The organism is Nonomuraea sp. NPDC050153, assembly GCF_044460125.1.
Classification (GTDB): Bacteria; Actinomycetota; Actinomycetes; order Streptosporangiales; family Streptosporangiaceae; genus Nonomuraea.
The window spans coordinates 55,569-111,734 of the sequence record NZ_JBITJQ010000030.1 but is presented as its reverse complement, the minus strand read 5'-3'; the positions used below and the strand labels follow the sequence as shown (position 1 = coordinate 111,734).

Below are 56,166 nucleotides of genomic sequence, written 5' to 3'. Positions count from 1 at the left end.
TCCTGTTCCTCACCGTGCTGTCGCTGACGGTGCTCGGCGACCGGCTGCGGGCCGCCTTCGACGCCGGGGATGCCTCATGATGGCGCGCTACCTCGCCGGGCGCCTCGCCGGGGTGGTGCTGATCCTCTTCCTGGTGTGCCTGTTCACGTTCATCATCTTCTTCACCCTCCAGCCCGACCCGGCGGTGATGATCTGCGGCAAGACGTGCACGCCCGAGCGCATCGACCAGATCCACACCGTGCTGGGGCTGGACAAGCCGTTGCTGACGCAGTTCTTCGGCTTCCTGTTCGGCATCTTCGCCGGGCGCGACTACGGCGAGGGCGCGAACCTGGTGCACTGCGCCGCCCCGTGCCTGGGCTACAGCTTCCAGACCAACCAGTCCGTGTGGGAGATGGTGGTCGAGCGGCTGCCCGTCAGCGCCACCGTCGCGATCGGGGCCGCGGTGCTGTGGCTGCTCATCGGGATCGCGGCCGGCCTGCTCAGCGCCGTCAAGGAGGGCACCTGGTGGGACCGCGCCGCCATGGGCCTGGCCCTGGGCGGCTCCAGCGTCCCCAACTACGTGCTGGCGCTGGCGCTGCAGTACGTGCTGGTGGTGCAGCTGCAGGTGCTGCCCTTCCCGCGGGCCGTGCCCTTCGCCGAGGATCCGGTCGTGTGGTTCCAGTCGTACCTGATGCCGTGGATCGTGCTGGCCACCGGCTACGCCTGCCTGTACGCCCGGCTCACCCGGGCGAACGTGATCGACACCCTCGCCGAGAACTTCATGCGCACGGCCAGGAGCAAGGGCCTGAGCCCGGCGCTGACCATGCGCAGGCACGCCCTGCGCCCGGCGCTGACGCCCATCGCCACGATCTTCGGCATGGACTTCGCCGCGCTGCTGGGCGGCGCGCTCATCACCGAGACGGTGTTCGGGCTGAACGGCGTGGGCAAGATGGCCGCCGACTCCATCGCCAAGAACGACCAGCCGGTGATCATGGCGGTGACGCTGCTGGCGGCGTTCTTCGTGGTGGTCGGGAACGTGGTGATCGACCTCGTCTACACGAGGCTGGACCCGAGAGTGAGGATCACGGCGAAATGAGCGACCTGCTTGTCGTGGAGGACCTCACCGTCACCTTCCCCACCACGCGCGGCCCGGTGGACGTGGTCAAGGGCGTGTCCTTCACCGTCGGACGGGACGAGACGGTCGGGATCGTCGGCGAGTCCGGGTCCGGCAAGTCCATGACCAGCCTGGCGGTCATGGGACTGCTGCCCAAGGGCGCCAGGGCCGGCGGGAGCATCCGGCTGGACGGCACGGAACTGCTCGGCCGCCCGGACCGGGAGCTGCGGCGGCTGCGCGGCGACCAGATGTCGATGATCTTCCAGGATCCGCTGTCGTCCCTGAACCCGTACTACACGGTCGGCCTGCAGATCGAGGAGATGTACCGCGCCCACCGCGGCGGCCCCCGCGCGGCCGCGCGGAAGGTCGCGGTCGAGGCGCTGCGGGAGGTGGGCCTGCCCGAACCGGAGCGGCGGGTGGACTACTACCCGCACCAGTTCTCCGGCGGGCAGCGGCAGCGCGTCATGATCGCGATGGCCCTGGTGTGCGCGCCCGCGCTGCTGATCGCCGACGAGCCGACCACGGCCCTGGACGTAACCGTCCAGGCGCAGATCCTCCAGCTGCTGGCCCGGCTGCGGCAGGACAGCGGCATGGGCATGGTGTTCATCACGCACGACCTGGCCGTGATCAGCTCGATCGCGACCCGCGTGCTGGTGATGCGGCAGGGCGAGCAGGTCGAGTACGGCACGGCCGAGCAAGTGTTCGCCGAGCCGCGCCACGACTACACCAAGATGCTGCTGGAGAGCATCCCGCGCATCGACGATCCAGTGAACGGTGAGGTGATCGCATGACGCTGCTGCGGGCCAAGGACCTGACCAAGCGGTTCGTCTCGCGCGGCCCGCTGGGCGCCAAGGCCGAGTTCACGGCGGTCGACCAGGTCAGCTTCGAGGTACGGCTGGGCGAGACGCTGGCCGTGGTCGGCGAGTCCGGCAGCGGCAAGTCGACCACCGCCCGCATGATCGCCAAGCTGATGGACCCGAGCGAGGGCACGCTGGAGTTCGACGGCGAGGACGTCACCCACGCCAAGGGGGCGGCGCTGGCCCGCTTCCGCGCCAACGTCCAGGTCGTCTTCCAGGACCCGTTCTCCTCGCTCAACCCCCGCCACACGGTGGAACGGATCCTGATGGCGCCCCTGGCCTACCAGGGCATCCCGCCCGACGGCGGCCGCCGGGCGCACGCCAAGGAGCTGATGGAGCGGGTCGGGCTGAACCCCGACCACTCGCTGCGCTACCCCGCGCAGTTCTCCGGCGGGCAGGCGCAGCGCATCGGCATCGCCCGCGCGCTGGCCGTCAACCCCAAGCTGGTGATCTGCGACGAGGCCGTCTCGGCGCTGGACGTGTCGGTGCAGGCCCAGGTGATCGAACTGCTGCGCCGGCTGCAGCGCGAGAGCGGCTTCAGCTACGTGTTCATCGCCCACGACCTGGCCGTCGTCCGGCAGATCGCGCAGCGGGTCGCGGTCATGAGCAAGGGGAAGATCGTCGAGCTGGGGGACGCCGAGCAGGTGTTCGGCGAGCCCCGGCACGATTACACGCGTACGCTGCTGGCGGCCATCCCGCGCATCAACCCGGAGTGGGACCGCCGCAGGAGGGAGAAGCCGTGATCACCGCGACCTACACGATCCCGGGGATGCGGGTGCGTGACCACGTCGTGGAGGTGCCGCTGGACTGGTCGGACCCCGAGGCCACGATCAGGGTCTTCGCCAGGGAGCTCGTGGACCCCGCGCGCGACCGCGACGACCTGCCGTGCCTGCTGTTCCTGCAGGGCGGGCCAGGTGGCAAGGGGCCGCGTCCCGTCGGCACGGCGGGCTGGCTCGGCAGGGCGCTGGAGACGTACCGGGTGGTGCTGCTCGACCAGCGGGGCACGGGCCGCAGCTCGCGGATCGACGGGCGGGTGATGAGCGCGCTCGACCCGCAGGAGGGCGCCGACTACCTGGCCCGCTTCCGCGCTGACTCGATCGTGGCCGACGCCGAGCACCTGCGCAGGACCGTCTTCGGCGGGCGGCGCTGGTCGACGCTCGGGCAGAGCTACGGCGGCTTCCTGACGCTGACGTACCTGTCGCAGGCGCCCGAGGGCCTCAGCGCCTGCTACGTGGCGGGCGGCCTGCCGTCCCTGGACCCCGACGCGTCGGAGGTCTACCGGCGCACCTATCCGCGGGTCGCGGCCAAGAACGCCGAGTTCTACCGCCGCTACCCGCACCACGTCGAGACCGTGACCCGGCTGGCCGACCGGCTGGCCTACGGCGACGTGCTGCTGCCCGACGGCGACACCCTCACCGTCCGGCGCCTGCAGTCGCTGGGGATCGACTTCGGCATGAAGCCGGGGTACGAGCGCATGCACTGGCTGCTCGACGAAGCCCTGCTGGAAGGAGGGGAACTGCCCGAGACGTTCCTGCACCAGGTGCTGGCTCGCTCCTCCTACGCCGACAACCCGCTGTTCGCCGCGCTGCAGGAGAGCATCTACGGCTCCGGCCCCGGCGCGACCGCCTGGGCGGCGCAGCGCGAGCGCGCCGCCCACCCCGCCTTCGCCGAGGACGCCCGGCCGCTGCTGTTCACCGGCGAGATGATCTATCCCTGGATGTTCGGGGAGATCCGCGCGCTGCGCCCCTTCCACGCCGCCGTCGACCTGCTCGCCGAGCGCGCCGGCTGGCCGGCCCTGTACGACCTGGACCGCCTGGCCGCCAACGAGGTGCCGGTGGCGGCGGCCGTCTACTTCGACGACATGTACGTCGACTCCGGCCTGCAGCTGGACACCGCGTCCAGAGTGGGCAACACGCAGGCCTGGGTCACCAACGAGTACGAGCACGACGGCATCGGCGAGGAACGCGTCTTCGCCCGCCTGACCGGACTGGTACGCGACATAGGAGGAGGAATCACCGGTGAGTGACGGCAAACCCCCCAAGCTGACAGAGGTCCCCGCGTTCGTCGACTACATCGCCCAGGGCTGGGACGCCCCCGCCCGCACCCCCGACCTCGTGCCCGGGGCGGCCGAGGCGGCGGCCACGCACCGCGAACGCCTGGCCGCCGCGCTGCCCGGCAGGACCGTGGTGGTGAAGGCGGGCCGGGCTCCGGTCCGCAGCAACGACACCGCCTACGACTTCCGCGTGGACAGCGACTTCTACTGGCTCACCGGCTGCGCCGTGGAGAACGCCGTGGCCGTGATCTCCGGCGGCGCCGCCACCCTCTACCTGCCGCCGCCCGCCCGCCCAGGCGAACCCGGCTTCTTCTCCGACGCGGCGTACGGGGAGCTGTGGGTGGGCCCGTCCCCATCCCTCGCCGAGTGGTCGGCGGCGCTCGGGGTCGCGGTGCGGCCGCTGGCCGAGTTCACGGACGAGCCCGAACCGGTGAAGGAGCTGCCCCGGGTGCTGGCCGAGCTGCGCATGATCAAGGACGAGTGGGAGATCGGCCAGCTGCGCGAGTCCGTGGACCGGACCGTCGAGGGCTTCGCGGCCGTGCTGGCCGAGGTCCCGGCGGCGATCGAAGGGGCCGGCGAGCGGTGGCTGCAGGGCACGTTCGACCGCTACGCCAGGGCGTACGGCAACGGACCCGGCTACGCCACCATCGTCGGCAGCGGCCCGCACGCCCCCACCCTGCACTGGGTGCGCTGCGACGGGCCGGTCCTGCCGGACGAGCTGCTGCTGCTCGACATGGGCGTGGAGGTCCGCAGCCACTACACCGCCGACGTCACCCGCACCTTCCCCGCCTCCGGCGCCTTCTCCCCCGCCCAGCGGCAGGTGCACGACCTGGTGGAGAAGGCGCACCGGGCGGGCCTGGCGGCGGTCGGCCCCGGCCGGCGCTTCACCGACTTCCACCACGCGGCCATGGAGGTCATCGCGCGCGGGCTGCACGACTGGGGCCTGCTGCCGGTCTCGGTGGACGAGGCCCTGTCCGACCAGGGCCAGCACCACCGCCGCTACCTCATCTGCGGCATCGGCCACCACCTGGGCCTGGACGTGCACGACTGCGCCCAGTCCCGCCCGGAGGCCTACCACGGGGCCGTCATGGCACCGGGGATGGCGCTCACCGTCGAGCCCGGGCTGTACTTCCACGCCCACGATCTGACGGTCCCGCCGGAGCTGCGCGGGGTCGGGGTGCGGATCGAGGACGACCTGCTGGTCACGCCGGACGGGGCGGAGATCCTGTCGGACGCCCTGCCCATCGACGCGGCCGGCCTGGAACGCTGGGCCAAGGAGTCCACCGCCTGACCCACGGGGCCTTCCGGCGCCATCCCACGAGCGGCTGCAGCGGGCGGCGGGGTCAGCCGGAGGCGGTGTAGCGGGCCTGGCGGGCGGCGGCGGTGAGGGCAGCCGCCCTGGCCGCCTCCGTCGGCGTGAACGGCAGCTCGGGGCGCCGGATCAGCAGGGCCCGGTCCGGATTCACGGAGATCACCATCGTGGTGTTGAGCTCGGCGCCCTCGTCCACGGTGTCACCCGGCCGCCGCCACTCCACCTGCGAGACCCGCAGCAGCTCCCCCATCGCCTCGGGCAGCCGATCGGGGTCCGCGCTCACCCGCTGCGCCAGCACGAGGGCCTGCACACCGGGATCGGTGAGGTCCTTCACCTGCGCGGGCACGATCACGACGTCGTGCCCGCCCGCCTCGGTCAGCGCCCCGGCCAGCGCCTCCAGCGCCAGCCCGGGCGGCGCCTCGATGACGAACTCGTCCAGCGCGTCACACCCCGCGGGCGTGATCGCGCTGCTGCCGGTCGGCGCGATGTGCAGTGCCAGGATGTTGCAGCCCAGCCGCCCGAACGCGCCCGCCACCACGGCGAGCCGCCCCGGCCGCTCCACCACCCGCATGCGGATGCGCCACAGCACCATGGCCGACCCCGCGCCCTCCTCCACGGGAAGCGCGGGGACCTTGCGTGCGGGGCGGCGGCCCATCCGCTTGTGCACCGCCGCCCCGACGATCAACGCCACCCCCAGCCCGACCAGCACGACCGGACCCGGTTCGCGGTGGCCGAGCAGGGTCGCGAGCAAGTGCGCCAGGCCGACCGCGAGGAACAGCGCGGCCAGCTCGACGATCTCCCGCCGCCAGGAACGCCGGTTACCGGTAACCACCTTGGGTGCATCACTCATGCACCCAAGTGTGTTCGGAGCGTGTTTCCTGATCACGAACAGCGCGGTTGCGGCGCCATTAAACCGCCCTAACCGCATGACCCGCCCGTGACCTGCCCATCACAGGGTCCTTAAACCCGCTCGACCTCGAAGACCAGCGCCGACTCGGCCCGCAGCACGGGGGCGGGCAGACCCAGCTCGCCCAGGACCGCGCCGGTCAGCCGCACCGGGCCGGAGGTCCACTCCGGCAGCCCGGCCGCGCGGGGCTTGGGGCCCGCCACCCGCACCTCGTACGTCGCCGCGGGGTCGAGCCCGGGCAGCCGCAGCGGCGCGGGCCCGATGGGGACCCTGGAGGTGAGCTGGACGAACGCGAACACCCCGCGCTCCGGCAGCACCACCCCGTGCAGCAGCGCCGACGGGTCCGGGTGGTCGGCGCGCACCACCCGCCCGGCGTGCAGCGCCGGCCGCAGCCGCTTGTGCAGGGCGATCCACTCGGCCAGCTCGTCCAGCTCGGCCTGGCTCGCCGAGGTCAGGTCCCACTCCACGCCCATGTGCCCGAACAGCGCGGTCGCGGCCCGGAAGGCCAGCGGCAGCGACCGGCCCGTGCTGTGGTCCTGCGGGGCGCCGACGTGGCTGCCCATCCGCTCCGGCGGCACGAGCAGCCCGGTCCAGCGCTGGATCGCCTGCCGGTCGAGCGCGTCGTTGCAGTCGGACGTCCACACCCGGTCGGTGCGGGCCAGGACGCCGTAGTCGATGCGGGCGCCGCCCGACGAGCACGACTCGATCTCCAGCCCGGGGTGGCGGGCGCGCAGCTCGTCCAGCAGCCGGTACGCGGCCAGCGTCTGCGCGTGCACCCCGGGGACCCCGTCGTGCACCGGCTCGGCGATGTCGCGGTTGTGGTCCCACTTGATGTAGTCGAGGGCGTACTCGCCGACCAGGTTGTCCAGCCGCTCCAGCAGGTAGTCGTACGCCTCGGGCCGGGCCAGGTCGAGCACCTGCTGGTTGCGCTGCGGCGGCGGCATGCGCCCGGCCTGGCCGAGGACCCAGTCGGGGTGCGCGCGCAGCAGGTCGGAGTCCGGGTTGACCATCTCCGGCTCGAACCACAGCCCGAACTGCATGCCGAGCTTGCGCACGTGCTCGGCCAGGGGGTGCAGGCCCTGCGGCCAGACGCCCTCGTCGACGTACCAGTCGCCGAGCCCGGCCCGGTCGTGGCGGCGGTGGCGGAACCAGCCGTCGTCGAGCACGAACCGTTCGATCCCGGCCGCCGCTGCCTTGCCGGCCAGCTCCAGCAGCCGGTCGAGGCCGTGGTCGAAGTAGGTGGCCTCCCAGTTGTTCAGCGTGACCGGGCGGACCCCCAGGGGGTGGGCGGCGCGCAGGTGGTCGTGCAGCCGGGCGCTCGCCTCGTCCAGCCCGTCGCGCGACCAGGTGAAGTACACCAGCGGCGTGCGGTAGCTCGCCCCCTCGGCCAGCACGATCTCGCCGGGCTCCAGCAGCTCGCCCGCCGCCAGCAGCGCCGGGCCCTCCGCCAGCCGCTCGGCGTGGTGGAGGTGGTTGCCGCTCCAGCCCGCGTGCACCGCCCACACCTCGCCGCCCCTGAACCCGAACCCCGCGGTCCCGGCCACCAGCAGCCCCGTGCCGTCGTGCCCGGTCCGGCCGCGCCGGTTCTCCCGCGACCACACGCCCTGCCCGAACGCGGTGCGCTGCGGCACCTTCTCCAGCGCCCACCGCCCGGTGAAGTCCAGCAGCTCGCCGGCGCGCGCCGGCACCGGCAGCGCGCAGGTCAGCCCGCCCAGCCGGTACGGGTCGGCGGCGGTGTTCGTGAGCGTGTGCCGCATCGTCACCAGGCCGCCGGCGTCCATGGCCAGCTCGGTGACCAGCGCCAGGCCCGCGCGGGCGTCGGAGGCGGCCACGGTGACCGTGCCGCCCTGCCCGGGCGTCGCGTCCGCGTCGAGCCGGTCCAGCGTCCAGCGCACCGGCCAGTGTTCGCCGTCCCGGCCGCCCGACAGGCCCGGCCGGCCGTACCAGCTGTCTCCCTGGGCGGGCAGCAGCGGCGGCGCGGGGGTGAGGGAGGCCAGCGCGGGCGTCAGGTCGGCGCCGGTCGCGGGCCCGAGGTCGGCGCCGAAGTGGCGCACGCGCGGCAGGCCGGGGCCCGAGGCGTCGAGCACCAGGGCGGCCCCCGCGGCGGAAAGGATGAGGGGTGACAAGTCAGGCTCCTCGTTCAGCTCGGCGTTACGCCGCGAACCTACCGGACCAGGACACTTACCTCGATCATGGGGCGGCTCCTCCGGGGCGGGAGCCGGAGGGGCCGCACCGGCGCTGAAGCTTTCGGCACAACCGGGATTTCGCGCTGTGCGCACTCATGCCGACGCGGGCGGCGACTTCGCGCAGCGGGCGATCAGGCGGGCTCGGGCGTGCCGCCGAGCACGACGCGCAGGTCCCCCTGCGTGGGCGGCTTCGTCCAGGTGAGCCCCGGCCCGCCGGCGGCGATCAGGCGCGGCATGACCTCGCGCAGCAGCTCCCCGGCCGTGGCCTCGGGCTGCTTCTCCCGGGCCTCCCGGTACAGCTCCAGCACCCTGGCCAGGTCGAGCATCATCGTGTTGGCCTCACGCACGGTGATCTGCAACGCTCCAACGGCAGGGTCGGCCGACCACGCGCACTCGCCGGACACGGCCTCGCGCACCGCCTCGGCGAAGCGGGCCCGGTCCATGCCGTCCACCTCGCCGTCCAGCCAGTCCTCGCGCAGGTGCACCACGCCGGGCCGCTCCACGGCCGCCAGCTGCGCGATCAGGGCGACGACCGTGCCCTGCGGATCGTGCAGCGCGGCGTTCCCCCTGGCCGCGAAGGCGTCGGCGAGCAGGTACAGCGAGATCAGCCGGGGCGGCTCGTACGTCGTGAGCACCCCCCGCGTGCCGCTCACCCGCAGCGGGTAGGCCCGCAGGCCCTCCATGAACGCGGGCTCGGCCTCGATCCCGAGGTCCGTGTCCGCCTCGACCCTGTTGCCGGCGTCACCGGCGGCCCGGCCGGCCGGGTCACGGCGGAACCACCAGACCACCGCCCCCACGACAACGGCGGCCAGCGCCACGACTGCGATCCACACGATGTTGTTTGCTTTCCCTCGTTGCATGCTTACCGCTCGTCGAATGCTTGCCGCTCGTTGCATGCATGCCGCTCGTACCTGACAGCGGTAGCAGCGTAGTGCGCTCCGACCGGATGAATGCACAAATTTCTGCAAATACGGTCAGCTGACCCGCGGGATCGTGTATATCCGGGCGGCTGACAGAATTGGAAAGGTGACAGACGGCATCCTGACACCGGACCAGATCCTCGCGGCGGCCGAGGACGTCCTGCGCCGCTACGGTCCGGCCAAGGCCACGGTCGTCGACGTCGCGCGGGCGCTCGGCGTCAGCCACGGCAGCGTCTACCGGCACTTCCCCACCAAGACGGCCCTGCGCGAGGCCGTGACCCAGCGCTGGCTCGACGAGTCGCACGCCGAGCTGGCCACCGTGCCGGCCTCCGACACCCCGGCCGGCGTGCGGCTGCGCCAATGGCTGGGCGCGCTGTTCCACTCCAAGCGCAGGCGGGCGCTCGACGACCCCGAGCTGTTCGCCACGTACGTGAAGCTCGTGAGCGAGTCCAGCCAGGTCGTCGACCGGCACATCGCCGACCTGGTCGGCCAGATCAGGCAGATCGTGGACGCCGGGCTCGCGCGGGGCGAGTTCGCCGCCCCCGACCCCGCCGCCGCGGCCCGGGCCGTCTTCCATGCCGCGACCCGCTTCCACAACCCGGCGCACGCAGCCGAATGGAGCCGGCCGGGCATCGAGGACGACTTCACCGCCCTGTGCGATCTCATCCTGCTCGGGCTCGAACCCCGCTGATGGTGTGATGTTCTTACATCTGGTAACGGGAATTGTTTCTCCGGGGATTAGTCCTCTCCACCCGCATCAACGGTCAGTCCTGAACAGACATGTACACTCGGTTCCGAACACTGTCGCTCTCAGTGACGCCATCATGGCAGCAGGTGCCCAACGCAAGGGCTGGCCCGCGCAATCGGCAGGAGGTTCCCGGCCCTGACAGAGCGCGGAGCCGATTCATGGAGCCACTACACCTGACCACCGTCCGCCGCAACGGCACCCTGACCGTCAGCGTGTCGGGCGAACTCGACATCGCCACCACCGAACTTCTCCGCGACCACCTGCTCGACCTGTTGCGGGAGGCGGACAGCGCCCCGCACAAGCAGGTCGCGCTGGTCATCGAGGTGAGCCGGCTGACCTTCATCGACGCCGCCGGGCTCGGCATCCTCGTCTTCGCCCACAACGCCGCCCAGCGCCAGCAGACCCCGCTGCGCCTCACGGGCGTCCCGCCGTCCATGCGGCGGCTGCTGCGCATCACCGGCCTGGAGGGGCGCCTCACCTGAACGCCCGCCACCTGTAAGTTGTCAGACGTGATTCAGGTTCCCGATCAGATACCCCTGAAGCTGGAGGACGGGTTCGAACGCGTCAGGCGGGAGCTCGACCTGCCGGACGACTTCCCCCGCGCCGTGCTCGACGAGGCCGCGTGGGTGGCGCGGGTGCCGCGGCTCGACGCCGCGGACATGTCCGACGTTCCGTTCGTCACCATCGACCCGCCCGGCTCGATGGACCTCGACCAGGCCGTGCACCTCGAACGGCTGCGCGCCGGCTACCGCGTCTGGTACGCGATCGCCGACGTCGGCGCGTTCGTCCGGCCGGGCGGCCCGATCGACGCCGAGGCCCGCACCAGGGGCGAGACCGTCTACCTGCCCGCGGGCAAGGTGCCGCTGCACCCCAAGGTCCTGTCGGAGGACGCGGCCAGCCTGCTGCCCGGCGCGCTGCGGCCGGCCGCGGTCTGGCGCATCGACCTCGACGCCGACGGCCGCACGGTCGGCGCCGACGTGCAGCGCGCGCTCGTCCGCAGCCGCGAACGCCTCGACTACGCCTATGTGCAGGCGGCCGTCGACACCGGCACCGCCGACGGCGTCCTGGGGCTGCTGGCCGAGATCGGCCGCCTGCGACTGGCCCTCGAACGCGAGCGCGGCGGCGTCACCCTGCCCACCCCCGAGCAGGAGGTGGTCCCGGACGGCGACGGCGCCTACCGGCTGGAGTTCCGGCTGCCGCTGCCCGCCGAGGCGTGGAACGCGCAGATCTCCCTGCTGACCGGCATGGCCGCGGCCTCGATGATGCTCGACGCCGAGATCGGCATCCTGCGCGTGCTGCCCCGGCCGCACGCCGACGACCTGGCGAAGGTCCGCCGGGTGGCCCAGGCGCTGGAGGTCCCCTGGCCCGGCGGGGCCGCCTACGGCGCCGTGGTGCACGACCTGGATCCCAAGAACCCGCAGCAGGCGGCGTTCCTGCACGAGTCCAAGGTGCTGCTGCGCGGCGCGGGCTACGTGGCCTTCGACGGCGCACCGCCCAAGCTGGCCGAGCACGCGGCGGTGGCGGCGCCGTACGCGCACGTCACGGCGCCGCTGCGGCGCCTGGTCGACCGCTACGCGACCGAGGTGTGCCTGGCGGTCGCGGCGGGCGAGCCGGTGCCCTCCGACATCCGCGCGGGCCTGGCGGCCCTGCCCGCCGTCATGGCCTCGACCGGGCGGCGCGCCGGGGCCGTGGAGCGGGCGTGCGTGGACCTGGTGGAGGCGTTCCTGCTGCGCGAGCGGATCGGGCAGGCGTTCCAGGCCATGGTGATCGACGTGGACGAGCGCCGCGGGGGCGGGCAGGTGCAGCTCGTCGACCCGGCCGTGATCGCCCGCTGCGACGGCGCTCTCCCCCTCGGGGAGCAGGTCACCGTACGCCTGACGCAGGCGGACCCGGCGACCCGCGAGGTCCGCTTCACCCTCGCCACGTGACGGCCCGGCGCGCGCGGAGGAGCCGCGCGCGGGATGCTCCGCGCGCGGCCCCTCACTGGCGTCACTTCTTGAGCGGGCTCCACCCCGCGCCCACACCCATGAGGTGGAGCGCGACGCAGAGCAGCCCGGCGGTGCCGAGCGTGGCGACCGTGACCACGCTGCCGACCGCGAGGCCGGCGATCTCGAAGACGAGGGCGATCACGAACAGCAGAGCGGCGACGAGGGCGAACATAGGTGGCTACCTCCGAACGGGGCCGGCCGGACGCCGCGCATCCGAGGGGACGGGCCTCGACGAGTGCGTCCGAGGATGTCTCTGACATGGGGATTTCCAGGACCATCGGCCGAAAAACTGCCCCGAAGGTGACGTTCCGTGAACGAACGACGACACCACTTTGACCGGCCGGTCAGTCTCCCCCGCGCGTCGCTGCCTCAGGCCCCTTTCGCCCGCATCCCGTCGCAGATCACGTCCGCCATCCGTACCCTCGCCGCCCTGGCCCGCGCCCTGCGCTCGGCCGCCAGGCACCCCCGCAGCAGATCCAGCACGTCCTCCCCCGCCAGATCCCTGCGCGCCGCCCCGGCCCGCTGGGCCCGGTCCAGTAATCGGGCGACGGCCCTGCCGAGATCGTCCTGCAACGACGCCCTCATCCCGGCCCCGCTGTCGAGCATGTCGCACAGCGCCTGGTTCTCCGACGCCTGCTCGACCACCCTGGCGAACCAGCCGAAGAACGCCTTCCCGGGATCCTCCGCCGTGGCCAGCGCGCGGGCGTCGACCACGAACCGCTCGATCCGCCCCAGCAGCACCGCCTCGAACAGCGCCTCCTTGGTCGGGAAGTGCCGGTAGACGGTGCCCACCCCGAACCCGGCCCGCCGCGCGATCTCGTCGAAGGAGATCGTCAGGCCGTCGCTGGCCAGCGCCTCCTGGGCGATCTGCAGCACCCGCTCCCGGTTCCGCCGGGCGTCGACCCGCAACGGCCTCGCCGAGCTGTGGTCGTCGCCCATGAACGAACCTGCCTTCAACAACCGGAGGGATCTCTCCGATTCTATCGACCGCCCCTCCCCACCCGCACCCCTCCACCCGATCACGACGCCCCGCCACACCCCCTCGCACCGACGCGGGCGCGAGTTCGAAGGCCGGGCGCGCGGAGCCCGAAAACCGGAACACCCGCCCCGGAAGGGCGGGTGTTCCGGGGGGCCGGTCAGGGAGGTGTGATGCGGTGGTCAGTCAGGGACGGCCGGTTCCGGGTGAGCGGGCGCGGGTAGGCGCGGGCGAAGCGCTTCAGGCGGATGCGTTCCTCCCTGCGCACCGGCGACAGCTCCACGATGCGCGCCCCCTCCGGCACGAACCGCAGGTCGTGCGTGATGAGGAGTGTCGTCCGCCCGGCCATGAGCCGTAGCAGCGGCTTCATGACCTGCGCGGCCGTGGCCTCGTCCAGCCCCGTCATGGGCTCGTCGAGGACCAGCACCGGCGCGTCCCGCAGGATGGCCCTGGCGATGGCGATCCGCTGCCGCTGCCCGCCGGACAGGAGCCGCCCCCGCTGCCCCACCGGCGTGTCGTAGCCCTGCGGCAGCAGTTCGGCGAAGTCGTGCACCCCCGCGGCCTCCGCCGCCCTGACGATCTCCTCCAGCGAGGCGTCGGGGCGGCCGTAGCCGATGTTGTCGCGTACGGACCCCGAGAACAGCAGCGTCTCCTGGTGCAGGATCGTGATGTTCTCGCGCAGCGACAGCCGGGTCAGGCGCCGGATGTCGGTCCCGTCCAGCAGGATGCGGCCCGCTTCCGGGTCGTAGAACCGCAGCATCAGCTTGGCCAGCGTGGACTTGCCGACGCCGCTGGGCCCGGTCAGGACGACGACCTTGCCGGGCGAGGCGGTGAACGTCACGTCCTGCAGCACCTGCCGCCCCCGCCTCGGGTACGTGAACCCGACCCGGTCGAACTCGACCAGGCCCCGGCTCCTCCCGGCGGGCACGGCGTCCTGCGCGTCGTTGACGGCCGGCCTGACCCGCAGGAGCTCGATGACCCGGTCGGACCCGGCCGCCGCCTCCGACACCGTCAGCGCCAGCTCTCCCAGCGCCTGGACCGCCGGATACAGCAGTGCCAGGTACGCGGCGAAGGCCAGCAGGCCGCCCAGGGTCAACCGGCCCGCGGCGATCTCCCACGCGCCGACCCCCAGGACGACGATCAGGCAGACGGTCTCGATGACCTGGACGGTGGGCCCGTACAGGCCGGACAGCCAGGCCTGCGCCATGTTGGCGCGCAGCCACATGCCGCCCTCCCGGTGCAGGCGGCCCGACTCGGCCCCCTGCCGGTTGTAGGCCTGCACGAGCGGCTGGTTGGCCAGCCCTTCCTCCAGGACGCTGTTCATGGCGCCGTTGCTGAAGCGCTCCCGGGCGGCGGCCGTCCTGAACCTGCCGGCGAACACTTTGGACACCACCAGGAACAGCGGGATCAGCGCCATCGTGACGAGGGCGAGGTCCCAGCGGATGAAGAAGGCCGCCCCGGCGAAGAACACCACGCTGGCGGCCGTGGTGAGCGCCTTGACCACCCCGGACCCCACGAGTTCCTCGATGGCCTCGATGTCGTCGGTCAGCCGTGCCATCAGGTCGCCGAGGCGCCGGTTCTCCGAGAAGTCCGGCGCGAGCGTCTGCAGGTGCTCGTAGACGCGGTCGCGCAGGGCCAGCAGGAACCGTTCCGCGCCCAGCGCGGTGACGTACGTCGCCGCGAAGGACGTCACCCCGGCGACCGCGGCGAGCCCGAGCCAGGCGAAGGCCGGAACCCAGAACTCGTTCAGGCGCCGGGTGGTCAGCACCTCGTCGGTGATGTGGCCGAACAGGCGGATCGCGGCGACCTCGCACAGCGCGGCCACGACGGCGAACACGACGCCGGCCGCGAATAGGCGGCGCAACCCGCGGGTGTCCGGCCAGAACTCGCGAAAGGTGCGGCGAATGGAAATCGCCGGAGCGAGTTCGCGGCCGGAGACAGTCAATGAGAGCCGGCGGCCAGGCCACCGGCTCTCAGGGGAGCGGTTTACCACCCCCACCACCAGCGGCGTGAGCGGCAGCGCCACCCACAGCGCCAGCGCCTACGGCGGCGGCGGCGGCGGCAGCAACCCTGCTGGAAGTCGATCCTGGTGAGCTGAGTGCTGGCCATGATTCCTCCCCCGTTTGCTGACTTGCACAAATCGCACGTTAGCACCCGAAATGGGACAAAGCACGAGAAATCGCCTATTTAAAAGGAACTTGACCAGCAAAACCGGCCGACAAAGGCCGTTGCCCGCGCCCGTTAAATCGAGCGTAAATAAACAGAGGCACTGATTCGGGTAACGGGAATGCCAAACGATGCCGCCCGGCACCGGTTCCAAGGTGTAGGCGACCCGATACTTTGGTCCGATGGATCGGACGTCTGCGGCCAGGATCATGGACTCATGGCATTCACCGGCGTCATCCTCATGATCCAGGGTTTCGGCAGCCTCATCGCCAACCACTTCTTCGGAGGCAACTTCGGCCTGCTGCACCTGGTGCTCGACGGCACCGCCCTGACCGTCGCCGGGGCCGTGGTGGGCGTCGCGGGCCTGCTCCTGACGATCGGCGCGGTCGCCAAGGACTCCTAGCGCCCCCGAGCCCGCCCTCCGGCGAGGGCGGGCAGGACCTCCGGGAAGGTCAGGTGAGCGAGGAGTAGGCCACCACGCCGCGACGCATCGCGTCGACCGCCTTGCCCGCCGTCTGCTTGATCTTGCTGCCCGGCGGGGCCGCGTTCCCGAGCTGGCCGAGCAGGTCCATCAGCTGCTTGACCCACCGTACGAAGTCACCGGCGGCCAGCTCGTTGCCGTTCACACCGTCCCGGAGCACGGCGTCCAGGCTGTGCCCCTTCGTCCACCGGAACGCCGCCCACGCGAACCCCAGATCGGGCTCCCTGATCGTGGACAGCTCATGGTCGGACTCGATGCCCTCCAGCTCCCCCCACAGCCGGATCATCGACGTCAGCGCCTGCTGCGTCTGCCCGGCGGGCACCTTCGGCCGGCGCGCGTCATCGGGCGCCCGCGACTCGAACACCAGCGCCGACACGCACGCCGCCAGCTCGGCCGGGTCGAGCTCCTCCCACAACCCCTGCCGCAGCGACTCGGCGGTCAGCAGGTCGAGCTCGGTGTAGATGCGGCCCAGCCGGCGGCCCTCGTCGGTGACGGCCTCGCCGTCCAGGTAACCGAGCTGCTCCAGCACCGAGCAGATGCGGTCGAACGTCCGCGAGATGACGTGCGAGCGCCCCTCGACCCGGCGGCGCAGCCCCCCGGTCTCGCGCAGCAGCTTGTGGTAGCGCTCGGCCCAGCGGGCGTGGTCCTCACGCTCGTCGCAGCCGTGGCACGGGTGCCGGCGGATGAGCCGGCGCAGCTCGTTGATCTCGTCGTCCTCCACCGCGTGGTCGCGCGCCCGCACCGGCTTGCCCAGGTCGCGGTCGCCGAGCTTGGCCAGCAGCGTGGAGACCAGGTTGGCGCGCTCCTTGGGCGAGCGGCCGTTGAAGTTCTTCGGGATGCGCAGCTTCTCCAGCGGCTCGACCGGGACGGGGAAGTCCGCCGGGTCGAGCTTCTTGATCTGCTTGCCGATCGTCAGCACCAGCGGGCTCGGCCCCTGACCGCGCGGGTTGCGGCCGGGATCGAGCACGATCGCCAGCCCCGCCCGGCGCCCGCCCGGCACCCGGATGACGTCGCCCGGCTCCAGCGCCTCCAGCGACCGCACGGCGGCCGCACGACGCGCGGCGCCGCGCTGCCTGGCCAGGTCCGCCTCACGATCGGAGAGCCGTCGGCGTAGCTCCGCGTATTCGGGGAAGTCTCCCAGGTGACACGTCATGGCCTCCTGGTAGCCCTCCAGCGCCTCCTCGTGCTTGCGCAGTTGCTTGGCCAGCCCGACGACCGCCCGGTCGGCCTGGAACTGCGCGAACGACTCCTCCAGCAGTGTCCTGGCCCGTTCCCTGCCGAACTGACCGACGAGGTTGACCGCCATGTTGTACGACGGCTGGAAGCTCGAACGCAGCGGGTACGTACGCGTACCGGCCAGACCCGCCACCGACAGCGGATCCATGCCCTGCTGCCACAACACCACCGCGTGGCCCTCGACGTCGATGCCGCGCCGCCCCGCCCGCCCGGTGAGCTGGGTGTACTCGCCCGGCGTGAGGTCGGCGTGGGTCTCGCCGTTCCACTTGTCGAGCTTCTCGATCACCACGCTGCGGGCCGGCATGTTGATGCCCAGGGCGAGCGTCTCCGTCGCGAACACGGCCTTGACCAGCCCGCGCGTGAACAGCTCCTCCACCACCTCCTTGAACGCCGGCAGCATGCCCGCGTGATGGGAGGCCAGCCCGCGCTCCAGGCAGTCACGCCACTCCAGGTAGCCCAGGACGGCCAGGTCCTCGTCCGGCAGATGCGCCGTGCGCTCGTCCACGAGCTGCCGGATCTCGTGCCGCTCGCGGTCGGTGGTCAGCCGGATCCCGGCGTACAGGCACTGCTGGACGGCGGCGGCGCACCCGGCGCGCGAGAAGATGAACGTGATCGCCGGCAGCAGCCCCTCGGCGTCGAGCTTCTCGATCACCTGCACCCGGTCCGGCGGCCGCGAACGCTGCGGCCTGCCGTAGCCGCGCCTGCCCCGCCCCTCCGTCAGCCGCTCGGCGTCGCGCGTCACCCGCATCAGCGTGGGGTTGACGCGCGGGGTCAGGTCGTCGTTCACGAACATGTCGTAAAGGCGGTTGCCGACCATCATGTGCTGCCACAGCGGCACCGGACGGTGCTCGTCCACGATCACCGTGGTGTCGCCGCGCACCTCGCCCATCCACTCGCCGAACTCCTCGGCGTTGCTCACCGTCGCCGACAGCGCCACCAGCCGCACCGACTCCGGCAGGTGGATGATCACCTCTTCCCAGACCGCGCCGCGGAAGCGGTCGGCGAGGTAGTGGACCTCGTCCATGACCACGAACCCGAGCCCCGCCAGGGTCGCCGACCCGGCGTAGAGCATGTTGCGCAGCACCTCGGTGGTCATGACGACGATGGGGGCCTCGCCGTTGACGCTGTTGTCGCCGGTCAGCAGGCCGACCTTGGCGGTGCCGTAGCGCTTGACCAGGTCGTTGTACTTCTGGTTGGACAGAGCCTTGATGGGGGTGGTGTAGAAGCACTTCTGGCCCTGCTCCAAGGCCAGGTGGACGGCGAACTCGCCCACCACCGTCTTGCCGGACCCGGTCGGCGCCGCCACCAGGACACCGTCCCCGGCCTCCAGCGCGCGGCAGGCGTCTAGCTGGAAGTCGTCCAGCTCGAAGTCGTAGAGACCTCGGAACGATCTCAGCGCGCCCCCGTCGTCCCCATGTCTCTGACGGAAGGCAGCGTAGCGTTCCGCTGGCGTTGTCATACCCGTCAGCCTACCGAAATCGCCTTTCCGGTCCGTCCCACCGTACTCCGATCGACCCCTCCGGGGCCGCCGTCCGCTCGGCGCCGAGCTCCGGCCGGGCGCCTTTACAATGTAGATCTCAAATGATGACGCGCAACGCCCCGGGGCGCACCTCGCAGTGGACCGGGGCCGGGCCCACGCGTTCGCCGTCGGCGTAGGCGACAACGTCCGTGTCGCCCGGCATGATCTCCAGCCGCACGCTGCGCACCCGCCGCACCGACACCGCCCGATGCCCCACGTGCGTCCCCCGGTACACCCTCGGGAACACCCGCAGGAACTCGGCCTTGGACACCGCCTCCAGCATCATCACGTCCAGCAGTCCGTCGTCGGGCCGCGCGTCGGGGCACACCCGCATCCCCGCCCCGTACGAGCGCGTGTTGGCCACCGCCACCAGCATGGCCTCGCGTTCGATGACCTCCTCCTCATCGAGGGTCACCCGGAACGGGATCGGCCGGAAGGAGCGCAGCTCCTCCACCGTCGCCACCAGGTACCGCGCCATCCCGGGCGGCCACGTCATCCGGTTGGCCCGCTCGTTGACCCGCGAGTCGAACCCGCAGCACACCACCCCGGCGAACAGCTCGTCCGCCTGCCCGGCCGCCCGGATCCGGGCGACGTCCACGAGGCGCGACTTCATGCGCAGCACGGCGCGGGCCGCCGCCATGGGGTCGCCCAGCGGCACGCCGAGCGCGGAGGCGAAGTCGTTGCCGGTGCCCGCGGGAATGATGCCGAGCGGCACGTCGGTGCCGGCCACGGCCTGCACGGCCAGGTGGACCAGCCCGTCGCCGCCGAAGGCCACGAGCGCGTCGGGGCGCTCGGCCACGGCCGCGCAGGCACGTTCAAGGGCGTCGGTGGCGTCGTCGCCGACGATCACCGACAGCTCGGCCCCTCCGGCGCGCAACCGGCGCGCCACGGGCTCGAGCAGGCGCAGCGTACGTCCGCCGCGGGCGGCGGGGTTGACCAGCAGGGCGAGTTGAGGGGACACGCCCGGAACTTATCGCCTATCGCGTGGAACCGGAATCCTCCCCGGGTCGCTCATCGTCGACCGACGTGACATCGAGCGGGGCGGAGTCCTCCACCAGCGGGGATGCCTCGTCGTCGTCCAGATGGGAGAAGTCCTCGGTGGCGGGCATGCGCTTCTCGCGCATGAACATGAAGAACTCGGCCAGGAAGTACAGCACGACCATGGGCGCGGCCAGCGCCATCATCGTCAGCGGGTCGCCACCGGGCGTGATGATCGCGCCGAAGACGAACATGGCGAAGACCACCCAGCGGCGGTTCTTCTTGACCGTGGCGTGGGAGAGCACGCCGATGATGTTGAGGAACACCAGCAGCAGCGGCAGCTCGAACGAGATGCCGAAGATCACCACCATGATCAGCACGTAGTTGACGTACTCGTCGATCTGGATGATGGCCACGGTGTCGGTCGGCGCGAACCCGAGCAGGATGGCCAGGCTGGTGTCCATGATCACGTACGCCAGCAAGGCGCCGACCACGAACAGCGGGATCGCCAGGCCGAGGAAAGCGATCGAGTAGCGCTTCTCGTTGCGGTAGAGGGCCGGGGTGACGAAGGCCCAGACCTGGTAGAGCCAGACGGGTGAGGACACGACGATGCCCACCATCGCCGAGACCTTCAACGTCAGGAAGAACGACTGGAAGATGCCACCGTAGGTCAGCGTGCACTCGCCGACACGCAACTGCTGGGCCTGCGGGGTCTCGCAGAAGGGCTCCTTGATGAACGCCCAGACCGGATCGAAGAAGATCCACCCGATGATGATGCCCACGACGACGGCGACGGCCGCGATGAGCAACCTGTTACGCAGCTCGCGCAGGTGCTCCATGAGGGGCATGCGGCCCTCGGGGTCGGATGCGGGCTGACTCGACCGTTTGAGCAGCGCCATCTAACAGTCCAGGTGACGAGGAGGGATGGGATCAGACGCGCTTGTCAGACTGGGAGGCGGCGCTGGCACGCAGCCTGGCGGCCTGCTCCTCAAGCTGCCTGGCCTGCTCCTCCGCCGAGAGCGTGGGGGCGGGGGCGGCCTGGATCGGCTGGGGCTGCACCGGCTGGGGCTGCGGCTGAGCCGGGGCCTGCGCCTGGGCCTGGACGGTGTGAGTGTCGTCGTCGTCCTCACGGAGCTTGGCCGTCTCGGACTTGAAGATGCGCAGCGACCTGCCGACGCCGCGGGCCATCTCGGGCAGCTTCTTCGCACCGAACAGCAGGACGAGCACCAGTGCGATGATCAGAAGTTCGGGGACTCCGAGATTCGACATGAAACGCCCTTTTCTAGCGAGTGCCTGTTTCAGCCACGATCGTACGCTGCCCGGGGCGTGGTCTCATCCCCCCGGCTCGTCAATCTGGCCCGCCTCGGCTCCAGCTGGGCCGTCGCCTCGGCGATTTCCCTTTTCAGAGTACGTGCCGCCGCGACGACGCGGGCGCCGGCGACCCCGACCACGACGAGCCCCGCCACGCACAGCCCGCCCGCCACGTAGATCCACGTCATGACTGGTGAGCGTACAGGGCCAGGGCCCGCTCGGCCTCCTGGCGGACGGTCTCGGCCATCTCAGGGGGTGAGACGACCCGGCCGGTGTCGCCCAGGCGCAGCGCCAGCTTGAGTATCCAGTCCTCGTCGCGGGCCCGCAGCGCCACCCGCAGCCGCCCCTCGCCCAGCTCGGTGACCTGCTCGCACGGGTAGTACTCGGCCACCCACCGCCCGGCCGCGCTGAGCTCCAGCTCGACCAGCTCGTCGGTGGGCGAGGGCCGGAAGACGCCCCGGGTGACGTCGATGGGCTCGGCCTCCGCCGGCGGGTCGGCGGGCACGTCGAGCACCTCCACGCCGAGCATCCGGTCGAGCCTGAACAGCCGCATCGCCTCGGCCCGGTAGCACCAGCCCTCCAGGTAGGTGCGGCCGTCGACGACCACGACCCGCGTGGGGTCGACCTCGCGCGGGGTCACCTCGTCGCGCCCGGGCACGTAGTAGCGCAGCGACAGCCGGCGGCCCCTGGTCAGCCCCTCGCGCACGCGCGGCAGCGCGTCGGGGGCGGCGTCCACGTCGACCGCGAGCTGGCTGCTGAGGGTGGCGGCGCCCTCGCCGGCGGCCCGCTCCAGCTTGGCCGTCACGCGGGGCAGCGCGTCGCCGGGCACTTCGGCCAGCTCGGGGGTCGCGGCCAGCATGCGCAGGGCGACCAGCAGCGCGCTGGCCTCGTCGATGCCCAGCCGCAGCGGCCTGGCGATGGTCTCGGCGTTGTCGATGATGATCTCGCCGCCGTCCCAGGAGACGTCGATGAGGTCGCCGGGGGTGTGGCCGGGCAGCCCGCACATCCACACGAGCTGCAGGTCGTCGATGAGCTGCTTCTCGCTCAGCCCGAACACCGCGGCCACCTCGTCGACCTGCGCCCCCGGGTGGGACATCAGGTACGGCACCAGCGCCAGCAGCCGGGGCAGCCGGTCGGCCGACCCGCTCATCGCAGCTCCTCGCCGGGTCCGGCGGTCGATCCTGTGGTCGACCCGGTGGTCACCGCTGTCATGCCATTGCCCCCTTCAGTCGGCGGATGACGGCCTCGCGGGCGTCCGGCGGCTCGACGACCTCCACGTCGGCGCCGAGGCTGGCCATCCAGCCGGCCAGGCGTTCGGGGTCGGTGAAGGGCAGATCGGCCTCGTCCCACCCGCCGTCCCCCGCGCGCACGGCCACGGCGAGCTGCCGCAACCCCTCGCACGCCCCCTGGCGGACGCGGACGACGGCCACCCGCTCGTCGGTCGAGTCGTCCGGGAAGCCGACCATACCCCGCAGGTCGACCCCTTCGGGCACCTCGACCGCGCCGGGCCTGCCCATGACGGTGACCTGCCCGGTGACGCGGCTGAGGCGGAAGACGCGCGGCGCCTGCCGGTCGCGGTCGAACCCGGCCACGTACCAGCGGCCGTTGCGGCTGACCACGCCCCACGGCTCCACGGTGCGGGCGCGCACGCTCTCGCTGCCGGCGCTGCGGTAGTCGAAGCGCACCACGCGCCGGTCGCGCACGGCGTCCCACAGCGCGGGGAAGGCCGGGTCGCGGGTGTCCACCCGCAGCTCCAGCGCGCCCCCGCCCATCACACCGCCCATGGACGCGCCGACGGGCCGGTCGGTGGCCACGCCGCCGGCGCGCAGCTTCAGCAGCGCCCCCGAGGCGGCCTCGGCCAGGCTGGCCCGCTGCCACACCTGGGCGGCCAGGCCGAGCACGGCGGCCTCGTCGGGCTCCAGGGTGATCTCCGGCAGCTCGTACGACTCGCGCTCGATCCGGTAGCCCGGCTCGTCCTCCCAGGGGTCGCGCACCACGTCGATGGGGATGCCGATCTCGCGCAGCTCGTTCTTGTCACGCTCGAACATGCGCTGGAACGCCTCGTCGCCATCGCGGTCGTAGCCGGGGACGGCCTGGCGGATCTGCTCGGCCGACAATGGCCGCCGGGTGGCGAGCAGGCAGATCACCAGATTGAGCAACCGTTCGGTCTTCCGGCGCGACATCTGCCTCACTCCTCCTGCATCGACGCTACCCTGCCCCCGTGATCAGATGGCGCAAGGGCGAGGTTGTACGGATCCGACGCGAGTGGCCGGGAGCGGTGGAGCTGGACGTCGCCGTCCCCGAGGGGGAGTGCCGGGCTCTGGCCTATCCTCCGTTGGTCGGCCGCCCGGAACCCGGTGACGAGGTGCTGCTCAACACGACCGCGCTCGCGATGGGTCTCGGTACGGGAGGTTACGCCATGGTGGTGGCCGTCCCTAACCGTTTGCCGCAAGATCCCGCCGGTCCCGGGCACTTGGTGAAGGCGCGCTACACACCGCTGCAGGCCACGGTGCTGGGCGCCGACGAGCAGGACTCCCCGCATCACGACAGTTTGCGCGAGGCCGATTCCCTGGACGGGATGCCTGTCGTGGTGGCCGACCTGCACTCGGCGCTGGCCCCGATCCTGTGCGGCCTGTACGCCGACCGGCCCGGCACGCGGGTGGCGTACGTGATGCAGGACGGCGGCGCGCTGCCGGTGTGGTTCTCGATGGCGGCGGCCCGCCTGCGGGAGATCGGCTGGCTGGCGGGCGTGGTGACGGTCGGGCAGTCGTTCGGCGGGGACGTGGAGGCGGTGACCGTCCACACCGGGCTGCTGGCGGCCCGGCACGTGCTGGAGGCCGACGCGGCGATCGTCACGCAGGGCCCCGGCAACCTGGGCACGGGCACCAAATGGGGGTTCTCCGGCGTGTCGGCGGGCGAGGCGGTCAACGCGGCGGGCGTGCTGCGCGGCCGCCCGGTGGCGGCCCTGCGGGTCAGCGAGGGCGACCGGCGTGAGCGCCACTACGGGGTCTCGCACCACTCGCTGACCGCCTACGGGCGGGTCGCCCTGACGCCCGCCGACGTGCCGGTGCCGGAGCTGGCCGGGGAGTTCGGCGAGCGGGTCAGGGACCAGTCCGAGCTGCTGGCCGTCCGGCACCGCCTGGTGCCGGTGCCGGTGGACGGCCTGCACGAGGCGCTGCGCGAGTCGCCGGTGCGCCTGTCGACGATGGGCAGGGGCCTGGAGGAGGACCTGGCCTACTTCCTGGCCTCGGCGGCGGCGGGCAGGCTGACGGCCTCGCTGCTGTCGTAGGAGTCCTTGAACGTGAACGCCTCGGGGCCGGGCCCCTCGGCCTTGAGGCGCTCCAGCCGCTCCATGCCCTCCGCCAGCGACGGGATGTGACCCTCGGGGATCCACCACATCACCATGTACGGCTCCGCCATGCGCAGGAACCACTCCCTGCGCCGGCGCAGGACGCCCAGATGGACGCTGCGGTAGACGTAGTCCCACAGCGTGTCCAGCGACTCCCACACCGAGAAGTTGACCAGCAGGTGGTCGCCGTAGCCGTGGATGACGGTGGCGGTGGGGTCCTCCTCGCTCTCCTTCAGCCGCCACACGAACCCGGGGGCCTCGTCGGCGATGGCGTTGACGGGCTCAAGGAGGGCGACGAACTCGGAGAGCTCCTGGCTGTCGATGGGCGCGCGCAGATGGGCGACGTTCAGCTCGGCAAGATGCATGACGCTCAGCACACCACCCCTGCGGCTTCTATGTCAATCCTCATTTATTTTAGAAAGGGAGACGCAGCACTCCCCCGGCCGCGGGTCCAGCCTGGCCCGGCCCGGCTCGTCGCCGAGCCCTTCGAGCAGTCCCTGGCACAGGGCCAGGTTCATGGAGCACACCAGCAGCGGCTGCTCCTCGGAGAGCACGTGGAAGGGGCAGTTGCGCAGGCGCAGCGCGCCGCCCTCCTCGTACGGCTCGTAGCCGCGCTCCTGGAGGACCCGCTCGACGGGCTCGCCCGCGTGCCCCTTGGCCAGCCGGGCGCCGGCCTCGCGCGCCGCCCGCTCGGCCCGCTCCTCGGCGCCCAGCGCGTCCACGACCTCGGCCAGGACCGAGGCGAGCGCGGCGTAGTCGCGCGGCGGCAGGCTCACCGCCCGCTCGCCCCTGGCCCGGCGGTAGACCTTGGCGGGCCGGCCGCTGCCCGGCCCCTTCTTGTCCTGCTGCCGGAAGCCGCTCTCCAGCAGCCCGGCCTCGACGAGTTTGTCGAGGTGATGGCCGGCGAGGGTCCTGGAGACGCCCGCGGCCTCGGCCGCCTCTCCCCTGCCCACGTCGCCGCCGCGGGCCGCGACGGCCGCGTACAGGCTGCGGCGTACGGGGTCGTGCAGGAGGGCCAGCGCGTCGAGGTCGTCGCTACTCACATCGGGAGTCTACGAAAGCTTCCGCTCCACGTGCTTGTACGTGCACGCGCGGCTGGCGTTGGACGGGACGTTGCCGTACCTGCGCCAGCACGCCCCCTTCTTGATCACCCAGATGTCGACCCACTCGGGCGCGTGGTACTTGCGGTAGGCGGCCTTGGCGTTGCGCAGCACGCGGTCGGCCACGGCCTTCGCCTGCGCCTTGCCGGAGGCGGAGGTGTTGACCCACGTCGTGCCGGCGTCGCCGCCGACGACGCAGGGCTTCTTGACGCCCTTGCAGAAGGGCGGGCCGGCGGCGGCGGACACGGCCGTGGCTCCGCCGAGGAGGACCGCTAAGGCCGACACGATGACGAGGAATGTACGGATCATGAGGCTCATCCTGCCTCAATACGCGGCGATGAGGTCCACGACGTAGACGAGCGTGTCGGTGCCCGTGATGCCGTGGGCGGGGTCGCCGGCGGGGCCGTAGCCGTACGAGGGCGGGACGACCATCAGGACCCGGCTGCCGGCCGGCACCCCGACCAGGGCCCGCTCCCACCCCTTGAGCACGCCGCCGTCGCCGATCCTGAACGCCTTGGGGCGGCCTCTCGTCCAGGTGGCCTCGAAGACGCGGCGGCTGCCCCAGACCGCGCCCTCGTACTGGGCGACCACGAGCTGCCCGGCCCGCGTGCCGCGCCCGTCGCCCCTGGCCAGCACCTTGGCCTCGAACGCGGCCGGCGGGGCGGTGGCGGGCACCTCCAGCGCGGGCGGGGAGCCGGCGGTGACGCGCACGCCCGCCAGCGAGCCGCCGCCCGCCTCGACCGAGGCGCCCTTGGGGTGGGCGCCGAGGATGTCGACGACGTAGACGAGCTCGTCGCCGGGGCCGACGCCGGGCGGCGGCTGCGCGCCGCGGCGGTACTCCGGCGGGACGGCGGCCACGACCCGGCTGCCGACCCTGCGGCCCCGCAGCGCGCCGTCCAGCCCCGGCGGCAGCTCGCCCAGCGCGAACGCGGCCGGCGTGCCCCGGTCGAAGGTCGAGTCGACCACGCGGTTGTCCTTGCCGTCCCAGACGTGCGCGGTGTACTGGACGATCGCGAGGTCGTCCGCGCCGAGCGGGACGCCCTCACCGCTCTCCAGCTCCTCCACCCGCAGCCCCGCGGCGGGCCCGCCGCCCGCGAAGGCGATCGTCGGCCTGGCGCCGAACGGCCCGCCCACCGTCATGCCGAGGTCGCGCGCGACGCCGCCCGCGCAGCCGGCCAGCAGGAGCAGGACCGGCAGAATCGCGGCGGTACGACGGCGGCGCATCGGTCCTCCCACGCGGCGGGGCTGGGCCTGGCGATGCTACCGCGTCCGGCCCGCGCGGGCGGGCCGGACGGGATGATGGGTCAGGCCGCGCCCAGGATGTCCACCACGAACACCAGGGTGCTCTTGGCGGGAATGCCCTGCTGCTCCTGGTCGCCGTAGCCCAGGTCCGGCGGGATGCTCATCACGACCCGGCTGCCGACCGGCACCCCGGCCAGGCCCTGCTGCCAGCCCTTGATGACCCCCGACAGCGGGAACTCGGCCGGCTGGCCCCGCTCCCAGCTGGAGTCGAACTGCTTGTCGGTGCCCCACAGCTTGCCCGTGTAGTGGACGGTGAGCGTCTGGCTGGCCTCCACCTTCGGGCCGGTGCCCTCGATGAGGGTCTTGACGACGAGCTTGTCCGACGGCTTGTCGTCCGTCTTCGTGGTCAGCGTGGGCGCCTTGTCGCCGCCCGGGCTGACGACCTTGACGCCCTTGAGGCTCTCGCCCGTCTCCTTGCCCGTGGCGGCCTTCAGCGGCGGCGGCTGGGTGCCGACGATGTCGAATACGAACACCTTGGTCGGCTCGGCCGGCTGCTGCGTGGCCTGCTGCGCGGGGACGGAGTCGTTGGCGAGCACGGCCAGCAGCCGCCCGCCGTGCTTGACCTTGGTGAAGCCCTCCTGCAGCACCTGCGGGATCTGCTGGTCGACCGCGATCGTCTCGGGCTTCTTGGTGTCGTAGGAGGAACCCTGCACCGCGTTGCCCTTGCCGTCCCAGTTGTAGACGGTCAAGTTGACGATCACGCGGTCGCCGGACTTGACCCCGTCGCCGTTGCCCGGCTGGATCACCTCGTACGACGACTTGGTGGCGGGCGTGCCGGAGGGGAAGGTCACCGTGGGCTTGGCGCCCACGTCACCGGTGACCTTGACCCCCGTCCCGGCGCCGGTGGTGGCGCCGGTGCTCGCACCGTCGGAGCCGCACGCGGCGGCGAAAAGGATCAATGGCACGGCGGCCAGTACGGCCAGAGCGCGGCGCATGGGTTTCCCTCGGAAAGACGGCAGATTCGCGTCACCCTACCCGACTTCCGGGTAGGCCCGAGGTAAACGCAGCGCTACATCCCGGCTATGAGCTTGTCCACCCTCTCGTCCACGCTTCGGAACGGGTCCTTGCACAGCACCGTGCGCTGGGCCTGGTCATTCAGCTTGAGATGCACCCAGTCGACGGTGAAGTCGCGCCGCTTCTCCTGCGCCTTGCGGATGAACTCGCCGCGCAGCCGCGCCCTGGTCGTCTGCGGCGGCACCGACTTGGCCTCGAAGATCTTCAGGTCGGACGCCACCCGCTCCACCGAGCCGCGCTTCTGCAGCAGGTAGAACAGGCCGCGCTTGCGGTGCACGTCGTGGTAGGCCAGGTCGAGCTGGGCCACCCTGGGCGAGGACAGCGGCAGGTCGTACTTCTTCCGGTAGCGCTCGATGAGCTGGTATTTCGTCACCCAGTCGATCTCCCGCGAGACCAGGTCGAGGTTGCCGGTGTCGACCGCGTGCAGCGTGCGCTCCCACAGCTCCAGCACCCGGTGGGCGATGGCGTCGCCGCCGCGGCGATCGACGAAGTCCTTCGCCTTGGACAGGTATTCCTGCTGGATCTCCAGGCTGGAGGCCTCCCGCCCGTTGGCCAGGCGCACCCGCCGCCGCCCGGTCATGTCGTGGGAGACCTCGCGGATGGCCCTGATCGGGTTTTCCAGCGACAGGTCCCGCATCACGGTGCCCGCCTCGATCATGCGCAGCACCAGGTCGGTGGCGCCGACCTTGAGCAGCATCGTGGTCTCGCTCATGTTGGAGTCGCCGACGATGACGTGCAGGCGGCGGAACCGCTCGGCGTCGGCGTGCGGTTCGTCGCGGGTGTTGATGATGGGCCGGGACCGGGTGGTGGCGCTGGAGACGCCCTCCCAGATGTGCTCGGCCCGCTGTGAGACGCAATAGACGGCGCCGCGCGGAGTCTGCAGGACCTTGCCGGCCCCGCAGATGATCTGCCGCGTCACCAGGAACGGGATCAGCACGTCCGCCAGCCGCCCGAACTCCCCGTGCCTGCCGACCAGGTAGTTCTCGTGGCAGCCGTAGGAGTTTCCGGCTGAGTCCGTGTTGTTCTTGAACAGATAGATGTCACCCGCGATGCCCTCTTCGCGAAGCCGTTTCTCGGCGTCGACCAGCAGGCCCTCGAGAATGCGCTCGCCCGCCTTGTCGTGGGTGACGAGCTCGATGACGTTGTCACACTCGGGTGTTGCGTATTCAGGATGGCTGCCCACGTCGAGGTAGAGACGCGCGCCGTTGCGGAGAAAGACGTTGCTCGATCGGCCCCAGGACACGACTCGCCGGAACAGGTAGCGCGCGACCTCGTCGGGCGACAGCCTGCGCTGCCCCCTGAACGTGCAGGTCACACCGTACTCGTTCTCCAGCCCGAAGATGCGACGATCCATCACCTCACACTATGCCCACGGATCGGCGAGCGGGAGAGATCTTCCAGGTGTTTTCCCACCTGGCCCTCTGAGACCCCTTGTTCATCCCTTTCGTCCCGCGCCCGCCCCCACGAGGCGCGGTGCCGTCCTCCCGCCGTTCCAGGGCCTGCGGCGTCAGGGCGTGTAGATCTCCTGAACCTGGACGATCTTCCCCTTGTAGACCGTGATGAGCGCGGCCTTCCCGTCCCGCTTCATCAGCACGGACCTGGAACAACGCTTGTTGCCGAGCCCCGTCTTCCGGTTGACCGTCATGTCGCCCTCCGACTTCCCGCAGCCGAACGCCGACAGGTAGACCACGTCCTTGGCGACGGGCGAGGCGTAGGCCATGACGTCGCCCTCGGGCGGGGCCACGAAGTAACCCTCGGTCTCGGTGCCCTTCTTCCACTTGATGGGCTCGTACTCGGCCACGTCGCCGCGGATCTCGGTGATCCAGCCGCGCAGGACGCCGTCGTGACGGGAGTGGATGCCCTTGGTGAAGTCGTGCTTCGGGTCGGCCTGGAAGCTCGTGCCGAAGGGCTTGGGCGCCTTGAACTTGGGGAAGGCCGCGGCGGCGGACACGGACGACGCGCCCGCCGCACCGGCCGCCGCGGGGGCGGCGTGGGCGGCCACGCCGGAGCTCAGCACCACGGCCACGGCGGCACCTGCCACCAGGAAACCACGCTTGGGAGTGTTCACGGATTCTGAGATCCGCCATCACCATCCGAAGTTCGCCCCAACCACAGTGATACAGATCACACTCCCCCGGCCCTCCCGCCACTCCCGCTCCCCCGGCACCACCCTGACCACCCCTTGCCCCGCCTTCCGGGCTCCCTCTCACCGCCACCGCCCGCGCCCGTCGCCGTTTCCCGCTCCCGCCGCGGGCCTCCAGCCCACCCCTCACCGCCCGCCGTCCCGCCCTTGCCACCGCGCACACTCCGGTGGCCATACCACGCGCACGCCACCGCTGCCGCATCCCCCGCACCAGAAACCAACGCAAAACCCGCCAGGCGCCGCCGTAGCGGCCCCTGGCGGGTTCGGAAAGCGGGACGGCTACAGCGGCGCCGAGCCGTCGTCCACGTCGCCCTCAGGCCCCGTGGGAGGCGGGGTGTCCCCCGAGGGCTTGGCCGCGGGCGGCGGGGTGGCCGGCGCGGGCGGGGTGGTGGTCTGGGCCAGCAGGCGCTCCAGGCGGGCGCCCGTGAGCCGCAGGAACTTGCGGTGCTCCCGGTTGCGGTCGAGGACCGCCACCTCCAGCTGCGCCACCGGCGGCCGCTCGCCACCCGGCTCGGTGAGCGCCGTCAGCGCCACCTCCAGCGCGTCGGCCAGCGACATCGACTCGCGGTAGCGCTCCTTGAGCCGCGTGGCCACCGCCTCCGCCTGGCCGCCCATGGCCGCGAAGCCGTGCTCGTCGAAGACCGACCCGTCGAAGGTGAGCCGGTAGATCGCGTCGCCGTCCTTGCTCTCGCCGACCTCGGCGACCACGACCTCCACCTCCAGCGACTTGATCGACTCGGTGAAGATGCGGCCCAGGTTGGAGGCGTACAGGTTGGCCAGGCCGCGCCCGGTCACGTCGGAGCGGTCGTAGGTGTAGCCGTTGATGTCGGCGTAGCGGATGCCGCCGAGCCGCAGCTCCTCGAACTCGTTGTAGCGGCCCACGGCCGCGAACCCGATGCGGTCGTAGATCTCGCTGATCTTGTGCAGCGCCCGCGACGGGTTGGGCGCGACGAACAGGATGCCGTCGACGTACTGCAGCACGACGACGGAACGGCCCCGCGCGATGCCCTTGCGCGCGTAGTCGGCCTTGTCCCGCATGATCTGCTCAGGGGACGCATATCCAAAAGGCATGGACACGTGCGGTGGTCCTTTCTAGCGCAGCGGGGCGATGGGGCCGTCGGGCGAGATCAGGCGGGCTTCGAGCATCTGCTCCACGTAGTCGGAGACCTGCTCCTCGCTCAGCCGGCGGAAGCCGTCCGCGTCGATCACCGACACGATCGGCCAGATCCGCCTGGTCACATCGGGCCCGCCGGTCGCCGAGTCGTCGTCGGCGGCGTCGTAGAGGGCCTGGATGAGGGTCATCGCCATGTCATCGGCCGTCGCGCCGTCGCGGTAGAGCTTCTTCAGCGAGCCGCGCGCGAAGATCGAGCCGGAACCGATCGCGTCGAACCTGTCCCGCTCGTACGGCCCGCCCGCGACGTCGTAGCTGAAGATGCGCCCCTCGTCCTTGTCGGGGTCGTACGCGGCGAACAGCGGCACCACCACCAGCCCCTGCATCGCCATCGCCAGGTTGCCCCTGATCATGGTGGCCAGCCGGTTGGCCTTGCCGGCCACCGACATCGTGCGGCCCTCGAGCTTCTCGTAGTGCTCCAGCTCCACCCGGAACAGCCGGGCGAACTCGATGCCGGTGCTGGCCGTGCCCGCGATGCCCATGCACGAGTAGTCGTCGGTGCGGAACACCTTCTCCACGTCGCGCTGGGAGATGATGTTGCCCGACGTCGCCCGCCGGTCGCCCGCCATGAGCACGCCACCGGCGAAGGTGGCGGCCACGATCGTCGTCGCGTGCGGGACCTGGTCGCCGATCGGGGTGGCCAGCACCTCATCCCGCTGCGGCAGCAAATCAGGCGCATACGAGCTGACAAACTCCGAGAACGAGGAACTTCCGGTGTTGCGGAAAAGCTGGTTGACCAAGCCGGCGGGCAGATCCCTGTGCGATGCCACGCGACTCCCTCCAAACGTCAGTGTTCCTAGGGCGACCCTACTCATGTTGCGTTGTTGTCTGCACTTCCCACGATCAGCTCACGGCGAACCCGCGTGATCACACGTCACCCCGTTCCGTGCTCGGATCGTTTCTTACGGCTCCCCGCGGCCGTGCGGCCCTCGGCACCTCCGCACGTCCAGAACAAGGAGGCCGACCTGCGATTCCCCGGCCGACCTGCGACGACCGGCTCCACACCACCCCACGACATACTTGGGACCATGAGGGACTGGATCCTCCACGTCGACCTCGACCAGTTCATCGCCGCCGTCGAGCTCCTCCGCCACCCCGAGCTCCGCGGCAAACCCGTCGTCGTCGGCGGCTCGGGAGACCCCACCCAACCCCGCACCGTCGCCGCCACCGCCACCTACGAAGCCCGCGAACACGGCATCCACTCCGGCACGCCACTGCGCACCGCGCTCAAACGCTGCCCCGAAGCGATCTTCCTGCCCAGCGACCCACCCGCCTACGAAGCCGCCTCCGCCCACGTCATGGCCGTACTCCGCGAATTCCCCGTACGCGTCGAAATCTGGGGCTGGGACGAAGCCTTCCTCGGCGCCACCACCGACGACCCCGAAACCCTCGCCGGCACCATCCGCCGAACCGTACAAGAGCGCACCCAGCTGTCCTGCTCCATCGGCATCGGCGACAACAAACACCAGGCCAAACTCGCCTCAGGCCTCGCCAAACCCGCCGGAATCTACCGCCTCACCAGCGACAACTGGGCCGAGATCATGAACGACCGCCCCACCGACGCCCTCTGGGGCATCGGCGCCAAGATCTCCAAAAAGCTCGCCGCCCTCGGCCTCCACACCGTCGCCCAACTCGCCTCCGCCGACCCCGCCCACCTCGCCCGCCACTTCGGCCCCACCAACGGCCCCTGGTACCGCTACCTCGCACTCGGCAAAGGCGAAGCCGAAGTCGTCACCACACCCTGGATCGCCCGCGGCCACAGCCGCGAAACTACCTTCCAGCACGACCTCACCGACGAAACCGACATCGCCCGCCACATCGCCGACCTCGCCACCCAGGTCGCCCACGACGCCCGCGAAGCCGCCCGCGAAATCACCCGGGTCTCGGTCAAGGTCCGCTTCACCCCGTTCCTCACCCGAACCCGCCAGTCAAAACTCCCCGCCCCCACCACGGACCCGGCCACCGTCCAGCAGGCGGCCCTCACCATCCTCACCCGCTTCGACCTCACCCGCCCGGTCCGCCTCCTGGGCGTCGCCGTCGACTACACCCTCCCCGAAGCCGATCAGCCCACCCTCGACACCGTCGAATAGAACTCCCCCCGAAGCCTCTCCTCAGCCTCGACCAACCCCCGAAACTCCTCCTCGGAAACCTCGACGTCGTCGAACTCCTCAACGGTCGCCTCCACATAAGAAAGCGCCCGCCACACCACACCGGGATCATCCCGGAACTGCCCGATCCCCGTATTGCACGGCAGACACAGCGCATACCGCACATCCCCGGTGCGATGGCAATGGTCCACATGCTCGGGCGGCCGATCCCAGCACACCACGCACAAACCATGCTGAGCCGAGATCATCCGCTCGACGTCCTCATGCCGCACCTGATATCGCCGCGCCAGGTGATAACTCCGCGTCGGCGCCACCTCATCGGAGGCACGCGGCCGCGGGAGGACCACGAACTCGGGCCAGAGAATCTCCCCGTCCAGATAAAGGGCCGCCAACTCCAGCAACACCAGATTGTCGCCGAAGTGGCCGAGCCCGTTGTTGCAGTTGAAACAGAGAATGCCCCGGACCTGGCCGGTCGCGTGACTGTGGTCGACGAACGTGCCGGGCACGACCCGGCAGACGGCGCAGAGCCCGCCCTGGTGGGCGAGCATGCGCTCGAAGTCGTCCTCGGTGATGCCGTAACGGCGCTTCAGGTGGTAGTTGCGAGTGCTGCCATGGTGCTTGATGCGGTTCTCGCGCATCACTCGGTTATGACACGGCTTGCAGTAATGAGTGAGCCCGTCTTTCTCCGACTTGTTCTTTCCGAAGTCGCTGATCGGCCTGATCTCCGCACAGCGGGGACAGTATTTCTGCCCATCGGGCACTTCAACACGCTCACGCACGGTCTTCCCTTGTTCCTCCATGCGCTTGCGGTAACTCTGCGTGTGACGCCGTTGGAAGCAGGCCTTGCAATATCGCGCCAGCCCATCGGCCATCCGCTTATTGCGCCCGAACGCGGAGACCTCCTTTTCCTCCCCGCAGTCCGGGCACCGCTTGAACCCATCCGGCGTCTCCACCGATCCCCTCCTTTCCGATGTCCGATTTATCCCCTATTGCCCGCCCTTCTGTACGTATGACCTGACAAATTCCTCTGCGTTCTCTTCGAGAACTTCGTCGATTTCGTCCAGAATTGCGTCGACATCGTCAGTGAGCTTCTCCTGCCGCTCCTGAACGTCCGGCGCCGCCGAGGCCTCGGTCTCCTCGACTTCGGTCTCGCGCCGACCGGTCTGCTTCTGGCCGCCGGTGTCCTTGGTTGCCATGTCCTACCTCCGGTTGGGGGACTGCCTCTAGGCATATCTTCCCCGAACCGGGCGACATTTCGCGCCGATCGCCCAGCGATCTTGCCGCCTTGACTAGATAGTCAAGCTATCCAATAATGGATCCACCGACACACGAGGAGGTTCCGATGTCCCCCGCATCCTTGAGCACGGCTGGTGTGCTCCTCATCACAGTCCCCGGCGTGGCCTTCGGCGGCGTCACCCTGCTGAAGTTCCTGATGCGCGACGTCCCCGGCTATCTGGACAACCCCGTCCGGCGCGGCCTGTGGCGGGCCGGGCACGCGCATGCGGGCGTGCTGGTGCTGTTCTCCCTGGTGGCGATGCTCTACGTGGACCAGGCGGGTCTGCCGGAGGGCGTGAAGGCCCTGACGCGGACGTTGATCGTGGCCGCGCCGATCCTGATGCCGCTGGGTTTCTTCCTGTCGGTGGTGCGTCCGAGTGACACGAAGCCGAGCAGGTTGATCTGGTTGACGGTGGCGGGCGGGGCGTGCCTGGCGGTGGGCACGCTGACGCTGGGTGTGGGCCTGCTGTAGGAGACCGGCCGCCGAAGGGCCGGTCTCCCCTCAGAGGGGCTAGTCGCCGCCGGTGAGGGCGGCGACGAGGTCGGCGGCGGTGCGGCAGCGGTCGAAGAGTTCGCCGACGTGGGCCTTGGTGCCGCGCAGTGGTTCGAGGGTGGGTACGCGCTGGAGCGATTCGCGGCCGGGGATGTCGAAGATGACGGAGTCCCAGGAGGCGGCGGCGACGGATTCGCTGTATTGGCGCAGGCATCGGCCGCGGAAGTAGGCGCGGGTGTCGGTGGGCGGGTGTTCGACGGCGCGCTGGACTTCGTCTTCGGTGACGAGGCGTTGCATGCGTCCGCGGGCGACGAGGCGGTTGTAGAGGCCGCGGTCGGGGCGGATGTCGGAGTATTGCAGGTCGACGAGCTGGAGCCTGGGGTGGGACCAGGGGAGGCTGTCGCGGGTGCGGTAGCCCTCGAGGAGTTCGAGTTTGGCGACCCAGTCGAGTTCGCGGGACAGCTGCATGGGGTCTTCGGCGAGTCGGGTGAGGACGGATTCCCAGCGGTCGAGGATGTCCTTGTTCATCTCCTCTTGGGCGGTGCCTCGCTCTTCGACGTATTTGCGCGCTTGTTCGAGGTATTCCATCTGGAGCTGGACGGCGGTGAGCTTGCGGCCGTCGCGCATGGCGATCTCGTAGCGGCAGGTGGGGTCGTGGGAGACGGCCCGGAGGGCTTGTACGGGGTTCTCGACGGCGAGGTCGCGGGTGAGGAAGCCTTCTTCGATCATGGCGAGGACGAGGGCGGTGGAGCCCAGCTTCAGATATGTCGAAATTTCCGACATGTTGGCGTCGCCGATGATCACGTGCAGCCGCCGGTACTTCTCGGGGTCGGCGTGCGGCTCGTCGCGGGTGTTGATGATGGGCCGCTTGAGCGTGGTCTCGAGGCCGACCTCGACCTCGAAGAAGTCGGCGCGCTGGCTGATCTGGAAGCCTTCGCCGCGGGAGTCCTGGCCGATGCCGACCTTGCCGGCGCCGACGACGACCTGGCGGGAGACGAAGAAGGGGGTCAGGTGCCGGACGATGTCGGCGAAGGGGGTGGCGCGCCGCATGAGGTAGTTCTCGTGGCAGCCGTAGGAGGCGCCTTTGGCGTCGGTGTTGTTCTTGTAGAGCTGGATGGGGGCGTTGGCCGGGATCGCGGAGGCCCGGGTGGCGGCGTCGTACATCACGCGTTCGCCGGCTTTGTCCCAGATGACGGCGGCCCGGGGGTTGGTGCATTCGGGCGAGCTGTATTCGGGGTGGGCGTGGTCGACGTAGAGCCGGGCGCCGTTGGTGAGGATGACGTTGGCCAGGCCGAGGTCCTCGTCGGTCAGCTGGCTGGGGTCGGCGACCTCTCTGGCCAGGTCGAAGCCGCGCGCGTCGCGTAGCGGGTTTTCTTCCTCGAAGTCCCACCGGGCCCTGCGCGCCCGGGCCGCCGAGGCGGCCAGGTAGGCGTTGACGACCTGTGAGGAGGTCACCATCGCGTTGGCGCCTGGCTGGCCGGGTACGGAGATGCCGTACTCGGTCTCGATGCCCATCACCCGACGCACCGTCATCCAACACCCTCTGTTCGTCCGGGTCTGTCTATCCGCCGTTTATATGCCCGAGCCTATGCCCTTCACAGTGCCCCAAGGCCACAGAGTTATGGCACCGACGCCTTTTCAACCTGTACGGCCGGAGCTGATGGGGTTTGCGGGGGTCTGCGAGGCTTGAGTAGCCGCTGGATGGGGCGTTCGGCAAAGGAGTACACGAGATACGACAGCACCACGGCCGTCAGGACGGTCGTGGTGGCGACGGCCCAGGGGGGCATGAGGCCGGTGAGCACTGGGATGAGGGCCACCGCGACGACGCCATGGAACAGGTAAAGCGGGTATGTGATGCCGCCGAGCGCGGTGAGCGTCTTGGACGGTTTGAGCCGGATCAGCCCGAGGGCGGCGACGGCCATCACGGCGAAGATCAGCGTGATGGTGATGATCACGCTGACGTCGGTGACGGGCATGTTCTTGAACCCGACGTTGTCGACGCGCCGGTGCACCCGGTCGAGCGCGGAGCCGATCGACAGGGCGTACCCGCCGGCCACGTAGAGCCACGGGAGCCAGGCGCTGCCGCGTTTGTGAATGAGGTAGAGGGACATGCCGGCGATGAAGTAGGGCGCGTAGTCGGGCATGACGATCTCGTTGACGATCTCGTTGCCGAGCCGGTCGGCGCCGAAGGCGGCCACCAGCCAGACACCGGAGAAGATCAGGACGCGCCCGTACGTGACCCCGATGATCACGAGGATGGCCATCAGCAGGTAGAAGCGCAGCTCCGCCCAGAGCGACCAGTAGACCTGGCTGGCGTCGGTGACCTTGAACAACCGCTGGAACATGGTGGCGTTCACCAGGTATTCGCCTGGTGAAAGTTTTGGGTCGAGCGCCTTGGCGCCGGTGAGCCCGTAGAGCGCCGCGGTGGCGCCGAGGCTGAGCCAGTACGCGGGATAGAGACGGACGAGCCTGGAGTGGGCGAACCCGCCGAGGCCGCGCCCCCACACGGTCATGAGGATGACGAACCCGCTGATGATGAAGAACAGCTCGACTCCGAGAATGCCTAACCCCGCGAAGGGCGCCAGCGGCGGGAACAGCGCGGCGGGCCTGGCCCCCCAGACGGACGCGTACGCCACCAGGTAGTGGAAGGCGACGACCGCCAGGGCGGCGATGAAACGCAGGAGGTCGAGCTCGGCCAACCGGCCGTCCCCCCGAGCATGCTTGGGCCGGTTAGGTGCGTGCACGCCATTTTTGACGTCACCTGGATCACTTTGGTTCCACCGGACCCTCGGTTCCCACGACCAGAGGGCGGGAGGCGTCGTCGAGCCCGAGCGCGTCGCGGGCCGCCGGGGTGAGGGCGAGCAGCCCGGCGGCTCCGGCGGCGCCGCACTCCGACAGGTGCACGCCGTGCCCGGCGAGGAGGCGGGCGGCGTCGGCCGCCTGCTCGTCGGTGATCGTCATGTAGAGGTCGGCGAGGTGGTGCAGGAACTGGTGGGCGATGAGGGAGGGCTCCAGGCAGTCGAGCCGGCCGAGGGTGGTGTGGCCGCCCTGGACGCGTACGGGCTCGCCGGCGCGGGCGCTTTCGAGCAGGCAGGCCGCGCCTTCCGGCTCGACCACGACGATCTTGGGCTGTTCGCCCCAGCGGTCGCGCACGTATCCGGCCGCGGCGGTGGCGAGCCCGCCGACGCCGGCCTGGACGAACACGTGGGTGGGCGCGCCCGCGGCGCTCCGGGGCGCGCTGTGGCCGCCGGTCGCGGCCGAGGAGCCGTTGAGGCTGCCCGAGTACGCCTCAAGACCGGCGGGCGCCCCTGAGGACGCGGCAGGGCTGCCGGTCTCCGGGGGGACGGCGGGCAGGGCGCCGGGGTCGGCGAGCTCGTCGAACAGGACGGTGTAGCCGCGCATGATGTCGAGCGGGATGCCGGTGTAGCCGTTCCAGGAGCTGTCGGCGACCAGCCGCCAGCCGTGCCGCTCGGCGGCCTGGACGGCGGCGGCCATGCTGGCCTCGTAGTCCTCGCCGCTGCGCCGCACCTCGGCGCCGAGCCCGCGCAGCCGCTGCGCGAACGCCTCGGGGACGCCTTCGCTGAGGTACACGACGCAGTCCACGCCGACCTCGGCGGCTCCGGAGGCGACGGAGATCCCGTGGTTGCCCGCGCTGGCGCACACGAACGGCGTGCCGCCGCCCTCGTGCTCGGCGAGCAGGTGCACGGCGTACGCGCCGCCGAGCGCCTTGAAGCTGCCCAGCCCCATGCGCCCGCTCTCGTCCTTGACGTGGACGGCTTCGGTCCCGGCCAGGCCCGGCAGGGTGTGCACCGGCGTGGGCCGGTAGGAGGGGTGCCGGGCGAAGTGCGCGCGGGCCTGGCGGGCGTGCTCGGTCCCGATGAGCGCGCGGTCGTGCGCGGTGTACGGGGTCCGGGCAGGGTTGAGGTACTCCATGATCGCCATGCTAGGCGGGCCCGCCGCTCTCCCCCGGCCCGCCACTCCGCGCCGGTGCGGGGCGGATGAAGGGCCGATGAAGGGGCCGGTGCGGTGCCGGTGCGGTGCCGGTACAGGACCGATGAGGGGCCGCTGAGGGACAGGTGGGCGGTCAGGCGCGGTCGCGGGCGGCGGCGACGGCGGCCTGGCCGAGGCTGACGCCGCCGTCGCCGGGCGGCACGCGCACGTGCTTGAGCACCCGGAACCCGGCCGCGCGCAGCCGGGCCACGGTGCCCTCCAGGAGCAGCGCGTTCTGGAACATCCCGCCCGACAGCGCCACCGCCGACAGCCCGGTGGAGTGGCGCAGGCTGTCGCAGGCGCGGGTGACGGCGTCGGCGAGGCCGTTGTGGAAGCGGCCGGCGATCGCGCGGGTGCATGCCCCGGCCGCCAGGTCCGCGGCGGCGGCCCGGACGAGGTCGGAGCCCTGCACGACGAGCAGGTCGCCGCAGGCGATCCCGGCCTCGTACGTGCCGCGCTCGGCCGGGTCGGCGTGCTGTTCGAGTTCGATGGCCGCCTGCCCGTCGTAGCTGATCTTGTCGCGGATGCCGAGCACCGCCGCGACGGCGTCGAAGAGGCGGGCCGCGCTGGAGGTCAGCGGGGCGGCGGGGGCGAGCGCGAGGGCGTCGGCCCAGGGGTTGCGGCGGGCCACGTCCAGGCCGGGGTGGTCGTCGCCGAGGTAGGCGGCGGCCATGCGCCAGGGCTGCCGGACGGCGGCGGTCCCGCCCGGCATGGGGACCTGGGCGAGGTGGCCGAGGCGTTCGAAGGAGGTCAGGTCGGCGCGGAGGAACTCGCCGCCCCACAGGGCCCCGTCGGGGCCGTGGCCGAGCCCGTCGAGGGCGACGCCGAGCACGGGCCCGGGGTCGCCGTTGTCGGCCAGGCAGGAGGCGATGTGGGCGTGGTGGTGCTGGACGCCGAGGAGTTCGGCGCCGTGGATCTCCATGGCGTGCCGGGTGGACAGGTAGCCGGGGTGCAGGTCGTGCGCCACGACCTCGGGCCGGATGCCGAACAGGCCGCAGTAGTGGTCGATGCCCTCGACGAACGACCGCAGCGTCTCGTGGTTCTCCAGGTCGCCGATGTGCTGGGAGACGAACGCGCGCCGCCCCTGGACCAGGCAGAAGGTGCTCTTGCGCTCGGCGCCGCAGGCGAGCACCGGCCGGGGCGCGGGCCAGCGCAGGGCGAGCGGCTCGGGCGCGTACCCGCGGGCGCGGCGCAGCACGGTCACCTCGCCGGCCATGGGCCGCACGACCGAGTCGTCGGTGCGTACGTGGATGGGGCGGTCGTGGACGAGGAAGGCGTCGGCGATGCCGCTGAGCCGGGTCAGCGCGTCGTCGTCCTCGTAGGCGATGGGCTCGCCGGAGACGTTCGCGCCGGTGAGGACCATGGGTTCGGCGAGCTCGGCGAGCAGGAGGTGGTGCAGGGCGGTGTAGGGCAGCATGAGGCCGAGGCTGCGGGTGGCGGGCGCGACGGAGGCGGCGACGGGCGCGCCGGGCAGGCGGGGCAGCAGCACGATGGGCCGGGCACGGCCGGTGAGCAGCTCGGCGGCGTGGTCGTCGATCTCGCACAGCCGCCGCGCCTGCGCCAGGTCGGCCACCATGACGGCGAACGGCTGCTCCTCCCGGTGCTTGCGGCCGCGCAGCAGGGCGGCGGCCCGCTCGTCGGCGGCGGGCACGGCGAGGTGGAAGCCGCCCAGGCCCTTGACGGCGAGCACGCGCCCGGCGCGCAGCAGCGTGACGGCGCCGGCGACGGGGTCGCCGCACAGCTCGGTGCCTCGGGCGTCGCGCAGCCGCAGCTGGGGCCCGCAGTCGGGGCAGCAGGTGGGCTGGGCGTGGAAGCGGCGGTTGCCCGGGGCGTGGTACTCGGCGGCGCACGCCTGGCACATGCCGAAGCCGGCCATGGTGGTCAGGGGCCGGTCGTAGGGGACGCCGCGCACGATCGTGAAGCGGGGCCCGCAGCCGGCGCAGTTGATGAACGGGTAGCCGTGGCGGCGGTCGGCGGGGTCGGCCAGCTCGCGCAGGCAGTCGTCGCAGGTGGCGCGGTCGGCGCAGACGAGGGGGCGCAGCGGGCCCGACGGGACGCCGGCGGCGATGGTGAAGCCGCGGTGGCCGGCGGGCCGGGCGCTGACGACGGTGACGCGTTCGATCTCGGACAGGGCGGGCGCGTCGCGTTCGAGCGCGGTCAGGAACTCCTCGACGCCCGCCAGAGCGCCCTCGATCTCGATGTGCACCCCGTCGACGTCGTTGCGCACGCGCCCGGCCAAACCCAGACGGCTGGCGAGCGAGCGGACGAAGGGGCGGAAGCCGACGCCCTGGACGACGCCTTCGACGTGCACGTCAACTCGTTTGAGCGTGGTCATCAGCCCAGTGTGCGCCTGATCGGGGCGGCGTGCATGCGTATCGGCCGTGTCACCTTCGGCGTCGTCGCGCTGCCCGCGGGCCGGGGGTCCGGACATGCGAACGGGAGGGCCGTGGCGGCCCTCCCGTTCGAGGGGTTCTACAGGTACTGGCCGGTGTTGGCGACGGTGTCGATGGATCGGCCGGCTTCGGTGCCCTGCTTGCCGGAGACGAGCGTGCGGATGTAGACGATCCGCTCGCCCTTCTTGCCGGAGATGCGGGCCCAGTCGTCGGGGTTGGTGGTGTTGGGCAGGTCCTCGTTCTCGGAGAACTCGTCCACGCAGGCCGTGAGCAGGTGCTGCACCCGCAGGCCCTTCTGGCCGGTTTCGAGGAACTGCTTGATGGCCATCTTCTTGCCTCGGTCGACGATGTTCTGGATCATCGCGCCGGAGTTGAAGTCCTTGAAGTAGAGGACTTCCTTGTCGCCGTTGGCGTAGGTCACCTCGAGGAAGCGGTTTTCCTCGCTCTCGGTGTACATGCGCTCGACGACGCTCTGGATCATGCCCTGGATGGTGCCCTCGCGGGATTCGGAGTGCTCGGCCAGGTCGTCCGGGTGCAGCGGCAGGTCGGCGATGAGGTACTTGGAGAAGATGTCCTTGGCCGCCTCGGCGTCCGGCCGCTCGATCTTGATCTTGACGTCCAGGCGGCCGGGCCGCAGGATCGCCGGGTCGATCATGTCCTCGCGGTTGGAGGCGCCGATGACGATGACGTTCTCCAGGCCCTCGACGCCGTCGATCTCCGACAGCAGCTGAGGGACGATGGTGTTCTCCACGTCGGAGGACACGCCGGAGCCTCGGGTGCGGAAGATCGAGTCCATCTCGTCGAAGAACACGATCACCGGGGTGCCCTCGGAGGCCTTCTCCCTGGCCCGCTGGAAGACCAGGCGGATGTGCCGCTCGGTCTCGCCGACGTACTTGTTGAGCAGTTCGGGGCCCTTGATGTTGAGGAAGAAGCTCTTGCCGGACTGGCCGGTCTTCTCCGCGACCTGCTTGGCCAGGGAGTTGGCGACCGCCTTGGCGATGAGCGTCTTGCCGCATCCGGGCGGCCCGTACAGCAGCACGCCCTTGGGGGGCCGGAGCTTGTGCTCGCGGAACAGGTCGGCGTGCAGGTAGGGCAGCTCGATGGCGTCCCTGATCTGCTCGATCTGCCGCATGAGGCCGCCGATCTCCTCGTAGGAGATGTCGGGGACCTCCTCCAGGACGAGCTCTTCGACTTCGGACTTGGGTATGCGCTCGTAGACGTAGCCGGAGCGAGGCTCGAGCAGGAGCGAGTCGCCTGCCCTGATGGGCTGGCCGACCAGCGACTCGGCCAGTCGCACGACGCGCTCTTCGTCGGCGTGCGAGATGACCAGGGCCCGCTTTCCCTCGTCGAGCAGTTCTTTGAGCATGACGATCTCGCCGACCTCTTCGTAGCCGAGGGCTTCGACCACGTTGAGCGCTTCGTTGAGCATGACCTCCTGGCCACGCCGCAGCGAGTCGATGTCGACGGCAGGGCTGACGTTCACGCGGAGCTTGCGGCCGCCGGTGAACACCTCGATGGTGCCGTCTTCTCTGGCCTCGAGGAAGGTGCCGAAGCCGGATGGCGGCTGCGCCAGCCGGTCGACCTCCTCCTTGAGAGCGACGATTTGGTCCCGGGCCTCCTTGAGTGTGGCGACCAGGCGCTCGTTCTGGCCGGTCACGGCCGCGAGATTCGCCTGCGCCTCGTGGAGACGCTCTTCGAGGACCCTGGCCTGACGGGGTGACTCGGCCAGCTTCCGCCTCAGCGCGGTGATCTCCTCCTGCAGGAAGGAGACCTGTGTTGAAAGATCAGCGACCTCCCGTTCGCGCTGCGCGGCTCGAGCCTCAGCATCATCGCGAGCTGCCACGCCCCGTCACCTCCTTCCCAGTCGAGGGCGACTACTAAGGACCTTACCTATCTCGGGCCCCTCCGTAACCTGGCCGGGCAGTGTTCGTAGAGTGACATTCAGTGTTCGGTGATTAATCCCCAATAGTGCGTTTAATACTCCCAGCACAGGAACACGACAATCTGTTCCCGTGTCACGCACCAACGCACCCTCGTGGCCAAATTGTCATAGTTCTTCGGTGGTCCCCTTCGGTCGACGGCGTCTCGGCGGGGGCGTCACTCCGTCCGCCATGCGGCGGGCGGTGACGAGGAATCCCGTGTGACCGATCATCCGATGATCGGGTCTTACCGCGAGCCCTTCGACGTGCCAGTCGCGAACCAGGGTCTCCCACGCATGCGGCTCCGTGAAACACCCGTGATCGCGAATCGTCTCCACGGTCTTGGACAGCTGGGTGGTCGTGGCGACGTAACAGCAGATCACGCCGCCCGGGGTGAGCGCCTTGGCGGCGGCGTCGACGCACTCCCAGGGGGCGAGCATGTCGAGGATCACCCGGTCGACGTCGGCCTCGTCGATGGAGGCGACCAGGTCGCCGACCACCAGGCGCCAGTTGTCGTCCATGGGGCCGCCGAAGAACTTCTCCACGTTCTTGCTCGCCACGTCCGCGAACTCCTGGCGCCGCTCGTACGAGGTGACGTGCCCGTCGGGGCCGACGGCGCGCAGCAGGAAGCACGTCAGCGCGCCGGAGCCGACGCCGGCCTCGATCACCCGCGCGCCCGGGAAGACGTCGGCCATGCCGACGATCATCGAGGCGTCCTTGGGGTAGATGACGGCCGCGCCGCGCGGCATGGCCAGCGTGTAGTCCTGCAGCAGGTGGCGGAAGGCGAGGTACTGGGTGCCTCCCGAGGAGCGCACGACAGAGCCTTCAGGCTGCCCGATCAGATCGCTGTGCGGGATGGCGCCCTTGTGGGTGTGGAAGACGCCGTCCTCTTTGAGCGTGATCGTGTGGCGTTTGTTCTTGGGGTCGGTGAGCTGCACCTGATCCCCCGCCTGGAAAGGCCCATGCCTGCGGAAACCCATGGCCGCAAGGTTATAGGGCTTTCGAGGGCGTCCGGACGCACGGTATCTATGGGGGATGCTCCCGCGCGATGTGATCTCCACCGGCCCCCTGATCCTGCGCCCTCCCGCGGAGGAGGACGTCGAGGCGATCGTGAAGGTGTGCAACGACCCGGTGACCGCCCGGTTCCTGCCGCTGCTCCCGTCGCCGTACGGGCCGCAGGACGCGTGCGGCTACCTGGAGAAGGCGGCGGCGAGGTGGTCGGACGGCGGCGCCGAGTTCGTGATCACGCAGGACGGCCGGTACGCCGGCTCCGTCGGCCTCCGCGTGCCGGACCATTGGGGCGTGGCCTCGATCGGCTACATGGTGGCGCCGTGGGCGCGGGGCAGGAACGTGGCGGCGACGGCGGCCAGGGCCGTCACCGACTGGGCCTTCGACCACGGGGTGCGCCGGGTCGAGTTGCAGGCCGCGGTGGAGAACGTGGCGAGCCTGCGGGTGGCCGTCAAGGCGGGCTTCCTGGAGGAGGGGCGGCGGCGGGACGCCAAGCGGCTGCGGGACGGCCGCTACGTCGACATGGTCTCCTTCGCCCGGATCGCGGGGGACGGGGTGGCGCCGGAGCCGTACCTGCCGTTCTTCGCGGACGGGGAGCTGTGCGACGGCGTGGTGCGGCTGCTGCCGCTGGCCGTGGAGGACGCCGCCGACTTCCACCGGATGCTGGCCGACCCGACCGTGGCGGCCTACCACTTCGGGCCGACGGGCACGCTGGAGGAGCACGAGCGGCGCTGCCGGTACACGGGTTACTGGTGGGTGTCGGGGCAGCGGATCGAGCTGGCCGTCAGGGACGCGGCGTCGGGGGCGTTCGCCGGGCACATCCAGCTGGCGCACGTGGTCCCCTCGCTGGGGCAGGCCATGGTGGGATATTCGCTGGTGCCCGGGTTCCGGGGCAGGGGGTTCATGACGCGCGCGGTCAGGCTGCTGGTGGACTGGGCGTTCGCGAACACGGCGCTGCACCGGATCGTGGCCGGCACCGAGGCGGGCAACACGGCCTCGCACGCGGTGCTGGAGCGGGCCGGGTTCGGCAGGGAGGGCGTGCACCGCGGGCTGTTCGTCAAGGAGGACGGGACGCGGGTGGACGACGTGGCATGGTCGGTCCTGCGGCCCGCCTGACGCGCCGCGACGGGCGCGGGCGGGCTCCGGGCGGGCTCCGGGCGGGCTCCGGGCGGGAGAAATCCTGATTTCCTGTTGAGGGCTAGTCAGGAGCCGCGTCGAGGGTGATAGTCAGGGCACCGCACTTCAGACGTCAGTTTCGCGCGACCGGGCCGCGCGAACTCTCCTCCCCCCGAGGGACCACCGCGATGCCATACAACCATGTCAATGCCGCCATGCGTGAACTCATCGCCTCGTTCTCCTGCCTGGAGGCCGCCGACCTGCTCGACCGGCTGGCGCGTACCGCCGCCGCCGTCACGGGCACGGCCTACGCGGGATTCGTACACGTGGACGCCCTGCGGCTGGAGGCCGACGCGATCCATACCTACGCCCCTCCCGGCGATCCCCTGCGCGTCCGCAGGTGGCTGGCCGAGTCAGGGGTGTTGAAGGAGCTGGCGACCGTGCCGGCGACGGTCCGGCTGGCGCGCGACGCGACGGTGGGCGAGCCGGGCTTCCTGGCCGCTCCCCTGCCGCTGGCGACGCGGGACCACACATTCGTGTGGGTCGCCGGGCGGGCGTTCGGCGACGGGGACGAGCATCTGCTGAGCCGGTTCGCGACCGCCGCCGGGCGGGCGCTGGAGGCGGCGAGCGGGCTGGAGGCCGCGGTACGGCTGTTGCGGGGGGTGCGGGCGTTCCGTCCGGCCCAGCCGCCGGGCCGGCCCGTTGGAGGCGACCGGATCCTGGGGTAAGGGACGACCGGTTGCCCGTCCGGATCGGGGGCGGAATGGCCGCTTCCCGCGCACCCCACCCGCCGGAGTTTTTACCAATATTTGCTCATTTATCAGTAAATCGTGGGCTTACTGCGAGCGGGTAACGTGGCCGTCCGTGAAGATTCTCATCGTGGGCGGGAGCGGGTTCCTCGGCGCCGAGCTCGTACGGCTCTGCGTGGCCGCGGGCCACGACGTGGGCGCCACCTACCTGACCGCCCGGCCCCAGGAGCGGCCCGGGACGCGGTGGCTGCGGCTGGACGTCCGCTCGCGCGAGGACGTGGCGGCCGCTCTGGACGCGTTCGGGCCGGAGGTGACGGTCAACGCGGCGTACGGGAAGACCGACTGGGCGGCCACCGCGGACGGCGCCGCGCACGTCGCCGTGGCCGTCGCGCGGCTGGGCGGGCGGCTGGTGCACGTCTCCAGCGACGCCGTGTTCTCCGGGGTCGCCGCGCGCTACGACGAGGCGTGCGCGCCCGACCCGCTCAGCCCGTACGGGGCGGCCAAGGCCGCTGCCGAGACGGCGGTGCGCGCGATCCTGCCGGACGCGGCGGTCGCCAGGACGTCCCTGATCGTCGGGGACGGCGGCTCCGGGCACGAGGCGCGGGTGCGTTCGCTGGCGACGGGGCGGGGCGCGGGCGTGCTGTTCACCGACGACGTGAAGTGCCCCGTGCACGTCGGCGACCTCGCGGCGGCGCTCGTGGAGACGGCGGCGCGCGGTCTCTCGGGGATGCTGCACGTCGCGGGGTGCGACGCGGTGAACCGGCACGAGCTGGGGGTGCTCATCGCCCGCGGGGAGGGCCTGGACCCGGCCCGCCTGCCGGCCGGTCGCCGGGCCGACGCCGGCCTCGGCGGCCCGTTCGAGGTCCGGCTGGACTGCACGGCCACGCAGCGGCGGCTGCGCACGAGGCTGCGCGGCGCCCGCGAGTTCCTGGCCCCCTGACGGCGGCGTACGAGAAGGCTCACGATCCCCTGCGCGCTGACGGCGTACGGAAGCGACCGCGATCTCCTGACAGCGCCGTACGGGAACGCCCGCGATCCCCCTGCGCCGTGACGGGAGCATACGGAAACGCCCGCGGCCCCGGGGCGGGGACGCGGGCGTTCGGGCAGCCGGGTTATCCCCGGTGCGCCTCGAAGCGGAGCGTGCGGGAGACCCCGACCCGGACCGTCGTCCCGGGGGCGATGGTGACCGGCTCGTTCGGCGGGATGTCGTAGAAGTTGGGGTCGCCGGGCGGCTGGATCTGGGTGCCGTTGACCGAGCCCAGGTCGACCAGGTTGACGTCCCAGCCGTCGAGCGCCACCCGCAGGTGGCGGCGCGACACCGAGCCGTCCGGGCTGGTCACCTTGGCGGGCCTGGCGGTGCCGCCGGCCACCTCGGGCGCCCGCTCGGGGTCGCGGCCCAGCAGGTAGTCGCTCTCCAGCGGCAGCGCGGTGCCGTCGTCGAGGATGAGCACCCCGAGCGAGGGGCGCGGCCCCTTGTAGGGGACGAGGGTGCGCTGGACCAGGGCGATGCCGCAGACCGCGCAGTAGGGCGAGCGGGGGTCGTTGAAGTGGTCGTTCTTGCAGTCGACGCCGTAGACCAGGGGCCGGTCACCGTGGTCCTGCTGCTGCTCCTGCGGCGGCGGGCCCGGGTGGTCGAAGTGGTCGGGCGGGCCGAGCACGGGTGGCGGGGGCTGGTCGAAGTGGTCGGCCGGGCCCAGGTGCTGCGGCAGCGGCTGGTCGGCCACGCCGTTGCCGGGGGGCGGCTCGTCGTAGGAGGGGAACTGCTGCTGCTCCGGCAGCGGCGGCGGCTGCTCCTGCGGCGGCGCGAAGAAGGGGGCCGGCTGCTCCTGCGGCGTCAGGTAGGGCGGCTGGTCCTGCGGCGGGCCGTACGGAGACTGCTCCACCGGCGCGGGCTGCGGGCCCGACGGCGGGCCCGGCACGACCGGCGGCTGGTCGGCCAGCGGGTAGGGAGGCCGCTCCACCGGTGCGGGCGGCTGCGGGACCAGGTCGGCCTCGAGGTGGAAGGCCGTGGCGGGCATCTCGCTGGTGAGCGGCCTGGACGGAGCGGGCGCCGAGGACTGCTCGGCGAGGTCGCCCACGAGGCCGCCGCCGTGCACCACGCCGCCGTCGAAGCGGACCGCGGGATGCGGGGTGCCGGCGCCGGGCAGGCTCAGCTCGACCCGCTCGACGGGCCCGGACACGAGCCGGTCGGCCCAGGTCAGCGAGTCGCTGCCGGCCAGCCGCGTCTCGCCGCCGGGGGTGCCGATGACGGCCGCGGCCGAGCCGCTGACCAGGACGGCCACGCCCTCCCCCACCCGGCCGGCGACGGCGCAGGTGGCCGGGTCGCCCGCCATGTTGGCCGCGAGCACCTGCGCGGCGCGGCGGGCCAGCGCCCTGCCGTCGCCGCCGGCGGCGGCGGTCTCGCGCAGCGCGTCGAGCAGGTCGTCGGCCGCGGCCTCGCCGGCGTCGCACACCAGCAGCAGCCCGCCCGCGTAGGCGACCAGCCCGTTACCGGGAAGCGGACGCACCACTCCGAAGCCCTGGCCGGTCATGCGTCCTCCCTCATGACGACGGCGCTGCGCTGCTCATCGGTGCCCTCGCTGCGCTCGGTCACTCGTTTCTCCTCCCCGGAAGCCGGCGAAATTACGGCACCCGCACTGCCGTGCCGGCCACCAGCCATACGCATACCCAGACGAAGAGGCCGTGTCGCGGCCGCGTCGTCTCGATTCGATGAACCGGTGGACCGCAACAAGCCCCTTAACTGTGCAAGTTTGGCCAAACAGAACACTATCGGCCAGTCGTCACATCGCAGTAACCGGCCGGAGTCGGCTCCGGCCGCCCGAAACTGCTGGACACGACCCTATCCATGGCCCGCCGCTTAAACGAGTGGGACAAATCAGACGCCGGTGAAAACCCGGTTCACGTCGGCCGTGGCGAGCACGCCGTAGATCTCCCCGCCCCGCTCCACCAGGAGGTACTCGCTGCCCGGGGCCTCGCGCATGGCGTCGATGAGCGGCTCTCCCTCCAGGTCGGCGGCGAGCACCATGGTGGGCTCCAGGGACTTGGCGACCGAGCCGGCGCTCACCCAGGGGCGGCGGTGCTCGGGGGTGGCCTGGACGGCGGCCTCGTTCACGATCGCCAGCGGCTGGCCGTCGTGGCCGACCACGACGATGGCGCCCGCGCTGCGCTCGGCGGCCTGCCGCAGCGCCTCCGACAGCGGCGTCTCGGCGCTCACCGGGATCGCCCTGCGCGCCAGGGCGCGGGCGTTGACCTGCGGGATCCTGGCGCGGATCTTGGCCACCCGCAGCGACTGGGAGGCGCCGAGCCAGATGAACGAGGCCAGCACGAACGGCCACAGCAGGTCCGTCGGGTCGATGTCCTGGCCGCTCTGCAGCGCCGTGGCGATCGGGAACACGACGAGCAGCACGGCCAGCACGCGGCCGCCCCAGGCGGCGACGATGGTGCCGGAGCTGGGGTTCCTGGTCAGCTTCCAGACCCCGGCGCGCAGCATCCGGCCGCCGTCCAGGGGCAGGCCGGGCAGCAGGTTGAACACGCCGACGATGAGGTTGGCCATCCACAGCTGCCAGACGAGCACCTCGGGGATGCCGCCGCCGTTGACGACATAGACGTCGGCGGCCAGGCCGAGCCCGGCCAGGCCCAGCGACAGGGCCGGCCCCGCCGCGGCGACCATGAACTCCTTGGCCGGCGTGGGCGGCTCCTTCTCGATCTCCGACACGCCGCCGAGCAGGTAGAGGGTGATCCTGCGCACCGGCAGGCCGTAGTACTTGGCCAGCACGCTGTGGGCCAGTTCGTGCAGCAGCACGGACACGTACAGAAGCACCGCGAACACGAACGCCACGGCGTACGCGGCCGTGCTGTCGAGTTCGGGCAGCATCTGACGCACCCGCGGGCCGAACATCATCGTGATGAAGGCCGCCACGATGAACCAGGTCCATGAGACGTACACCGGAATGCCGAACGGCTTCCCCATCCGAAGACCGGAGAACTCCTGCCGCGGGCTCTGCTCGCTCACCGCACTCCTTGAACGTCCATTACGTGCTGTTGCTGCCTTGATGCTACGCGCCGAATCGGGTGATCATCGTTGCGCGAGGGCTATTCTGTCGGGGTCTTGACCTAGAGTGCGGTGCATGACGTTGACCGAACCGGTGATCATCGGAGCTCTCTCCCCCTCCCGGGCGGGCGATTTCATGACATGTCCCCTGCTCTACCGCTTCCGGGTGATCGACCAGCTCCCCGAGAAGCCTTCGCAGGCGGCAGTGCGGGGCACGGTGGTGCACGCGGTCCTGGAGCGCCTCTACGACCTTCCGGCGCCGCGGCGCTCGGTCCAGGCGGCGCTGGAGCTCCTGGAGCCGCAGTGGCAGCGCCTGCTGGAGGAGGACTCGCAATACGCGCAGATGTTCGCCGACGAGGCCGAGCAGGCCGAGTGGCTGGCGCAGGCGCGCGGCATGCTGGAGCGCTACTTCACGCTGGAGGACCCGACGCGGCTGGAGCCCGCCGAGCGCGAGCTCTACGTGGAGGCGGTCCTCGACGGCGGGCTGATGCTGCGCGGCTACGTCGACCGCCTCGACGTGGCGCCGACCGGTGAGGTCCGGGTGGTCGACTACAAGACGGGCAGCGCGCCGGGTCCCGACTTCGAGACCAAGGCGCTGTTCCAGATGAAGTTCTACGCGCTGGTGCTGTGGCGCCTGCGCGGCCAGGTGCCCCGGCTGCTGCAGCTGGTCTACCTGGGCGGGCAGGGCGAGGTGCTGCGCTACGCCCCGGACGAGGCCGACCTGCTGGCCACCGAGCGCAAGGTGATGGCGCTGTGGGCGGCGATCGAGCGGGCCCTGGAGTCCGGAGAGTGGCGCGCCCGCCCCAGCCGGCTGTGCGACTGGTGCGACCACCAGGCCCTGTGCCCGGAGTTCGGCGGCACACCCCCGCCCGTCCCCGACCGCCAGCCGGGCGACACCGTCCGCACCCACCGCCGCGCCGCCACCGACGAGCTCTGACCACACCCACACCCACCCCCACCCGGCCGGAACCGCGCAACCGGCCGTCCGGACGCGCTCTCCAAGGGCGACACCGAACCGCCCAGCCCCCCGCGTACAAGGCCGCGCCCCACGGGGCTGCCCGGCGCATCGGGCGCGCCGCTCAGCCGGTGCAGTGACGCTCAGCCGGGGCGGCGTATGGCGGCAGGCGGGCGCGCCGCCAACGCAGGCTGCGGCGTTTGAGGATGTATGGGCGGTAATCCTCCCGAGGGAGGAGGTTACGGGTTTTCACCTGGGCCTACAGTGAAGCGGTGCGCATAGACCGGACCACGCTCCACGACACGGTGCTCGCCGGAGTGGTGGCCGCGGCGTCGGTGGCGATGCTCGTGCTCTACGGCCCCGACCGGCTGGAGGCGCAGGGGCTCGCGGTGGACGGCATGCGCGCACCCGACCCCCTCGGCGGGGTCCTGGTGGTGCTGGCGTGCGTGCCAGTGGCGGCGCGCAGGCGGTGGCCGCTGGCGGCCATGTGCGCCGAGCTCGTGCCCGAGACGCTGCTGACCGTGCTCGGTTACGGGACCGGGATGTCGGGGCTGGCCGGGCTGGTGCTGCTGTACTCGGTGGCCTCCTACCGCGGGCTGGCGATGGCGCTGGCGGGGCTGATGATCTCGCTGGTGACGTACGTGCTGGGCGCCCTGGCGGGCCCGGTCAGGGCGACGAGCTGGAGCGAGCACGTCGTGGTGGCCGTGGTGCTGGTGGCGGTGTGGGGCGCGGGACGGAGCCTGCGGCTGCGCCGGGCGTACCTGGACGAGCTCAAGGACCGGGCGGAGCGGCTGGAGCGGGCGCACGCGGCCGACACGAGGGCCGCCCGCGCCGAGGAGCGCTCCAGGATCGCCCGCGAGCTGCACGACGTGGTGGCCCACCACGTCAGCGTGATGACCGTGCAGGCGGCGGCGGCGCGCCGGGTGCTGGCCTCCGATCCCGATCTGGCGCGCGAGGCGCTGTCGGCGATCGAGCACACCGGCCGGATGGCGATGACGGAGATGCGCAGCATCGTCGGGGTGCTGCGTACCGACGCCCGCGCCGAGCTGGGCCCGCAGCCCGGCGTGCGGGACCTGCCCGCGCTGGTGGAGCAGATGCGCGAGGCGGGGCTGCCGACGCGGCTGATCATGGAGGGGGAGCCGCGGCCGCTGCCGGCCGGGGTCGACCTGGCCGCGTTCCGGCTGGCCCAGGAGGGGCTGACGAACAGCCTGCGGCACGCCGGGGCGGGGGCCAAGGCCGTGGTGACCGTCCGCCAGGACCCCCGTGAGCTGGACGTACGGGTGGAGGACGACGGGCTGGGCGCGGCCGGGGTGTCCGCGCGGTCAGGGCACGGTTTGGTGGGCATTCGCGAACGCGTCGCACTCTATGGTGGAATCCTCAACATCGGTCCGCTACCGGGGGGCGGTTTCGAAGTGCGGGCGAGGTTCCCGTTGAAGGACGGCCAATGACGATCAGAGTGCTGCTGGTGGACGACCAGCCGCTGCTGCGTACGGGATTTCGCCTGATTCTGGAGGCCGAGCCCGACATCACGGTGGTGGGGCAGGCCGGCGACGGCAAGGACGCCATGGAGCAGACGCGCGCGCTGCTGCCCGACGTGGTGCTGATGGACATCCGCATGCCGGGGGTCGACGGCATCGAGGCGACCCGCAGGATCGTGCGGGAGGCGGCGCCGACGGCGCACGTGCCGAAGGTGCTGGTGCTGACGACGTTCGACCTGGACGAGTACATCGTGGAGGCGCTGCGCTCGGGCGCGTCGGGGTTCCTGCTGAAGGACGTGCCGCCCGACGAGCTGGTGCAGGCGATCCGGGTGGTGGCGGCCGGGGACGCGATCGTGGCGCCGAGCGTGACGCGGCGGCTGCTCGACCGGTTCGCCAAACGGCTGCCGTCGGCGTACGAGCAGCCCGCTCCGGCCCGGCTGGACCGGTTGACGGAGCGGGAGCTGGAGGTGCTGCGGCTGATCGCCAAGGGCATGTCCAACGCGGAGATCGCGGCCAAGCTCGTGGTGAGCGAGACGACGGTCAAGACGCACGTCGGCAACGTGCTGACCAAGCTGGGGCTGCGCGACCGTGTGCAGGCCGTGGTGCTGGCCTACGAGACCGGCCTGATCACCCCCGGCACCTACTCCTGAGGGGCTGAGGGCGCGCCCCGGCGGGCGCGCCCGGGGTCGTCAGGACGCGGCGGCGGGGGCGGCTTCGGCGGCGGCCGGGGCGTTCTCCGGGAAGTGGCAGGCGACGCGGTGACCGCCGGCCAGCTCCTCCAGCGGCGGCTCGACCTTCTTGCAGATCTCCTGCGCCTTCCAGCAGCGCGTGTGGAAGCGGCAGGCGGGCGGCGGGTTGAGCGGGCTGGGCACGTCGCCGGTCAGCCGGATGCGCTCGCGTTCCTTGCGCGCCTTGGGGTCGGGCACGGGCACGGCCGACAGCAGGGCGTTGGTGTACGGGTGCATCGGCGCGGTGTAGAGCTGCTTGCGGTCGCCGATCTCCACGATCTTGCCCAGGTACATGACGGCCACCCGGTCGCTGATGTGCCGCACCACCGACAGGTCGTGGGCGATCACGACGTAGGTGAGGTCCAGCTCGTTCTGCAGGTCTTCGAGCAGGTTGACGACCTGGGCCTGGATGGAGACGTCGAGTGCCGAGACCGGCTCGTCGGCGATGATCAGCTTGGGCTTGAGCGCGAGCGTGCGGGCGATGCCGATGCGCTGCCGCTGGCCGCCGGAGAACTCGTGCGGGTAGCGGTTGTAGTGCTCGGGGTTGAGCCCGACCAGGGCGAGGATGTCCTGGACCGCCCGCTTGACGCCGTGCTCGGTCTTGACGCCCTGGATGCGGAACGGCGCGCCGACGATGGTGCCGACCGTGTGGCGGGGGTTGAGCGACGAGTACGGGTCCTGGAAGATCATCTGCATGTCGCGGCGGAGCGGCCTGAGCTTGCCCTGCCCCATGTGCGTGATGTCCTCGCCCTCGAAGACCACCTTGCCGGCGGTGGGCTCAAGAAGCCGGGTGACCAGCCGGCCGGTGGTGGACTTGCCGCAGCCGGACTCCCCCACCAGGCCGAGCGTCTCACCCTTGAACACGTCGAAGCTGATCCCGTCGACCGCCTTGACGGCGCCGACCTGCCGCTTGAGCAGGCCCTTCGTCACGGGGAAGTGCTTTTCCAGGTTCTGGACGGAAAGCAGCGGCTCGTTCTTGGGCTCGGTCACTGGGTCTCCAGCAGTGGCTTGATCTCGTTCTCCCACAGCTCCCGCCGCTCCGTCCGGTCCATGTGGCAGCGCACGAGGTGGCCGCCCTGGGTCTGGAGCAGATCCGGCACCTCGGACCTGGCCTTGCCCGCGGTCCGCTCCACGTAGGGGCAGCGGGGGTGGAAGGCGCAGCCCGGCGGCACATTGATCAGCGACGGCGGGGAGCCCTTGATCGGCAGCAGCCGTTCGGTGGGCTCCCGGTCGAGCCGGGGCATCGATCCCAGTAGACCCCATGTGTAGGGGTGCTCGGGACGGTAGAAGATGTCGTCGGTGCTGCCGTACTCGATGCACTTGCCCGCGTACATGACGAGGATGTCGTCGGACAGCTCGGCCACCACGCCCAGGTCATGGGTGATGATGATCAGCGCGGAGTTGAACTCGCGCTGCAGGTCGACCATGAGGTCGAGGATCTGGGCCTGCACGGTCACGTCGAGCGCGGTGGTGGGCTCGTCGGCGATGAGCAGCTCGGGGTCGCACGACAGCGCCATGGCGATCATGGCGCGCTGGCGCATGCCGCCGGAGAACTCGTGCGGGTAGGAGTCGACGCGACGCTTCGGCTCCGGGATGCCGACCCGGCCGAGCATGTCGATGGCGTGCTTCTTCGCCACGGCCTTGGTGACCTTGTGGTGGATGCGGTACGCCTCGATGATCTGGTCGCCGACCGTGTAGAAGGGGTGCATCGACGACAGCGGATCCTGGAAGATCATCGACATCTTCTTGCCGCGCAGCCCGCGCACGTGCTCCTGGCTGGCGCCGACGAGCTCCTCGCCGTCGAGCCAGATCTCCCCGGAGACGTTGGCGCCCTTGCCCTTGTGCAGGCCGAGGATGCCGAGGCTGGTGACCGACTTGCCGGAGCCGGACTCGCCGACGATGCCGAGCGTCTTGCCGCGCTCGAGGTCGAACGTCAGCCCGTCGACGGACCTGACCAGGCCGTCGTCGGTCGGAAAGTGAATCTTGAGGTCCTTGACCTGCAGAAACGCGCTGCTGTGTTCGATGGTTCGCTCGCTCACGCCAGCCTCACCCTCGGGTCCACGACCGCGTAGAGCAGGTCGACGATCAGGTTGGCCAGGATGATGAAGGTGGCCGCCACCAGGGTGACGCCCATCACCTGGGGTAGGTCGTTGCGCTCGATGGCGTCTCTGGCGTACTTGCCGATGCCGGGCAGCGAGAACGTGCTCTCGGTCAGCACCGCGCCGCCGAGCAGCAGGCCCAGGTCCAGGCCGAACATGGTCAGCACCGGGGTGAGCGTGGCCCGCAGCCCGTGTTTCAGCACCACGGCCCGTTCGGGCAGGCCCTTGGCTCTGGCCGTGCGGATGTAGTCCTCCGACATGGTCTCCAGCATGCCCGCCCTGGTGAGCCGGGCATAACCGGCCGCGTACAGGAAGGCGAGCGTGATCCAGGGCAGCATCAGGTTGTTGGCCCAGGTGAGCGGATCCTCGCTGAACGGCACCCAGTCGGCGACGTCGCCGACGAGGCCGAGCTGGTCGCGGAAGATGGCCAGCGACACGATGCCGGTGAAGAAGATCGGCAGGGACACGCCGGCCAGGGCGATGCCCATGGAGACGCGGTCGAAGAAGCTGCCGCGCCGCAGCGCGGACACCACGCCGGTGGCCACGCCGAAGACGACCCACACCACGGCCGCGCCGATCGCCAGCGACAGTGTGATCGGTATGCGGTCGAGCAGGTCGGGCAGGACCGGGTTCTGCGTGACGTACGAGTAGCCGAGGCAGGGCGCCGGGCACAGCTCGACGCCGGGACCGTAGTTGCGCTCCACGCCGACGAAGATGCCCTTCACGAACCGCCCGTACTGGACCACGAGCGGGTCGTAGAACCCGAGCCGGATCGCCGTGTCGTGGATGACCTGTTCATTGGCGGCCTTGCCGACGTACCGGGAGGCGAGGTCGTCAGCGGACATCCCAGCGAGCCGAGGCACGAGGAAGAAGATGGCGAACGTCGTGATGCTCACCACGAAGAGCAGCATGACGGCCGCTATCAACCGTCTGAGAATGTATGTGAACACTGATCTCGGCCATGGCGGCCGGGCCTCGTGAGCCCGGCCGCCGG

At 71.1% G+C, this 56,166-nt stretch carries 54 protein-coding genes (1 of these 54 cut by a window edge); 19 read left to right on the top strand and 35 right to left on the bottom strand.

Features of this window, described 5'->3' with window-relative positions; all coding sequences use genetic code 11:
• The 6 genes in view from ACIBQ1_RS46640 to ACIBQ1_RS46615 are tightly spaced (each overlapping or abutting the next) and all read left to right on the top strand, a layout consistent with a single transcriptional unit that may run on beyond the window.
• Positions 1-80, top strand: the end of a protein-coding gene (locus ACIBQ1_RS46640; RefSeq protein ID WP_397287739.1) for an ABC transporter permease. 835 nt of this gene lie to the left of the window's left edge; the window shows 80 of its 915 coding nt (coding positions 836-915); its start codon lies beyond the left edge, outside the window; its stop codon occupies positions 78-80.
• Positions 77-1,075 (top strand): ABC transporter permease, encoded by a 999-nt coding sequence (locus ACIBQ1_RS46635; protein WP_397287737.1) that lies wholly within the window; start codon positions 77-79, stop codon positions 1,073-1,075. The genes ACIBQ1_RS46640 and ACIBQ1_RS46635 overlap by 4 nt, the downstream gene beginning before the upstream one ends.
• Positions 1,072-1,884: an ABC transporter ATP-binding protein gene (locus ACIBQ1_RS46630; RefSeq protein WP_397287735.1), complete on the top strand. Its 813-nt coding sequence runs from the start codon at positions 1,072-1,074 to the stop codon at positions 1,882-1,884. The genes ACIBQ1_RS46635 and ACIBQ1_RS46630 overlap by 4 nt, the downstream gene beginning before the upstream one ends.
• Positions 1,881-2,693, top strand: a complete 813-nt coding sequence (locus tag ACIBQ1_RS46625) for an ATP-binding cassette domain-containing protein (RefSeq protein WP_397287733.1) — start codon at positions 1,881-1,883, stop codon at positions 2,691-2,693. Before ACIBQ1_RS46630 ends, ACIBQ1_RS46625 begins: the two co-directional genes overlap by 4 nt.
• On the top strand, positions 2,690-3,976 hold the full coding sequence (locus ACIBQ1_RS46620) for an alpha/beta fold hydrolase (RefSeq protein WP_397287731.1): 1,287 nt from the start codon (positions 2,690-2,692) through the stop codon (positions 3,974-3,976). Before ACIBQ1_RS46625 ends, ACIBQ1_RS46620 begins: the two co-directional genes overlap by 4 nt.
• The gene (locus ACIBQ1_RS46615) at positions 3,969-5,294 is read left to right on the top strand and encodes an aminopeptidase P family protein (protein ID WP_397287729.1); all 1,326 of its coding nucleotides are present in this window, start codon (positions 3,969-3,971) and stop codon (positions 5,292-5,294) included. Before ACIBQ1_RS46620 ends, ACIBQ1_RS46615 begins: the two co-directional genes overlap by 8 nt.
• A gap of 52 nt (positions 5,295-5,346) precedes the next feature.
• Here the strand turns inward: ACIBQ1_RS46615 and ACIBQ1_RS46610 are convergent, their stop codons facing one another.
• The 3 genes from ACIBQ1_RS46610 to ACIBQ1_RS46600 all read right to left on the bottom strand — a co-directional run bounded on the left by ACIBQ1_RS46610 (position 5,347) and on the right by ACIBQ1_RS46600 (position 9,241).
• Entirely contained in the window at positions 5,347-6,165 is an 819-nt protein-coding gene (locus ACIBQ1_RS46610) for a hypothetical protein (protein ID WP_397287727.1), read from the bottom strand.
• A 110-nt stretch (positions 6,166-6,275) separates the two neighbouring features.
• Positions 6,276-8,348 (bottom strand): alpha-galactosidase, encoded by a 2,073-nt coding sequence (locus ACIBQ1_RS46605; RefSeq protein ID WP_397287725.1) that lies wholly within the window; start codon positions 8,346-8,348, stop codon positions 6,276-6,278.
• A 191-nt stretch (positions 8,349-8,539) separates the two neighbouring features.
• Entirely contained in the window at positions 8,540-9,241 is a 702-nt protein-coding gene (locus ACIBQ1_RS46600) for a hypothetical protein (RefSeq protein ID WP_397287723.1), read from the bottom strand.
• Between the two features lie 193 nt (positions 9,242-9,434).
• On the opposite strand from ACIBQ1_RS46600, the gene ACIBQ1_RS46595 reads away from it, so the two are divergent.
• The 3 genes from ACIBQ1_RS46595 (at position 9,435) to ACIBQ1_RS46585 (ending at position 12,004) form a co-directional block, all read left to right on the top strand.
• The gene (locus ACIBQ1_RS46595; protein WP_397287721.1) at positions 9,435-10,019 is read left to right on the top strand and encodes a TetR/AcrR family transcriptional regulator; all 585 of its coding nucleotides are present in this window, start codon (positions 9,435-9,437) and stop codon (positions 10,017-10,019) included.
• A gap of 215 nt (positions 10,020-10,234) precedes the next feature.
• The gene (locus ACIBQ1_RS46590) at positions 10,235-10,558 is read left to right on the top strand and encodes an STAS domain-containing protein (RefSeq protein WP_397287719.1); all 324 of its coding nucleotides are present in this window, start codon (positions 10,235-10,237) and stop codon (positions 10,556-10,558) included.
• 27 nt (positions 10,559-10,585) lie between these two features.
• Positions 10,586-12,004, top strand: a complete 1,419-nt coding sequence (locus ACIBQ1_RS46585) for an RNB domain-containing ribonuclease (RefSeq protein ID WP_397287717.1) — start codon at positions 10,586-10,588, stop codon at positions 12,002-12,004.
• Between the two features lie 61 nt (positions 12,005-12,065).
• On the opposite strand, the gene ACIBQ1_RS46580 is transcribed toward ACIBQ1_RS46585, so the two are convergent.
• The 3 genes from ACIBQ1_RS46580 to ACIBQ1_RS46570 all read right to left on the bottom strand — a co-directional run bounded on the left by ACIBQ1_RS46580 (position 12,066) and on the right by ACIBQ1_RS46570 (position 14,904).
• On the bottom strand, positions 12,066-12,236 hold the full coding sequence (locus tag ACIBQ1_RS46580) for a hypothetical protein (protein WP_397287715.1): 171 nt from the start codon (positions 12,234-12,236) through the stop codon (positions 12,066-12,068).
• Positions 12,237-12,433: 197 nt separating this feature from the next.
• The gene (locus ACIBQ1_RS46575; RefSeq protein ID WP_397287713.1) at positions 12,434-13,003 is read right to left on the bottom strand and encodes a TetR/AcrR family transcriptional regulator; all 570 of its coding nucleotides are present in this window, start codon (positions 13,001-13,003) and stop codon (positions 12,434-12,436) included.
• 197 nt (positions 13,004-13,200) lie between these two features.
• Complete coding sequence (locus tag ACIBQ1_RS46570; protein WP_397287711.1) at positions 13,201-14,904, bottom strand: ABC transporter ATP-binding protein; 1,704 nt, start codon at positions 14,902-14,904, stop codon at positions 13,201-13,203.
• A 519-nt stretch (positions 14,905-15,423) separates the two neighbouring features.
• Between ACIBQ1_RS46570 and ACIBQ1_RS46565 the strand changes: the two genes are divergently transcribed.
• Positions 15,424-15,609, top strand: coding sequence for a hypothetical protein (locus ACIBQ1_RS46565; RefSeq protein WP_397287709.1), 186 nt, complete (start codon positions 15,424-15,426; stop codon positions 15,607-15,609).
• Positions 15,610-15,658: 49 nt separating this feature from the next.
• Here ACIBQ1_RS46565 and ACIBQ1_RS46560 read toward each other — a convergent pair whose 3' ends face one another.
• From ACIBQ1_RS46560 to ACIBQ1_RS46530, 7 genes are all read right to left on the bottom strand, one after another.
• Positions 15,659-18,382 carry a DEAD/DEAH box helicase gene (locus ACIBQ1_RS46560; RefSeq protein WP_397287707.1) on the bottom strand — a complete coding sequence of 908 codons (2,724 nt, stop codon included), beginning with the start codon at positions 18,380-18,382 and terminating at the stop codon, positions 15,659-15,661.
• A 118-nt stretch (positions 18,383-18,500) separates the two neighbouring features.
• Positions 18,501-19,403: a diacylglycerol/lipid kinase family protein gene (locus ACIBQ1_RS46555; protein WP_397287705.1), complete on the bottom strand. Its 903-nt coding sequence runs from the start codon at positions 19,401-19,403 to the stop codon at positions 18,501-18,503.
• A gap of 16 nt (positions 19,404-19,419) precedes the next feature.
• Complete coding sequence (gene tatC, locus ACIBQ1_RS46550) at positions 19,420-20,319, bottom strand: twin-arginine translocase subunit TatC (protein WP_397287703.1); 900 nt, start codon at positions 20,317-20,319, stop codon at positions 19,420-19,422.
• A gap of 31 nt (positions 20,320-20,350) precedes the next feature.
• On the bottom strand, positions 20,351-20,689 hold the full coding sequence (gene tatA / locus ACIBQ1_RS46545; protein WP_397287701.1) for a Sec-independent protein translocase subunit TatA: 339 nt from the start codon (positions 20,687-20,689) through the stop codon (positions 20,351-20,353).
• A gap of 29 nt (positions 20,690-20,718) precedes the next feature.
• Complete coding sequence (locus ACIBQ1_RS46540; protein ID WP_397287699.1) at positions 20,719-20,919, bottom strand: hypothetical protein; 201 nt, start codon at positions 20,917-20,919, stop codon at positions 20,719-20,721.
• Positions 20,916-21,881, bottom strand: a complete 966-nt coding sequence (locus ACIBQ1_RS46535; protein WP_192785549.1) for a YafY family protein — start codon at positions 21,879-21,881, stop codon at positions 20,916-20,918. The genes ACIBQ1_RS46540 and ACIBQ1_RS46535 overlap by 4 nt, the downstream gene beginning before the upstream one ends.
• 58 nt (positions 21,882-21,939) lie before the next feature.
• Complete coding sequence (locus tag ACIBQ1_RS46530) at positions 21,940-22,914, bottom strand: helix-turn-helix transcriptional regulator (protein ID WP_397287697.1); 975 nt, start codon at positions 22,912-22,914, stop codon at positions 21,940-21,942.
• 38 nt (positions 22,915-22,952) lie between these two features.
• Here ACIBQ1_RS46530 and ACIBQ1_RS46525 point away from each other — a divergent pair, with 38 nt between their 5' ends.
• The gene (locus ACIBQ1_RS46525) at positions 22,953-24,020 is read left to right on the top strand and encodes a DUF3866 family protein (RefSeq protein WP_397287695.1); all 1,068 of its coding nucleotides are present in this window, start codon (positions 22,953-22,955) and stop codon (positions 24,018-24,020) included.
• Here ACIBQ1_RS46525 and ACIBQ1_RS46520 read toward each other — a convergent pair.
• The 9 genes from ACIBQ1_RS46520 to prcB all read right to left on the bottom strand — a co-directional run bounded on the left by ACIBQ1_RS46520 (position 23,966) and on the right by prcB (position 31,580).
• Entirely contained in the window at positions 23,966-24,445 is a 480-nt protein-coding gene (locus ACIBQ1_RS46520; protein ID WP_397287693.1) for a DUF3291 domain-containing protein, read from the bottom strand. The genes ACIBQ1_RS46525 and ACIBQ1_RS46520 overlap by 55 nt on opposite strands.
• Positions 24,446-24,478: 33 nt before the next feature.
• A complete protein-coding gene (locus tag ACIBQ1_RS46515) occupies positions 24,479-25,123 on the bottom strand; it encodes a helix-turn-helix transcriptional regulator (protein ID WP_397287691.1) in 645 nt (214 codons plus the stop codon).
• Between the two features lie 9 nt (positions 25,124-25,132).
• Positions 25,133-25,489 carry a hypothetical protein gene (locus ACIBQ1_RS46510; RefSeq protein ID WP_397287689.1) on the bottom strand — a complete coding sequence of 119 codons (357 nt, stop codon included), beginning with the start codon at positions 25,487-25,489 and terminating at the stop codon, positions 25,133-25,135.
• Between the two features lie 15 nt (positions 25,490-25,504).
• Complete coding sequence (locus ACIBQ1_RS46505) at positions 25,505-26,404, bottom strand: FKBP-type peptidyl-prolyl cis-trans isomerase (RefSeq protein ID WP_397287687.1); 900 nt, start codon at positions 26,402-26,404, stop codon at positions 25,505-25,507.
• A gap of 80 nt (positions 26,405-26,484) precedes the next feature.
• On the bottom strand, positions 26,485-27,417 hold the full coding sequence (locus ACIBQ1_RS46500; RefSeq protein WP_397287685.1) for an FKBP-type peptidyl-prolyl cis-trans isomerase: 933 nt from the start codon (positions 27,415-27,417) through the stop codon (positions 26,485-26,487).
• Positions 27,418-27,491: 74 nt separating this feature from the next.
• Complete coding sequence (pafA, locus tag ACIBQ1_RS46495) at positions 27,492-28,850, bottom strand: Pup--protein ligase (RefSeq protein ID WP_397287683.1); 1,359 nt, start codon at positions 28,848-28,850, stop codon at positions 27,492-27,494.
• 153 nt (positions 28,851-29,003) lie between these two features.
• Entirely contained in the window at positions 29,004-29,564 is a 561-nt protein-coding gene (locus ACIBQ1_RS46490; RefSeq protein ID WP_397287681.1) for a hypothetical protein, read from the bottom strand.
• A 354-nt stretch (positions 29,565-29,918) separates the two neighbouring features.
• The gene (gene prcA, locus ACIBQ1_RS46485) at positions 29,919-30,710 is read right to left on the bottom strand and encodes a proteasome subunit alpha (protein WP_397287827.1); all 792 of its coding nucleotides are present in this window, start codon (positions 30,708-30,710) and stop codon (positions 29,919-29,921) included.
• Between the two features lie 21 nt (positions 30,711-30,731).
• Entirely contained in the window at positions 30,732-31,580 is an 849-nt protein-coding gene (gene prcB / locus ACIBQ1_RS46480; protein ID WP_397287679.1) for a proteasome subunit beta, read from the bottom strand.
• Between the two features lie 258 nt (positions 31,581-31,838).
• Here prcB and ACIBQ1_RS46475 point away from each other — a divergent pair, with 258 nt between their 5' ends.
• Positions 31,839-32,900, top strand: a complete 1,062-nt coding sequence (locus ACIBQ1_RS46475; RefSeq protein WP_397287677.1) for a DNA polymerase IV — start codon at positions 31,839-31,841, stop codon at positions 32,898-32,900.
• Here the strand turns inward: ACIBQ1_RS46475 and ACIBQ1_RS46470 are convergent.
• On the bottom strand, positions 32,873-33,871 hold the full coding sequence (locus ACIBQ1_RS46470) for an endonuclease VII domain-containing protein (protein ID WP_397287675.1): 999 nt from the start codon (positions 33,869-33,871) through the stop codon (positions 32,873-32,875). The genes ACIBQ1_RS46475 and ACIBQ1_RS46470 overlap by 28 nt on opposite strands.
• A gap of 33 nt (positions 33,872-33,904) precedes the next feature.
• Positions 33,905-34,114, bottom strand: a complete 210-nt coding sequence (locus ACIBQ1_RS46465) for a ubiquitin-like protein Pup (RefSeq protein ID WP_188194040.1) — start codon at positions 34,112-34,114, stop codon at positions 33,905-33,907.
• Between the two features lie 146 nt (positions 34,115-34,260).
• Here ACIBQ1_RS46465 and ACIBQ1_RS46460 point away from each other — a divergent pair, with 146 nt between their 5' ends.
• Positions 34,261-34,665, top strand: coding sequence for a hypothetical protein (locus ACIBQ1_RS46460; protein ID WP_397287673.1), 405 nt, complete (start codon positions 34,261-34,263; stop codon positions 34,663-34,665).
• 39 nt (positions 34,666-34,704) lie between these two features.
• Here ACIBQ1_RS46460 and dop read toward each other — a convergent pair whose 3' ends face one another.
• The 6 genes from dop to ACIBQ1_RS46430 form a co-directional block, all read right to left on the bottom strand.
• Entirely contained in the window at positions 34,705-36,219 is a 1,515-nt protein-coding gene (dop, locus tag ACIBQ1_RS46455) for a depupylase/deamidase Dop (RefSeq protein ID WP_397287671.1), read from the bottom strand.
• 86 nt (positions 36,220-36,305) lie between these two features.
• On the bottom strand, positions 36,306-37,385 hold the full coding sequence (locus tag ACIBQ1_RS46450; RefSeq protein ID WP_397287669.1) for an acyltransferase family protein: 1,080 nt from the start codon (positions 37,383-37,385) through the stop codon (positions 36,306-36,308).
• A gap of 67 nt (positions 37,386-37,452) precedes the next feature.
• Positions 37,453-38,619, bottom strand: coding sequence for a pyridoxal-phosphate dependent enzyme (locus ACIBQ1_RS46445; protein WP_397287667.1), 1,167 nt, complete (start codon positions 38,617-38,619; stop codon positions 37,453-37,455).
• 151 nt (positions 38,620-38,770) lie between these two features.
• Positions 38,771-41,011: a carbamoyltransferase HypF gene (gene hypF, locus ACIBQ1_RS46440; RefSeq protein ID WP_397287665.1), complete on the bottom strand. Its 2,241-nt coding sequence runs from the start codon at positions 41,009-41,011 to the stop codon at positions 38,771-38,773.
• A 137-nt stretch (positions 41,012-41,148) separates the two neighbouring features.
• A complete protein-coding gene (gene arc, locus ACIBQ1_RS46435) occupies positions 41,149-42,912 on the bottom strand; it encodes a proteasome ATPase (RefSeq protein ID WP_397287663.1) in 1,764 nt (587 codons plus the stop codon).
• A gap of 204 nt (positions 42,913-43,116) precedes the next feature.
• The gene (locus ACIBQ1_RS46430; protein ID WP_355377500.1) at positions 43,117-43,968 is read right to left on the bottom strand and encodes a tRNA (adenine-N1)-methyltransferase; all 852 of its coding nucleotides are present in this window, start codon (positions 43,966-43,968) and stop codon (positions 43,117-43,119) included.
• Positions 43,969-44,023: 55 nt separating this feature from the next.
• Here ACIBQ1_RS46430 and ACIBQ1_RS46425 point away from each other — a divergent pair, with 55 nt between their 5' ends.
• The 3 genes from ACIBQ1_RS46425 (at position 44,024) to ACIBQ1_RS46415 (ending at position 46,801) form a co-directional block, all read left to right on the top strand.
• Entirely contained in the window at positions 44,024-45,112 is a 1,089-nt protein-coding gene (locus tag ACIBQ1_RS46425; protein WP_397287661.1) for a GNAT family N-acetyltransferase, read from the top strand.
• 215 nt (positions 45,113-45,327) lie between these two features.
• Positions 45,328-45,840 carry a hypothetical protein gene (locus ACIBQ1_RS46420; protein ID WP_397287659.1) on the top strand — a complete coding sequence of 171 codons (513 nt, stop codon included), beginning with the start codon at positions 45,328-45,330 and terminating at the stop codon, positions 45,838-45,840.
• 136 nt (positions 45,841-45,976) lie between these two features.
• Entirely contained in the window at positions 45,977-46,801 is an 825-nt protein-coding gene (locus tag ACIBQ1_RS46415) for an SDR family oxidoreductase (protein ID WP_397287657.1), read from the top strand.
• Between the two features lie 172 nt (positions 46,802-46,973).
• Here the strand turns inward: ACIBQ1_RS46415 and ACIBQ1_RS46410 are convergent, their stop codons facing one another.
• Positions 46,974-48,392 carry an FHA domain-containing protein gene (locus ACIBQ1_RS46410; RefSeq protein WP_397287655.1) on the bottom strand — a complete coding sequence of 473 codons (1,419 nt, stop codon included), beginning with the start codon at positions 48,390-48,392 and terminating at the stop codon, positions 46,974-46,976.
• Between the two features lie 344 nt (positions 48,393-48,736).
• Positions 48,737-49,873: a site-2 protease family protein gene (locus ACIBQ1_RS46405; protein WP_397287653.1), complete on the bottom strand. Its 1,137-nt coding sequence runs from the start codon at positions 49,871-49,873 to the stop codon at positions 48,737-48,739.
• Positions 49,874-49,988: 115 nt separating this feature from the next.
• On the opposite strand from ACIBQ1_RS46405, the gene ACIBQ1_RS46400 reads away from it, so the two are divergent.
• The 3 genes from ACIBQ1_RS46400 to ACIBQ1_RS46390 all read left to right on the top strand — a co-directional run bounded on the left by ACIBQ1_RS46400 (position 49,989) and on the right by ACIBQ1_RS46390 (position 52,995).
• Positions 49,989-50,849: a RecB family exonuclease gene (locus ACIBQ1_RS46400; protein WP_397287651.1), complete on the top strand. Its 861-nt coding sequence runs from the start codon at positions 49,989-49,991 to the stop codon at positions 50,847-50,849.
• 290 nt (positions 50,850-51,139) lie between these two features.
• Complete coding sequence (locus tag ACIBQ1_RS46395; RefSeq protein WP_397287649.1) at positions 51,140-52,315, top strand: sensor histidine kinase; 1,176 nt, start codon at positions 51,140-51,142, stop codon at positions 52,313-52,315.
• Complete coding sequence (locus tag ACIBQ1_RS46390; RefSeq protein WP_355377486.1) at positions 52,312-52,995, top strand: response regulator transcription factor; 684 nt, start codon at positions 52,312-52,314, stop codon at positions 52,993-52,995. Before ACIBQ1_RS46395 ends, ACIBQ1_RS46390 begins: the two co-directional genes overlap by 4 nt.
• A 39-nt stretch (positions 52,996-53,034) precedes the next feature.
• Here ACIBQ1_RS46390 and ACIBQ1_RS46385 read toward each other — a convergent pair whose 3' ends face one another.
• The 3 genes from ACIBQ1_RS46385 to ACIBQ1_RS46375 are packed head-to-tail and all read right to left on the bottom strand — an operon-like array spanning position 53,035 to position 56,122.
• Positions 53,035-54,063 (bottom strand): ABC transporter ATP-binding protein, encoded by a 1,029-nt coding sequence (locus ACIBQ1_RS46385; protein ID WP_397287645.1) that lies wholly within the window; start codon positions 54,061-54,063, stop codon positions 53,035-53,037.
• Complete coding sequence (locus ACIBQ1_RS46380; protein WP_397287643.1) at positions 54,060-55,112, bottom strand: ABC transporter ATP-binding protein; 1,053 nt, start codon at positions 55,110-55,112, stop codon at positions 54,060-54,062. The genes ACIBQ1_RS46385 and ACIBQ1_RS46380 overlap by 4 nt, the downstream gene beginning before the upstream one ends.
• Positions 55,109-56,122: an ABC transporter permease gene (locus tag ACIBQ1_RS46375; RefSeq protein ID WP_397287641.1), complete on the bottom strand. Its 1,014-nt coding sequence runs from the start codon at positions 56,120-56,122 to the stop codon at positions 55,109-55,111. The genes ACIBQ1_RS46380 and ACIBQ1_RS46375 overlap by 4 nt, the downstream gene beginning before the upstream one ends.
• Positions 56,123-56,166 lie beyond the last annotated feature (44 nt).

Coding starts and splice junctions, on each gene's coding strand:
- prcA (WP_397287827.1), bottom strand. CDS start 30,710: ATGCCTTTTGGATATGCGTCCCCTGAGCAGATCATGCGGGACAAGGCC.
- ACIBQ1_RS46500 (WP_397287685.1), bottom strand. CDS start 27,417: ATGCGCCGCGCTCTGGCCGTACTGGCCGCCGTGCCATTGATCCTTTTC.
- ACIBQ1_RS46575 (WP_397287713.1), bottom strand. CDS start 13,003: ATGGGCGACGACCACAGCTCGGCGAGGCCGTTGCGGGTCGACGCCCGG.
- ACIBQ1_RS46635 (WP_397287737.1), top strand. CDS start 77: ATGATGGCGCGCTACCTCGCCGGGCGCCTCGCCGGGGTGGTGCTGATC.
- ACIBQ1_RS46400 (WP_397287651.1), top strand. CDS start 49,989: ATGACGTTGACCGAACCGGTGATCATCGGAGCTCTCTCCCCCTCCCGG.
- ACIBQ1_RS46560 (WP_397287707.1), bottom strand. CDS start 18,382: ATGACAACGCCAGCGGAACGCTACGCTGCCTTCCGTCAGAGACATGGG.
- ACIBQ1_RS46610 (WP_397287727.1), bottom strand. CDS start 6,165: ATGAGTGATGCACCCAAGGTGGTTACCGGTAACCGGCGTTCCTGGCGG.
- ACIBQ1_RS46625 (WP_397287733.1), top strand. CDS start 1,881: ATGACGCTGCTGCGGGCCAAGGACCTGACCAAGCGGTTCGTCTCGCGC.
- dop (WP_397287671.1), bottom strand. CDS start 36,219: ATGACGGTGCGTCGGGTGATGGGCATCGAGACCGAGTACGGCATCTCC.
- ACIBQ1_RS46460 (WP_397287673.1), top strand. CDS start 34,261: ATGTCCCCCGCATCCTTGAGCACGGCTGGTGTGCTCCTCATCACAGTC.
- ACIBQ1_RS46445 (WP_397287667.1), bottom strand. CDS start 38,619: ATGGAGTACCTCAACCCTGCCCGGACCCCGTACACCGCGCACGACCGC.
- ACIBQ1_RS46540 (WP_397287699.1), bottom strand. CDS start 20,919: ATGACGTGGATCTACGTGGCGGGCGGGCTGTGCGTGGCGGGGCTCGTC.
- ACIBQ1_RS46590 (WP_397287719.1), top strand. CDS start 10,235: ATGGAGCCACTACACCTGACCACCGTCCGCCGCAACGGCACCCTGACC.
- tatC (WP_397287703.1), bottom strand. CDS start 20,319: ATGGCGCTGCTCAAACGGTCGAGTCAGCCCGCATCCGACCCCGAGGGC.
- ACIBQ1_RS46420 (WP_397287659.1), top strand. CDS start 45,328: ATGCGTGAACTCATCGCCTCGTTCTCCTGCCTGGAGGCCGCCGACCTG.
- ACIBQ1_RS46535 (WP_192785549.1), bottom strand. CDS start 21,881: ATGAGCGGGTCGGCCGACCGGCTGCCCCGGCTGCTGGCGCTGGTGCCG.
- ACIBQ1_RS46580 (WP_397287715.1), bottom strand. CDS start 12,236: ATGTTCGCCCTCGTCGCCGCTCTGCTGTTCGTGATCGCCCTCGTCTTC.
- ACIBQ1_RS46390 (WP_355377486.1), top strand. CDS start 52,312: ATGACGATCAGAGTGCTGCTGGTGGACGACCAGCCGCTGCTGCGTACG.
- ACIBQ1_RS46520 (WP_397287693.1), bottom strand. CDS start 24,445: ATGCATCTTGCCGAGCTGAACGTCGCCCATCTGCGCGCGCCCATCGAC.
- ACIBQ1_RS46510 (WP_397287689.1), bottom strand. CDS start 25,489: ATGATCCGTACATTCCTCGTCATCGTGTCGGCCTTAGCGGTCCTCCTC.
- ACIBQ1_RS46505 (WP_397287687.1), bottom strand. CDS start 26,404: ATGCGCCGCCGTCGTACCGCCGCGATTCTGCCGGTCCTGCTCCTGCTG.
- ACIBQ1_RS46465 (WP_188194040.1), bottom strand. CDS start 34,114: ATGGCAACCAAGGACACCGGCGGCCAGAAGCAGACCGGTCGGCGCGAG.
- ACIBQ1_RS46565 (WP_397287709.1), top strand. CDS start 15,424: ATGGCATTCACCGGCGTCATCCTCATGATCCAGGGTTTCGGCAGCCTC.
- tatA (WP_397287701.1), bottom strand. CDS start 20,689: ATGTCGAATCTCGGAGTCCCCGAACTTCTGATCATCGCACTGGTGCTC.
- pafA (WP_397287683.1), bottom strand. CDS start 28,850: ATGGATCGTCGCATCTTCGGGCTGGAGAACGAGTACGGTGTGACCTGC.
- hypF (WP_397287665.1), bottom strand. CDS start 41,011: ATGACCACGCTCAAACGAGTTGACGTGCACGTCGAAGGCGTCGTCCAG.
- ACIBQ1_RS46425 (WP_397287661.1), top strand. CDS start 44,024: ATGCTCCCGCGCGATGTGATCTCCACCGGCCCCCTGATCCTGCGCCCT.
- ACIBQ1_RS46530 (WP_397287697.1), bottom strand. CDS start 22,914: ATGTCGCGCCGGAAGACCGAACGGTTGCTCAATCTGGTGATCTGCCTG.
- ACIBQ1_RS46430 (WP_355377500.1), bottom strand. CDS start 43,968: ATGGGTTTCCGCAGGCATGGGCCTTTCCAGGCGGGGGATCAGGTGCAG.
- ACIBQ1_RS46630 (WP_397287735.1), top strand. CDS start 1,072: ATGAGCGACCTGCTTGTCGTGGAGGACCTCACCGTCACCTTCCCCACC.
- ACIBQ1_RS46410 (WP_397287655.1), bottom strand. CDS start 48,392: ATGACCGGCCAGGGCTTCGGAGTGGTGCGTCCGCTTCCCGGTAACGGG.
- ACIBQ1_RS46475 (WP_397287677.1), top strand. CDS start 31,839: ATGAGGGACTGGATCCTCCACGTCGACCTCGACCAGTTCATCGCCGCC.